The sequence below is a fragment of the Kitasatospora phosalacinea genome (genome assembly GCF_000717185.1).
Lineage (GTDB): Bacteria > Actinomycetota > Actinomycetes > Streptomycetales > Streptomycetaceae > Kitasatospora > Kitasatospora phosalacinea_A.
Window position 1 is genome coordinate 1 of the sequence record NZ_JNYE01000062.1, and the last position, 57,671, is coordinate 57,671.

Below are 57,671 nucleotides of genomic sequence, written 5' to 3' on the forward strand. Positions count from 1 at the left end.
GGTGTCCTCCACCAGGAAGCCGGCGGGCTCGGCCGCGAGGTCCCAGTGGTGCTCGGTGAGGCGGGCGGCGATGCCGTCGGCCGCCGCACCGGCGTGCTTCACCCCGGCACGGGTGTCGAACGCGGCGGCCCGGGCGCCCGGCCCGCCGTCGGGCAGCGTGCGGAGCCAGGACCGCAGGCCGGAGCCGTGCCCGGGTGCGCCCGCCTTGGCGGCCAGGGCGCGGCTGAGACGGGTGGACATGCCCCGCATGTGGGTGGGGCCGCCGACCACCAGCAGGTCGACGTCCCCGACGGTCCCGGCCCCGGCGACCGGCAGGCACCGCACCTCGGCGTCCGGGTCGGCCTGCCGGACGCCGTCGGCGATCGCGGCAGCGACCTGTCCGGTGTTGCCGTACGAGCTCTCGTAGACGATCACGGCACGCATCGTCCGTTCACCTCTCCCGGTTCAGCGGTTCGTCGGCGCCGGGCCCTCGAACAGGCGCCGCCGGACCTCGGCCTCGTCCTCCGACGGCTCGAACGGCCGCACGGGGGTGCGCCGGACCCACACGGCGCGCAGGGCCGCGCCCCGGCGGGCGGCCAGGTCGGCGGCGAAGCGCACCGCGGGCCCGCAGGCCGGGGAGCCGTCGACGCCGACCACGACGTAGGGCGGCTGGAGGGTGGTGTGCTCGGGCTCGCGCACCACCACGACCGGGCAGTGCGCCTGGGCGCTGACCGGGACGGTCACCGAGTAGCGGCTCAGCACCTCCGCGAGGCGGCCCAGGCGGCGGGTGCCGAGCACCACCAGCGCGGCCCGTTCGGACTCCGCGCACAGCACCGGGGCCGGGGGGCCGTCGCGCAGCGCCGACCGGAAGCGCAGCCCGGGACGGCGTTCGGCGACCATGCCCTCGGCCTTCTCCAGCGCCTGCGCCCCGGCCTCGCGCAGGGAGCGCAGGTAGGCGGGGCCGTCGCCGCGCCGGTCGCGGGGTTCGTCGGGGACGGCGTGCACCAGCCGCAGCGGCAGTCCGCGCCGCTCGGCCTCGTCGGCGGCCCAGCCGACGACCACGGGGCTGACCTGCCGGGCGTCGACGCCCAGCACGATCGGGCGGGGTTCGGTGGGCGATGTCATGGCTCCTCCACCGGTGCGGCGGCCGTTGTCCGGTGACGGCCGGATCACTTCCACGCTAGGCACGGCCCGTCGGGCGGGCGAGGGCCGACCGGCCCCACCGGACGGGACACCGGGCCCGTCCCGGTCAGAGCGCGAAGGTGCGGCTCTCGCCGGGCCCCACCCGGGCGGCCGTACCGCGCAGGCGCACCGCGACGGGCTCCTGGTGGTCCGGGTCGAGGGCGACCGTCACGTTCTTCCGGTCCACGGTGATCCGCACGCCCCAGTGGCCCCGGTAGCGCAGGTCCATGGTGAGGGAGCCGAGTGCGGACGGCAGGCGCGGGTCCAGCCACAGGGCGTCCTCGCGCAGCTCCAGGCCGGTGTAGCAGCGCTGCAGCAGGTCGACGGCGCCGGCCATCGCCCCGAGGTGGACGCCCTCGCGGGTGGTGCCGCCCTGCGAGTCGCGCAGGTCGGCGGTGAGCGCGTCGCGGAAGTACCGCCAGGAGGCGCGGCGGTCGCAGCGGGTCAGCACCCAGGCGTGGACCACGGAGCTGAGGGTGGAGCCGTGGACGGTGCGGCGCAGGTAGTAGGAGGCGGTGCGGCGCATCAGTTCGTGGCCGGCCGGGTGGCCGAGGCGGCGCAGCAGGTCGCGCACCTCGCGGGCCGAGAACAGGTACCAGAGCATCAGGACATCGGCCTGTTTGGAGACCCGGTAGCGGTTGGCGCTGTCGCCCTCGGCCTCCAGGATCCGGTCGAGGCGGCGCAGGTCGGGGTAGCGGCGGCGGTAGGCGTCCCAGTCGAGTTCGGCGAGGCGCTCGTAGCCGTCGAACTGGCTGACCACCCCGTCGTGGAAGGGCACGTGCAGGTGGCGGCCGACCTCCTGCCAGCGGTCGGGTTCGTCGGTGTCCAGGGCGAGGCGCTCGGCGACCTCGGCGCGGCGCCGCGCCGGGAGGGCGTCGAGGGCGTCGGCGGCGCGGGCGAGCACCCAGGAGGCGAGGACGTTGGTGTACGCGTTGTCGTCCAGGCCCGGTCCGTCCGCCCAGGGGTAGGCGTCGTGGTACTCGTCGGGCCCGAGCACGCCGCGGATCGACCAGCGCTGCCTGGAGGGGGCGTACTCGGCGGCCGATGCCCAGTACCGGGCGATCTCCACCAGGGTCTCGGCTCCCGCCTCCGCGAGGAAGTCCCGGTCGCCGGTGGCCTGGTAGTACTGCCAGACGTTGTAGGCGACGGCGGAGCCGACGTGCCGCTGCAGGTGGCTGTGGTCGGGCAGCCAGCGGCCGGAGAGCGGGTTGAGGTGGATCCGGGCGGACTGCTCCCGTCCGTCGCTCGCGCTCTGCCACGGGTAGCTCGCGCCCCGGCGGCCCTCGGCCCGGGCGGCGCTGCGGGCGGCGTCGAGGCGGCGGTGGCGGTAGCGGAGCACGGCGCGGGCGAGTTCGGGGAAGCACAGGTCGAGGACGCGCAGCACGAACAGCTCGTCCCAGAAGACGTGGCCGCGGTACGCCTCGCCGTGCAGGCCGCGGGCCGGGACGCCGACGTCCAGGTCTGCGGAGTGCTCGGAGCAGGTCTGCAGCAGGTGGAACAGGTCGAGGTGCAGCGGGCCGAGGCCGGGGAAGTCTGCGTCGAGTCGGCAGCGGCGCCACAACTGCTCCCAGCGCAGGGCGTGTTCCGCCAGCAGGACATCGAAGTCGGGCGCCGCGGCGGCCAGTTGCCGGGCGGCGTCGAGCGGGTCGCCGGTGGCGGGATCGTGCGAGGTGCACACGGCGACGGCCTTGTCGAGGGTCACGGGCACCCCGGCGGCGGCGTCCAGGACGAGGGTCTGCGCCGCCAGGCCCGTCCGGGTCCCGTCGATGAACTCGGCCGGTCGTCCCGGGGCGCGCAGCAGGTGGCGGGCGGCGAGCGCGATCCGCCGGCCCGCGCCGGTGGACGCCTCCAGCCACAGCGTCCCGTCCGGCTCCGATCCCTGGCCCAGCGGTGTCAGGTGCCGTCCGGTCAGGCCGGCGTAGCGGGGCACGCCGGTGTTGGCGACGGTCCCGTCGAGGGCGGAGCGGACCTCCAGGGGGCCGGACCAGTCCTCGGGGGTGAGGACGGTCTCCAGGGCGGCGAGGTGCGGGCGGGCCTGGCTGGCGATCCGACGCTGGAGCAGCCGGGTGCGCCGACCCTCGCCGTCGACGCACACGGCACGTCGGACGAGGACGCCGCGGCGCAGGTCGAGTTCGAGTTCCTGCCGCTCGGGCGGCCCGGCGAACCACTCGCCGCCCGCGCCGCGGAAGGTGACGGGCAGCCAGTTCGGGCAGTTGACCAGGTCCTCGTGGGCGAACATGCGCCCGCCGATCACGGAGCCGGTGCGGTCGTAGCAGCCCGCCAGGTAGGTGCCCGGGTAGTGCACGCCGTCCGCCACCGCCTCGGGCGCGGCGCCCCGGGTGGCCAGGTAGCCGTTGCCGACCGTGCACAGCGCCTCGCGCAGCCCCTCCTCGGCGGGCTCGTAGCCGCTCCAGTGCAGGGTCCACGGGTCGGGCGTCGTCGGCTCGCGCCGGGCCGGGGGGTCGGGGTGCACGGTCCGCCTCCTGTCGTGCGGGTCCGGGTTCCAGTGTGCGCGCCGCCCCGGTGCCGCGCCGGACGGCCGGGCGGCGGGCAGAATCGGAGGGAGACCGCATCGGACGTCCCGGGAGCCCACATGGACGAGACCCAGTCCGGCGAGGCCGGGCAGCGCGTGACGGTGTTCCTGCTCGACGACCACGAGGTGGTTCGCCGCGGGGTGAGGGACCTGCTGGAGGCCGAGCCGGACATCGAGGTGGTCGGCGAGGCCGGCAGCTGCGCGCAGGCGCTGGCGCGGGTCCCTGCCCTGCGCCCCCGGGTGGCGCTGCTGGACGTGCGGCTGCCCGACGGCGACGGCGTGACGGTGTGCCGGGAGCTGCGCGACCGGATGCCGGAGCTGGCCTGCCTGATGCTGACGTCCTTCGACGACGACGACGCCCTGCTGGACGCGATCATGGCCGGGGCCGCCGGGTACGTGCTCAAGCAGGTCAAGGGCGCCGACCTGGTCGCCGCGGTGCGCACGGTGGCCGCCGGGCAGTCCATGCTCGACCCGGCGACCACCCGCAAGCTGATGGAGAGCCTGCGCCACCACGAGGAGAGCGGCACCGAGGCGGCGCTGGCCCGGCTGACCCCGCGCGAGCGGGAGATCCTGGCGCTGATCGGCGAGGGGCGGACCAACCGGGAGATCGGGCACGAGCTGTACCTGTCGGAGAAGACCGTCAAGAACCACATCTCCCGGTTGCTCGGCAAGCTGGGCGTGGAACGCCGTCTGCAGGCCGCGGTGCTGGCCGCGCACGCCGAGGACGAGCACCGTCCGACTCGGCCGCACTGAACCCGACCGGCACCGCCGACGGGGCCGTCCGGCCCATGCGCGGTGCCGCCGCCCCGGCGCAACGTGGACGGTGAAGGGCGCCGCCCCGGCGCCCACCGGCCCGGGAGGCCGTGATGATGTACTGGGACGACCACGGAATGAACGGCTGGGGCGTCGGTCTGATGGTGTTCACCACCCTGCTGTTCCTGGGCCTGCTGGTCGCCGCGGCGGTGGTGCTGTTCCGCTACGCGGGGCGTTCGGCGCAGCAGCCGCCGCCCGCGCCGCGCCCGCCCGAGCAGCGGTCCGGGCCCGAGCAGGTGCTCGCCGAGCGCCTGGCCCGCGGCGAGATCGACCCCGAGGAGTACCGCCTGCGCCTGCGGGCGCTGCGCGACGCGGCCGGGCCGGGCGAGGGCGGAGCGGGGTGGACGCCGTGACCGCCCCGGTGCTGGACGCCCCCGCGCTGGAGACCCTGGTCTCCGCGGCGGTCGCGGCGCCGTCCGTCCACAACACCCAGCCGTGGCGCTTCCGCCTGGTGCCGGAGACCTCCGTGCTGGAGGTGCGGGCCGCCCCCGAGCGCGCCCTGCCCGCCATCGACCCGCAGGGCCGGGCGCTGCACGTCTCGGTGGGTGCGGCGGTGTTCAACCTGCGCACCGCCGCCCGCCACCTCGGCTGGGCCCCCGGGGTGCGGCTGCTGCCCGACCCGGCCGAACCCGACCTGCTGGCCGGGGTGCGGCTCGACGAGCCCGCACCCTGCCGCGTCCCCGCCGTCGACGCGCTGTACGACGCGATCTGGCGGCGGCACTCGGCCCGCTCGCCGTTCACCGGGCCGCCGGTGCCCGAGGGGGTGCTCGCCGACTTCGCGGAGGCGGCCCGGGCGGAGGGCGCGGAACTGCTGCTGCCCGACGAGGAGGAGACGGCGCGGCTGCTGCGGCTGACCGCCGAGGCCGAGCGCCGCAACACCGTCGACCCCGCCCAGCGGGCCGAGAGCCGCCGCTGGCTGCGGGAGCCCGGTGCGGGGCCGGACGGCGTCCCGGCCGCCGCGCTGGGCCCGCAGGACGCGGACGGGCGCCTGCCGATGCGGGACTTCGGCGCGCTCGCCCCGGAACGCCACCTCGCGCCGCAGCGGTTCGAGGCGCGTCCGCGGATCGCCGTGCTGCTGACCCGCGGCGACGGGCCGGAGGACTGGTTGCGGGCCGGGCTGGCGCTGGAGCACGTGCTGCTGGCGGCGACGGTGCACGGGGTGCGGGCCTCGCTGCTGCACCAAGCCATGGAGTGGCGGTTCCTGCGGTGGGAGGCCAGGGACGCCCGGCACGGGCCTGCGTTCGCGCAGATGCTCATCCGGTTCGGCTACGGCCCGGAGGGCGCGCCGACCCCGCGGCGGCCGGCCGCCGAGGTGCTCGACGGCTGACGGGCCACCGGGGCGTCGGACCACCGGACCGTCCGGCCGCCGGACGGACTGTCAGCCGTCGGGCAGCGGGACCTTCCACACCAGTTCGGTGCCGCCTGCGGGCCGGGCCTGTGCGCGGAACTCGCCGCCGAGCGCGGCGGCCCGCTCGGCCAGGTTCGCCAGCCCGCTGCGGCGGCCGCCCTCGGGCAGTCCCACGCCGTCGTCGGAGACGGTGACCGTCAGGTGCCCCGCGTCCGCGGCGACCGTCACCTCGACGGTGCCGGCCTTGGCGTGCTTGGCCGCGTTGGACAGCGCCTCCTGGAGGACGGCGGCGGCCTCGTCGGCGACCCGCCCGGGCACGCCGACGTCCAGCAGGCCGGTCATCCGCAGGGCGGGGGCGAAGCCCAGCGCCCCGGTGGCCCGTTCGACGGCCGCGACCACGGCGGCGCGCAGGCCGTGGGCGGCCGGGCCGGCCTCGCGCGCCCGCAGTCCGAAGATGGTGGCGCGGATGGTCCGGGCGGTCTCGTCGAGTTCGTCGATGGCCCGCAGCACCCTCTCCTCGGCCTGCGGGTGGTCGATGAAGCGGGTGGCTCCCTGGAGGGTCATCCCGACCGCGAACAGCCGCTGGATGGCCAGGTCGTGCAGGTCGCGGGCGATCCGGTCGCGCTCCTGCAGCAGGGCGACCCGCTCGGAGTCGCGGCGGCGCTCGGCCAGTTCCATGGCGAGGGCGGCCTGCCCGGCGAAGGCGGTCAGGGGGGTGGACTCGTCCGGCTCGAAGAGCGGCGCCCCGGCCTTGCGCGCCAGCATCAGCACGCCGCGCACGCCCAGGTCGGCGGTGCCGATGGGCAGCGCGACGGCCGGGCCCAGGCCCTCCCAGCGGGGCGGTCCGGCGGTGATCCGCGGGTCGTGGTGGACGTCGGCGCTGGTGACCAGGGTGGCGGTGCGGGCGGCCGCGCCCATGAAGGTGCCCTCCAGCGGGAGCACCAGGCCGTGGTGCTCGCGGGCGCCGTGGCCGACGGCGATCCGCACCTCCAGCTCGCCGCTGCCGGGCAGCGGCAGGGCGACCACCGCCAGGTCGGCGCGGGCGATCCCGGCGGCGCGGGCCACCAGCAGGTCGAGCACCTCCTGCTCGGCGCTGCCGGACAGCAGGCTGTTGGTGACGGCGGCCCCGGCGGCGAGCCACTGCTCGCGCAGCCGGGCCCGGGCGTACAGCCGGGCGTTCTCGATGGCCACGCCGGCCGCGACGGCGAGGGTCTCCAGCACCGACTCGTCCTCGGCGTCGAACTCCTCCGCGCCGCGCTTCTCGGTCAGGTAGAGGTTGCCGAACACCTTACCGCGGATGCGGATCGGCACGCCGAGGAAGCTGTTCATCGGCGGGTGGTGCGGCGGGAAGCCGTAGGAGGCGGGGTGGTCGGCGAGCCGGGGCAGGCGCAGCGGCTGCGGGTGGCGGATCAGCTCGCCGAGGATGCCGTGGCCCGAGGGCAGCGGGCCGATCCGCCGGGTCTGCTCCTCGGTGAGGCCGACCGGGACGAACTGCGACAGTCTGCGGTCCTCGCCGATCACGCCGAGCGCGCCGTACTCGGCGTCGACCAGGGTCACGGCGGCCTCGACGATGTGCCGCAGCACCTGGGTCAGGTCCAGGTCGCGGCCGACCGCCAGGACGGCCTCCAGCAGGCTGTGCACCCGGTCCCGGGTGCCGCGCGCGGCGTCGAGGCGGCTCTGCAGCTCGTCCAGCAGGTCGTCGAGCTTGAGCTGCGGCAACGGGGTCGGGCTCTCCTCTGCGCTGCTCACCGTGATCCTCCGGGCTCGGTGACGGCGCCTTCCAGCCTAGGCGCGCTGCCTCGCAGGCGCCGTCCGATGGGGCCGGTCGGCCCCGTACCCGGCCCCTGGCAGGCCCATGGCCGGCGCCCGGTCCGCGGCGAAGCTGGAGGTGGAAGCAGCCGCGACCGACACGAGGACGTGAGAGCGATGCTGGCACTGACCTACCACGGGCCCGGCCGCCGCACCTGGGGCGAGGTCCCCTTCCCGGTGCTCCGGGAGCCGGAGGACGCGATCGTCCGGGTGGACGCCGTCACCGTCTGCGGCACCGACCTGCACATCCTCAAGGGCGACGTCCCCGAGGTCGCCGAGGGCCGGGTGCTGGGCCACGAGGCCGTCGGCACGGTCGTCGAGACCGGCAGCGCGGTGCGCACCGTGGCGACCGGCGACCGGGTGCTGGTGTCGTGCATCTCGGCCTGCGGCCGCTGCGCCTACTGCCGCGGCGGCGTGTACGGGCAGTGCACCGGCGGCGGCGGGTGGGTCCTCGGGCACCTGGTCGACGGCACCCAGGCCGAGTACGTGCGGACCCCGTTCGCCGACAACTCGCTGCACCGGCTCCCCGACGGCGTCGCGGACGAGACCGCGCTGGTGTTCGCCGACATCCTGCCCACCGCCTTCGAGGTCGGCGTGCGCAACGGCCGGGTCGGCCCCGGCGACACCGTCGCGGTGGTCGGTGCCGGGCCGATCGGCCTGGCCGCGATCACCACCGCCCGCCTGTACGGGCCGCGCCGGATCGTCGCCGTCGACCTGGACGCGAACCGGCTGGCCGCCGCCGAGCGGGCCGGGGCCGACGAGGTGCTGCGCGGCGACGGCGACGTCGAAGGCGCGGTGCGCGCGCTCGGCCCCGACGGACTGGGCGTCGACGTGGCGATCGAGGCGGTCGGCGTCCCCGACACCTTCGAGCTGTGCACCCGGGTGGTGCGCCCCGGCGGGCGGGTGGCCAACGTCGGTGTGCACGGCGGGCCCGCCGTGCTGCACCTGGAGGACCTGTGGATCAAGGACGTCACCATCACCACGGGCCTGGTCGACACCAGCAGCACCCCGCTGCTGCTCGACCTGCTCGCCGCGAAGCGGCTCGACGTGGACGGACTGGTCACCCACCGGTTCGGCCTCGGCGAGATGCAGGAGGCGTACGACGTGTTCGCCGACGCCACCGACACCGGGGCGCTCAAGGTCGCCCTGTTCCGGACCTGACCCAGGAGGTGGGCCCCATGCTCGGGCAGCCCCAGACCGACCCGGCGACCGCGGACGCGATCGCCCGCCGGATCGCCGACCGCCGGGCCGTGCTCGGCCTCGGCCCCGACGCGCTGGCCCGCGAGGCCGGCATGTCACGCCCGTACCTGGAGTTCCTCGTCTCCGCCGGGCCCGGCTTCGACCCCAACGGCTTCCTGCGGATCGCCGCCGTCGGCCGGATCGCCCTGCCCGGCGACCCGGAGCCCGCCGTCTTCCCCGTCAACTACAGCGTCGACCGCGGCACCGTCGTCTACCGCACCCACGAGGGCGGGGCCGCCGCCGCCGCGCCCGGCACCGCGGTGTCCTTCGAGGTCGACCGGATCGACGACCACCGCCACACCGGCTGGAGCGTGCTGGTCACCGGCACCGCCGAGCGGATCGAGGACCACGAGACCCTCCAGCGGCTGCTGCGCGACCTCGCCGTCCAGCCGTGGGCGGGCGGGCCGCGCACGCTCTGGATCCGGATCCGGCCCACGTCCGTCAGCGGGCGCCGGATCACCAGCACGCCGGCCGGGGACGAGGACGACGAGACCTGACACCCGGTAGTTGCCCCCCGTGCCCGGGCCGGGTACGGGGGGCAACTACCGGGTTGACGCGGTTCAGGGGCGGTGCCGACCGTGGCCCGCCGCGATCCGGCGGGCGCGGGCCACGCTGTCCGCCGCCGCGCGTTCGCCGATGCCGAGGGCGTGGGCCAGCCGGTCGGCCGGCCAGCCGTGCCGGGCGAGCAGGACCGCCACCGGGTGGTGGACGTCGTCTGCGGCGGGAGTCGGCGGTGGCTCGGCGGACGGCACCCGTGCGGGCTCGCGGCGGCGCAGGACCGCCCGGCGCAGTTCGTCGGCCCCCCAGACGATGAACGGGAAGGGCGCGACGGTGGCCAGTTGGACGGGGGTGGGCACGGCGGTGCCGAAGACGGGGTGCAGCCAGGGCAGGTGGACGATCGCGGCGGCGAAGGCCAGCGAGAAGGCGATGCCGCCGAGCAGGCGGGGGTTGCCGAACACCCCGATGGCGCGCAGCGGGGCGCGCTCGGTGCGGGCGGCGAAGGCGGTGCCGATCTGGCAGGCGACGATGCCGAGGAAGCTGACGGTGGTGGCCCGTTGGTAGGTGAGGTGGAGGGGGGTGCCGGGGCCGGTGGGGGCACCGGGGTGCCAGCCGCCGCGGGCGAGGGTGAGGAAGTAGCCGGCCAGGACCAGGGCGGCGGAGATCAGGCCGAGGAAGCCCCAGGCGCGGGCGAGCATCGCGGGGCGGATGATGTGCTCGTCGCGCGGGCGGGGGCGGCGCTCCATCAGGCCGGGTTCGGCGCGTTCCCGGCCGAGCGCGAGGGCGGGGAGGGTGTCGGTGCCGAGGTCGACGGCGAGGATCTGCATGACGGTCAGGGGCAGCGGAACGGCTCCGCCCGCCAGGGCGAACACGAGGAACGGCAGGACCTCGGGCACGGCGTGGGTGAAGATGTAGACGATGAACTTGCGGATGTCGTCGTAGGTCCGCCGTCCCGCTTCCACCGCTTTGACGATGGTGGCGAAGTCGTCGTCGGTGAGCACCATGGTCGCGGCCTCGCGGGCCACGTCGGTGCCGGAGCCGCCCATGGCGACGCCGATGTCGGCGCTGCGCAGGGCGGGTGCGTCGTTGACGCCGTCGCCGGTCATCGCGACGGTGTGGCCCTCGGCGCGCAGGGCGTCGGCGATGCGGAGCTTGGCCTCGGGCGAGGTCCGGGCGAAGACGACCTCCTCGCCGCGGCCGAGCAGGTCGTCGAGTCGGGCGTCGTCCATGGCGTCGAGTTCGGTGCCGGTGACGATCCGCATCCCGCGGTGGCCGATGCCGACCTGTTCGGCGACGGCGGCGGCGGTGAGGCCGTTGTCGCCGGTGACGACGTGGACGGCGATGCCGGCTGCGTGCGCCTGCCGGATCGCCTCCGGGACTTCGGGGCGGGGCGGGTCCGCCAGGGCGACCAGGCCGAGCAGGCAGAGGTGCTCCTCGGCGTCCTCCCGGCGTTCGGGCGGGGGACGGCCGGGGGGCAGCACGGTGCGGGCGACCGCCAGTAGCCGCAGGCCGCGGGCAGCCAGCTCTCCGACCAGTCGGACCACTTCGGTCCGTTCGACCTCGGTGAGCGGGTGCTGGGTGTCTCCGTCGAGGAGACGGTCGGCCCGGTGCAGGACCTCCTCGGGAGCGCCCTTGGTGTGCAGGACGAGGGCGCCGTCCTGCCGGTCGACGGTGGTCATCAGTCGACGGCGCGGATCGAAGCGGAACACGGCCCGGCGCCGCCCGTCCCGCTCGGCCGCCGTGAGCGGGGAGCCGGTCCGCTCCGCGAGGTCGAGCAGGGCGAGTTCGGTCGGGTCGCCACGGGCGGCGACGGGGTCGGCGGTGGTGCAGCGGGCGGCGGCGCGGGCCAGCGGGCGCAAGGCCGGGGGCGGGTGCGGACCGCCGGCCGCGAGGACGCCGGAGCGCGGCGTCCAGGCGGCCGTCACGCGCATCCGGTTCTCGGTGAGGGTCCCGGTCTTGTCGGTGCAGATCACCGTGGTTGAGCCGAGGGTCTCCACCGCGGAGAGGCGTTTGACGACGGCGCCCGCCCTGGCGAGTTCACGCACTCCGGCGGCGAGCGCGAGGGTGATGGTCGGCAGGAGCCCCTCGGGGACGTTCGCGACGAGCAGGCCGATGGCGAAGCTCAGCGCGGCGGCGAGCGGCAGCCCGGCGGCCAGCCCGAGCGGCAGGAAGGCCAGGCCGGCGCCGACGGCGACCGCCGCGATCAGCCGGGCGGCGTGCTGCACCTGCCGCTCCAGCGGGCTCCGCTCCGGCTGTCGGCGCTGGCTGAGGGCGGCGATCCGGCCCAGCTCGGTGTGCATGCCGGTCGAGGTGACCAGGGCGAGGGCCTGACCGCCGGTGCAGGAGGTGCCGGAGAACACCAGTTCCGGGGCGTCCACCAGGGTGCTGCCGGGATCCTCGGCCTCGGCGGTGCGGACCACCGGCGCCGACTCTCCGGTCAGCGCGGAGAGGTCGACCTCGACCGTCCCGGTCAGTAGCCGGGCGTCGGCCGGGACACGGTCGCCCTCCTCGACGGCCAGCACGTCGCCGGGGACGAGCCCGGCCGCGGGCACCTCGCGGCGGGCTCCGTCGCGCAGCACCGTCGCCAGGTCGGGCAGGAAGGCGGCCAACGCCTCCACCGCCCGCTCGGCCTGGCGTTCCTGGCCGAACGCCAGACCCGCGTTGAGCAGGATCACCGCGAGGACCGCGACGGCCAGGGCGGGCGCCCCGCTGACGGCGGCCAGGGCGGCGGCGAGCGCGAGCAGCAGGGCCAGCGGGTGGGTGAACTGCCGGGCCAGTTCGCGCGGCCAGCGCCGACCGCCTTGCCGGGCCAAGGTGTTGGGCCCGTACACGGTCAGTCGGCGCTCGGCCTCCCGTCCGCTCAGCCCGGACGGGGAGCTGTGGAGCTGCCGCAGCAGCAATCGGACGGGTTCCCGCGGGTCGGGAGGGTCTTCCTCCGACGCCGGGCCCGGCCGCTCGGTGGTGGCCATCGCCGCGCTCGCCTCCGTTCCACCCCCGTTTGGCACGCTACGGGGCCAGCCCGTCCGCGGGGAGGGCCGGGTGGCCCAAGCGGACGGGGTCCGGTGCGCCTTGGAAGGGCCCCGCAGGCCCTCGCCCCGCGCGGTCCGGGCGTCGGACGGTGGAAGGCAGGAGGGTCCTCTGTCCGAGGCCCCGTCGGCCGGAGGAGCACCGCCATGACCGAGCAGCCCGCGATCACCACCCCGGCACCGCGTGGACGGGCGTACCCGGAGCCCGGCGAGGAGGCGCTGCTCACCGACGGCAGCACCGTCTCCATCCGGCCCGTCGTCCCGGCCGACCGTCCGCAGGTGCTGGCCCTGCACGCGGAGCGGATGTCGGAGGCGAGCCGACGGCTGCGCTTCCTCGGTGTCAGCCGCCGCGCCCCGGAACTGACGGCCGACCGGCTGTGCGGGCCGCCCCGCCCGGAGCGGTGCGCGCTCGGCGCGTGGGCGGCGGGCGTGCTCGTCGGCGAGGCCGACTTCGAGGCCACCGCCGAACGGCCCGGCACCGCCGAGCTGGCCCTCGCGGTCGCCGACGCCTGGCAGCACCGGGGTGTGGGCAGCCTGCTGGCGGAGCACCTGGTGCACGCCGCCCGGGAGAGCGGCGTCACCGCCTTCGAGGCGGACGCCCTGGCGGGCAACAGCGGCGTGCACCGTCTCTTCTCCGACCTCGGACTACCGGTGCACCGCCAGTACGCGCAGGGCGAGGTCCGGATCCGGGTACCGCTGACCGAGCCGGACCCGGACGAGCGCTACCTGCGGGCGGTGGAGCAGCGCGGCCGCACCGCGGACCTGGCCAGCCTCACCGCCCTGCTGCGGCCGCACTCGGTCGCCGTGCTGGGGGCCTCCCGGCGGCCCGGGTCGGTCGGGCAGGGCGTGCTGCGCAAGATCCGCGACGGCGGGTTCCGCGGCGAGCTGTGGGCGGTCAACCCGCACGCCGACCGGGTCGCCGGACTGCCGGCCTACCCCTCCCTGGAGGCGCTGCCCCGGATCCCGGAGCTGGCGGTGCTCGCCGTCCCGGCCGCCGCCGTCCCCGACCTGGCGGAGGAGTGCGGGCGGGCCGGGGTGCGCGCCCTGGTCGTGCTGGCCTCCGGGCTGGACGCCGAGCAGGCCGGGCGGCTGCTGCACGCCTGCCGCGAGCACTCGATGCGGCTGCTGGGCCCGAACAGCCTGGGGCTGGCGCAGACCGACCCGGCGGTGCGGCTGGACGCCGAGTTCGGCGGCGCGTTCCCGCTGCCGGGGACGGCCGGGGTGGCCGTGCAGTCCGGAGGCGTCGGCATCGCGCTGCTGGAGCGGCTCGCCTGGCTGGGCATCGGCGTGTCGACGTTCGTCTCGCTCGGCGACAAGTACGACGTCAGCGCGAACGATCTGCTGCAGTGGTGGGAGGGCGACGGCCGCACCGATCTGGCCCTGCTGCACCTGGAGTCCTTCGGCGCCCCGCGGGCCTTCTCCCGCACCGCCCGCCGGGTGACCCGCCGCTTCCCCGTGCTGACCGTCGACGCCGGACGTTCCGCGGCCGGCCGGCGCGGGGCGGCCGCGCACACCGCGGCCGCGGCCGTCCCGGCCACCACCCGGGCGGCGCTGTTCGACCAGGCCGGCATCACCGCGACCCGCTCGGTCGCCGAGCTGGTGGAGACCGCGGCCCTGCTGCACGCCCAGCCGCTGCCCGCGGGGCGCGGCGCGGTCGCGGTGGTCTCCAACGCCGCCGGGATCGGCGTCCTCACCGCGGACGCCTGCGCCGACGCCGGGCTGTCCCCGCCCGCCCTCCTCGGTGGGCTCGCCGATCGGCTGCACCGCGTGCTGCCCGACGGCGCGGGCACCGGCAACCCGGTCGACACCACCCCGGCAGCCGGGCCCGAGCACCTGCTGCACTGCCTCGACCTGCTGGAGCGCAGCGGCGCGGTGGACGCCCTGGTGGTGTGCCTGGTGCCGACCGCGCTGGCCGACGGCCCGGAGCGGGACCCGCTGCGGGCGCTGCTCGACGGCCGGGGACGGCGCAGGCTGCCGCTCGTGGTGGTGCGGATCGACCAGCAGGTGCCGGTCAGCTACCTGACGGCCGGGGACGGCGGTCTGATCCCGTCCTACTCCGACCCCCGCTCCGCCGCCTGCGCCCTGGCCAGGGCCCGCGAGCGGGCGCGCCTGCTGGCCCGGCCGGCCGCGCCGGAGGCCGTCCTGCGCGGCTGCGACCCCGCGGCGGCGCGGCGGCTGGTGGACGGGTTCCTCGCCGAACGCCCGGACGGCGGGTGGCTCGACCCGGGGCGCACCGCCGACCTGCTGGAGTGCTACCGGCTGCCGCTGGCCACCACGGTGTGGGCCACCGACGAGCGCACCGCCGTCCTCGCCGCCCGCTCGCTGCGCCGGACCGGCCACGACGGCCGGGCCGTGCTGACGGCCCACCCCGGGGATCCGGTCGGGGACCCGGGCCGGACGGTCGGAACGGACGACGAGGCGCGCAGCGCCTTCCGGGAACTCACCGCGGCATCCGGGGGACGGGCGGCCGGGGTGGTGGTCCGCCCGGCGGCCGCGCCCGGCGTCGACCTGCGCGTCGACGTCCGCCAGGACGGGGTGTTCGGCCCGCTGGTGGTGCTCGGCCTCGGCGGCCCGGCCGGTGAGCTGCTGGACGGGCCGGTCGCCCGCCTCGCACCGCTGACCCAGGACGACCCGCCCGCGATGGTCGCCGACTCCCTCGCCGCGCCCCTGCTCGCCGACCTCCCCGACCCCGCCGCCCTGCACCGGGTGCTGGTCGGGGCGTCCCGGATGGCCACCGACCTGCCCCAGCTGACCGAGGCCCTGATCGGCCCGGTCGTCGTCCGGCCCGACGGCGTGCTCTGCGCCGACGCACGGGTCCGCGTCGAGCCGCGTCGCCCGTTCGACCCGTACCTGCGCCGGTTGCGCCGCCGACCGCTGTCCGAGGAGGAAGGGTGATCGGCTCGGCACCCGGGCGGGGAGCCGTCCGACCCGCTCCGCGGCCGCCGTCGCCCCGGGCACCGACTTCGCCACGACGGTGGCGCCGCTGACCGGGGCACCGCGCGGCGTGCTGCCGGTGATCGACCGGAGCAGCGCGGCGGCCGGGACGGCGAGGACGCGACGTCCTGACCGTCCCGGCGCGGGGTCAGTCCGCGAACAGGTGCGGCGGCGGTGCGGGGTGGGCGTAGTGGTGGATGCGGGCGTCCGGGCCGGGGAAGTACTCCGAGACCCGTCCGGTGTCGGACCAGCGCACGTCGTACGGCGGGCTGCCGTCGGCGTGGTGCAGGGCGACGATCTCGCCGTCCCGGCGGGCGGCACCGGGGCGGGTGGCCTCGACGATGATGCGGTCCCCGACCGCGGCTTTCACGGTGCTCATGGCACTCTCCTTTCCTGTCGGCCCGTCAGCGGACCAGGACGCGTTCGCCGGAGCGCGGCACGACGGCCGTCCAGCCGAGTTCGCGGTCGATCCGGTCGCGCAGGGCCTGCGAGCCCTCCGGCTCGCCGTGCACGAGGTAGGTGGCGGCCGGCGCGGGGGCCGCGCGCAGCCAGTCGACGGCCTCGGCGGCGTCGGCGTGCGCCGAGAAGGCCGGGACGTCGACGACCTCCGCCCGGACGGGCACGTAGCCGCCGTACATCTTCAGCACCCGGGCGCCGTCGACCAGGTCGCGGGCGCGGGTGCCCTCGGCGGCGTAGCCGACGATGACGACGGTGTTGCGGGGGTCGGGCAGCAGGCGGCGCAGGTGGTGGACGACGCGGCCGCCGGTGGCCATGCCGGAGGCGGAGACCAGGACCGCGGGGCCGGGACTGTGCTCCAGTGCCAGGGACTCCTGGAGCGAGCGGACCGGGTGGAAGGGCTCCGGACTGATCGCCGCCTCGCCCCGTTCCAGGACCTCGGGGCGCAACTCGGGGGCCTTCTCGGCGAAGGCGTCGCGGTAGATCCGCAGGGTGGCGAGCGCCATCGGGCTGTCGACGTGGACCGGGACGCCGGCCGGGAGGCGTCCGGCGCGGCGCAGTTCGGCGAGCTGGTGCAGGACGACCTCGGTGCGGTCGACGGCGAAGGACGGGATGACCACGGTGCCGCCGCGGGCGAGCGTCCGCTCCAGGGCCGCGGCGAACCAGGCACGGGCCGCGGTCTCCTCGTGCCGTCGGTTGCCGTAGGTGGACTCCATCAGCAGTGCGTCGGCGCCGGTGAACGGGTCGGGCGGGTTGAGCAGCGGGTGGACGGGGCGGCCGAGGTCGCCGCTGGCGGCGAGGGTGTGGCCGTCCTCCAGGGTCAGGTGTGCCCAGGAGGAGCCGAGGATGTGCCCGGCGGGGTGCAGGCGCAGCACGGTGCCGTCGGTGATCTCGACGTCCTCGCCGTGCGGGACGGGGACGAAGCGGGCGAGGGTGCGCTCGACGTCGTCCTCGGTGTACAGCGGCAGCGCGGGGCGGTGCGCGGACCAGCCGCCGCGGTTGGCGTGCTCGGCGTCCTCGCGCAGCAGGTGGGCGCTGTCGCGGAGGATCAGCTCGGCGATCCGGGCGGTGTACGGGGTGGTGAACACCGGGCCGCGGAAGCCGTCGGCGACCAGTTTGGGCAGGTGGCCGCAGTGGTCGAGGTGGGCGTGGGTGAGCACCGCGCAGTGCACGTCGGCGGGGTCGAGCGGCAGCGGGCGGCGGTTGCGGCGGCGCAGTTCGGCCGGGCCCTGGAACAGGCCGCAGTCGATCATGACGCGGGCGTGGTCGGTCTCGACCAGGAACTTGCTGCCGGTGACGGTGCCGACGCCGCCGAGGAAGGTGAGCAGTCCGGGGCGGGGCGTCGGGGTGGGCTGGTTCTCCATGGCGGCCTCCGGGGTCCTCCTCCAGCGTCCGCCGCCGCCCCGCGCACCGGCGTGGGCCGCCGGGGCCGTGCCCGGGGGCCGGTCGGCCCTGTCCGGACGCCGCCGCGCGGGGCGAGGGTGGGAGTAGCGGAACCGAGCGTCCGAGGAGTGAGGACCATGCAGCACCGGAGCGTCCGTGAACTGATGACCCGCGAGGTGGTGACGGCCCGGCCGGACACCCCCTTCAAGGAGGTCGCCGCCCTGTTCCACCGCAACGACGTCACCGCCGTGCCGGTGGTCGACGACCAGGACCGGCCGGTGGGTGTGGTCTCGGAGGCGGACCTGCTCCGCAAGGAGGCCGTCCTGCCCGACCCGGAGGACCGTCACCCGGGCCGCTGGCTGCGGCCCGCCGAGCAGGCCCGCGCCGAGGCGGAGACCGCGGGCGGGCTGATGACCAGCCCCGTGGTGACCGCCCGTGCGTCCTGGAACGTCGGCGAGGCCGCCCGCCAGATGGACCGTCACCGGGTCAAGCGCCTGCCGGTGGTGGACGAGGCCGGCCGCCTGATCGGCATCGTCAGCCGGGCCGACCTGGTGCAGGTGTTCCTGCGGCACGACGGCGCGATCCGCGAGGAGATCCTCCACGAGGTCCTCGGCCGCACCCTGTGGCTGCCCCCGGAGGAGGTCTCCGTCACCGTACGGGACGGCGTGGTCACCCTCACCGGCCGGCTCCCCCGCCGCAGCCTCGTCCCGCTCGCCGAGCGCCTGTGCCGCGCGGTCGACGGCGTGGTGGCCGTGCACCAGTCGCTCGACTGGACCGAGGACGACACGGAGCCGACCCTGGAGCACCCCCGCGTCTACCGGGCGGGCGGCAACTGAACGTTCGGGGCCCGGGCCGGCGGACGGTTCGCCGGCCCGGGCCCCGGTGCGTCAGCCTTCGTTCTCCGCCTCGGCGACGCACTGTTTGACGGCGGCGAAGCTGTCCGGCGAGACGGAGACCGAGTCGATGCCGCAACGCACCAGGAGCCGGGTGAACTCCGGGTCGTTGCTGGGGCGTTGGCCGCACAGTCCGACGGGGCGGCCGGCCGCGTGGGCGGCGGTGACCAGGTGCTCGATGGAGCGGGTGACGGCGGGGTCGCTCTCGTCGAAGAGGTGGGCGAGCAGGTCGGAGTCCCGGTCGACGCCGAGGGTGAGCTGGGTGAGGTCGTTGCTGCCGATGGAGAAGCCGTCGAAGCGGGCGGCGAACTCCTCGGCGAGCACGATGTTCGCGGGGATCTCGGCCATCACGTACACCTTCAGACCGTTGGCGCCCCGGGTGAGCCCGTGGGCGGACATCTCGGCGAGCACCCGGTCGGCCTCGTCCGGGGTGCGGCAGAACGGGATCATCACCACGAGGTTGGTCAGGCCGGTCTCGTCGCGCACCCGACGCAGCGCCCGGCACTCCAGCGCGAAGCCCTCCCGGTAGCGGTCGTCGTAGTAGCGGCTCGCTCCGCGCCAGCCGATCATCGGGTTGGCCTCGACCGGCTCGAACGGGCGGCCACCGAGCAGGCCGGCGTACTCGTTGGTCTTGAAGTCGCTGGTGCGGACGACCACCGGGTCCGGCCAGCGGGAGGCGGCGAGCTGGGCGACGCCCTGGGCGAGCCGGTCGACGAAGTACTCGGTGCGGTCGGGGTACCCGTCGGTGAGGGCGTCGACGGCCCGCCGGTCCTGCGGGGTCAGGCGCTCGGGGTGCACCAGGGCCATCGGGTGGACGCGGACCTGGTGGGCGACGACGAACTCCGTGCGGGCCAGGCCGACGCCGTCGGCGGGCAGCCGCCACCAGCGCAGGGCGGCGGCCGGGTCGGCGAGGTTCAGCATGACGCGGGTGCGGGTGGTCGGGAGCGCGCGGAGATCGGTCTCGGTCTCCTCCCAGTCGACCCGCCCGGCGTAGACGCGGCCCCGCTCGCCCTCGGCGCAGGAGACGGTGACCTCCTGGCCGTCGGCCAGGAGCGCGGTGGCCCGGCCGGTGCCGACCACGGCGGGGACGCCGAGTTCGCGGCTGACGATCGCCGCGTGCGAGGTGCGACCGCCGTGGTCGGTGACGATCGCCGCCGCCCGCTTCATCAGCGGCTCCCAGTCGGGGTCGGTGACGGCGGCGACCAGGACGGCCCCGTCGGGGAAGCGGGCGATCTCGCCGGGGGACGCCAGCGCGCAGACCGGTCCGCGGCCGACCGCCTGGCCGACCGCGAGCCCCTCCACCAGGCACTCGCCGGTTCCGGTGAGCCGGTAGCGGCGCAGCACCGCCCCGGCCCGCCGGGACTGCACGGTCTCCGGCCGGGCCTGGACCAGGAAGAGTGCGCCGGTGCGGCCGTCCTTGGCCCACTCGAGGTCCATCGGGCAGCCGTAGTGGCGTTCGACCGCGACGGCCCACCGGCCGAGCGTGCCGAGGTCGGTGTCGTCGAGGACCCGGGCGGCGCGTTCCTCCGCAGTGGTGTCGACGAGCCGGGTGAGGCCGTGCTCGGCGTAGACGGCCTTGCGGCGCTTGGCCCCGACGGTGGTGCGCAGCAACGGGGTGCGTGCCGTGCCCGCGTCCAGCAGGGGTTTGGACAGCAGGTACTCGTCCGGGTCGACCTGCCCGCCGACCACGGTCTCGCCCAGGCCCCAGGCCGCGCTGACCAGCACCACGCCGGGGTGGCCGCTCTCGGTGTCGAGGGTGAAGGCGACGCCCGCACTGCCCAGGTCGGAGCGCACCATCAGCTGCACCCCGACGGACAGGGCGACCGCGAGCTGGTCGAAGCCCATCCGCTGCCGGTAGTCGATCGCCCGGTCGGTGAACAGCGAGGCGTAGCAGCGCCGGCAGGCGTCCAGCAGGGCGGGGACGCCGCGCACGTTCAGGAAGGTCTCCTGCTGCCCGGCGAAGCTGGCCTCCGGCAGGTCCTCGGCGGTCGCGCTGGAACGGACCGCGACGTCCGGGTCGGTGCGCCCGGCGGAGTGCGCCAACGCGCGGTAGGCGTCGGCGAGTTCCGCTTCGAGCGACGGCGGCAGCGGGGCGGCCAGCAGGGCGGCCCGGACGGCGGCGCCGACCTCGGGCAGCGGGGCGCCGTGCTGCAGCCGGTCGAGCTGCCCGGCGACGCGGCGGCGCAGGTCCGCGGTGTCGAGGAACTCGCGGTAGGCGTCCGCGGTGGTGGCGAAGCCGCCGGGGACCGCGACCCCGGCGGCCGCGAGGGCGGTGGTGAGTTCGCCGAGGGAGGCGTTCTTCCCGCCGACCAGGGCGACGTCCGCGCGGCCGAGTTCGGCGAAGGGGATGGTCCGTCGCATGGTGTCCTCCCGGTCAGTAGGGCATCGGTCGGCCGGACGGGGTCCGCAGGTCCAGCGGCGGGCGCGGTTGCGGGCGGGTCGGGCACCGGGAGATCCGGATGCGCTCCATGGCTGCCACCTCCTGGGTGCGTCCCCTCCACCGTCCCGCGCCGTCGGGGCCGTTCCCAGTGCCGCGGGGGCCGCAGCCCGGGGCCGACCGGGGTGGGCCGGGGTGAGCCGGATGGCCCCCCGGACGGTGCGGACGGGCGGGGCCGCTCAGCCGGCCGGTCGGTTGCTGCGGGGGAGGACGACGGTGGCGGTCAGCCCGCCCCGGGGGCGGGCGGTGAGGGTGAGCCGGCCGTGGTGGGCGGTGGTGACGGCGGCGACGATGGACAGGCCGAGGCCCGCACCCTGGGCGGCGGACAGGCGGGTGTGGTCGCCGCGGTGGAAGGGTTCGAGGAACCGGTCGAGGGTGGCGGGGTCGAGGGGCGGTCCGTCGTTGGCGACGACCAGTTCGGCCCGGGCCCCGGGGTGGTCCGCGTCCTGCGGGTGGGTCACCGTCCTGGTGGTCACCCGGACGGTGCCGGCGGCGGGGGTGTACTTGACGGCGTTCGTCAGGAGGTTGGCGACGGCGATCTCCAGCAGCCCGAGGTTGCCCTCCAGGGGGGCCGGGTCCAGGGAGGTCTCCAGCTGGAGACCCCGGTCGCGGGCTTCGGCGGCGACCCGGTCGAGGGCCTCGGCGGTGATGTCGGCCAGGTCGTCGTCGACGACATCGGCGAGGCGCTGTTCGGACCGGGCGAGCACGAGCAGGGAGTCGATCAGGTGCTGGGCCCGGTCGGTGGCCCGGGCGACGTCGTGCGCCATGGCCCGCCACTGGGCCTGGGTGGGGTGCGGTTTGGCGAGCGTGACCTCGGTCGCGGTCCGGGTGACGGCCAGGGGCGTGCGCAGTTCGTGGCTGGCGTTGGCGATGAAGCGGCGCTGGGCCGCGAAGGCGGTGTCGAGGCGCTCCAGCATGGCGTCGAAGGTGTCGCCGAGTTCTTTGAGCTCGTCGGCCGGCCCGGTGAGGGCGAGCCGCTCGTGCAGGGTGGCCTGGCCGGCGCGGCGGGCGGCGGCGGTGATCGCGGCGATGGGGCGGAGCATGCGGCCCGCCACCCACCAGCCGAGGAGCGCGGAGGCGGCGACGACGAGCAGCAGGAGCAGGAAGGCGTCGCGCAGGAGGTGCTCGGTGGCGGCGGAGCGGATCTGGTCGCTGAGGTCGACGAAGTGGTCGTGGTCGGGATCGAAGCGGCTGGGGATCTGGTCGGGGGCCATCGGGCGGAAGATGGCGCGGTAGAAGGCGAAGGTGAGGGCGAACAGGAGGAAGGTGCCGCCGACGGTGAACAGGGCCGCGTAGGTCAGGGTGAGCCGGGTGCGGATGGTCAGCGCGGGCCTGCGCAGCCGGGCGGGGCGGCGGGGCGGGCGGCGCATCACGGGGCGATCCGGTAGCCGGCGCCGACGACGGTCTCGATCAGGTCGGGTGCGCCGAGCTTGCGGCGCAGGCGGTTGACGGTGACCCGCACGGTGTTGGTGAAGGGGTCGGCGTGCTCGTCCCAGGCCCGCTCCAGGAGCTGTTCCTGGCTGAGCACGGCGCCGTCGGCGGAGAGCAGGACCTGGAGCAGGGCGAACTCCTTGGCGGTGAGCGCGACGGGTCGGCCCGCGCGGTGGACCGCCCGGCGCAGGGTGTCCACGGTGAGGTCCCCGCGGGTGAGCAGGGGGGCGTGGGAGCGGCCCCGGCGGGCGAGGGCGCGCACCCGCAGGACGAGTTCGGGGAAGGAGAACGGCTTGCCGAGGTAGTCGTCCGCGCCGAGGGTCAGCCCGTCGATCCGGTCGTCGGTCCCGGCCATGGCGGTCAGCATCAGGACCATGGGCGCGTCGGCACGGCCGGACAGGCGTCGGCAGACCTCGTCGCCGCTGGTGCCGGGCAGGTCCCGGTCCAGGACGAGCACGTCGTAGGCGCCGGCCACGTCGACCTTGTAGAGGGCGTCGTCGCCGTCGTGGCTGACGTCCACGGCCATGCCCTGGTCGCGCAGTCCCTCGGCGATCCGCGCGGCCAGACGTTCCTCGTCCTCGGCGATCAGGATCCGCATGTCCTCATCCTCTCGCGGTGGACGGCTCGGACCCGGCACCCGCGAGCAGGTCGGCCAGGCCCGGGGTGTGGACCGCGGAGCCGTGCGGGTCGACGGTCAGGGACTGGTAGCCGGTGCGGCGGGCGAGGCCGGTGAGCCAGGCGTGGGCCGCCGGCACGCCGCCCGGGCCGCCGGCCCTGGCGAGGGCGGCGGTGGCGTAGCCGTCGGCGAGGGCGAGGTCGGGGCCGGTGACGGTGACCTGGACCAGGGAGGTGGCCGGACGGCCGGTGTGCGGGTCGGTGACGTGCGGGCCGCGTTCGGCGGTTCCGGAGGTGGCCACCGCACCGTCGGTGACGGCGAGCACCGCGAGAACGCCGCCGGGCCGGTGCGGGTCGGTGATCCCGACCCGCCACGGCCGGGGGTCGTCGCCCGCCCGCAGCCGGACGTCGCCGCCCGCGTTGAGGACGTGGCGCGGCAGGCCGCGGGCGGCGGCGAGCGCGGAGGCCCGTTCGGCGGCCCAGCCCTTGACCGCGCCGGAGGGGTCGAACCGAGGGGGGTCACCGACCGCCCAGGCGTCGAAGGAGCCGTCGCTGGCGGCTCTGAGGCGTTCGCACAGCGCCAGCACCTCGTGGAGCTCGGCTCCGTCCGGGTGGTCGGGTAGCGCGGCGAGGTCCAGGCGGCCGTCGCGGATGCGGCTGACCGGACTCTCCGGCTCGAACGGTGAGAACACGCGGTCGATCCGGTGCAGGTGGGCGAAGGCGGCGTCGGCGGCGGTCCGCAGGCGGTCCGGGTCGGTGCCGGCGGGCGCGCTGAGGGAGACGACGGTTCCCATGACACGGGTGGTGCGGGTGGGCACGGCGTTCACCGGTGGGCGGCGTCGAGGGCCGCCTGCAGGGAGGCGGCGTAGCCGGTGGAGGTGTAGGTGGCGCCGGAGACGACGTCGATGTGGGCGCTCTGGGCCTTCATCGCCTCCGCCTTGAGCCGGGGCAGGGCGTAGGCGTCGATCTGGGTGCTGCGGCCTCCTTCGGTCTGCTGCAGCACCGTGACGTCCGTGAGCCTGCCCGAGGTCAGGACGGCCTGCACCTGCACCGGGCCGTAGCGGGTGTCGACCACGCTGCCGGGGAAGGTGCCGCTGACCGCACCGGCTGACGGGGGTGGCGTCGGAGCGGCCGCCGGGGCGCCGGGGGTCGCCGCCCCGGAGGGTGCCGCCGCCGCGGCGGGTGCGGCCAGGGCCGGTCTCGGGCTGCCGCCGGAGGCGGCCTTGGCACCGATCAGCAGGGACAGGCCGGCGCCGGTGGCCAGCAGGGCCGTGGCGGTCTTGCGCACGGGGTGCTCCCTTCGTCTAGAACGCGAACGTCTCACGGTGGATGCGGTGCCTCGGGACGCCGACGAGGCGCAGTTGCCGCTCGACGGCCTCCGCCATGGCGTCCGGCCCGCACAGGTAGACGTCCCGCCGGGCGGCGTCGGGCACGGTGCGGCGCAGCCGGTCGGCGGACAGCGGGTCGTCCGGCCCGTCGGAGCGGGGCCCGAGCAGGGGGTGGAGTGCGAAGCCCCGGCTGCGGGCTATCTCCTGCAGTTCGGACCAGAGCACCAAATCGGCGGGGCGGGACGCCCGGTAGAGCAGGACCACGTCGTCCCCCCGGCCCGGCAGGGTCTCGTAGAGGGCCCGGATCGGGGTGACGCCCGCTCCCCCGGCGATCAGCAGGACCTTGCGGGAGGGGGTGCGGCGCCGGGCGGTGAAGGCGCCGTAGGGGCCCTCGAACCAGACCCGGGTGCCCGGGCGCAGGCGGGCCAGGGCGGCGCTGGAGTCGCCGAGGTCCTTCACGGTGATCCGCCAGTGCCCGGGGGTCGGGGCGGCGGACAGCGAGTAGGGGTGGGACTGCCACCACTGGCCGCGCGCCAGGAACCGCCAACGCGCGAACTGCCCTGCCTGTGCACCGAGTTCGTCCAGCCTCCGGCCGGCGAGGTGGATCGACACCACGCCCGGCCCCTCCGGCACGACCCGCACCACCCGGAGGCGGTGGCGCACCGAGCGGGACAGCGGGAGGGCCACCCGGAAGACCAGCACCGCGAGGGCCACGGCGATGTGGGCTCCGGACCAGAGCAGGCGGTTGCGCGCCGAGGTGGAGAAGTCCGCTCCGACGGAGAACTCGTGGGCGAACGCCAGCCCGGCGGCCGGGTAGACCAGCAGGTGGAGGTGGTACCAGGTCTCGTAGCGCAGTCTGCGGCGCACGGCCCGCGCCGAGAGGGCCCCGACGAGCACGAGCAGGCCGAGGCCCGCGGCGGCGAGCAGCACGTCCGGGTAGTGGAACAGGACGGTGCCCGCCTCGGCGAGCGGGCCCGTCCCCGACTGCCGGGCGTAGCCGAGGACCACCAGCACGGCGTGCGCCGCGGCGAGGAGCACGGTGTACTCGCCGAGCGCGCGGTGCCAGCGGGCCACGACGTCCGAGCCGACCCGGTTCTCCAGCCAGGGGATCCGGGCCATCGACGCGACCAGGAGCAGCAGGAGGTAGGCGGCCAGCAGGCCGGACAGCCGCCCGGCGGCGGCGAGCGCGTCACCGCTGCCTCGGAGCGAGCCGGGGATGGTGTCCTGCCACCAGACCGCCAGCACGGCCGGCACCCCGGCCCAGGCGACCAGGAGGACCGCGGCGGGCCACCACCGGGCCGCTGCCACGGGCGGGCGCGGAGGGCCGAGGGCTCCGTGGCGGGCCCGGTGCGAAGGAGGTGCGCTCATGGTGGACCCGGGGCTCCCATCACTGTGCGGGGTCTTCCGCTCCACTGTCTCCGTCCGGGCATAACACGCCGGTTACAGGGGCAGGGCGCTCCGGCGGCCGGGCGTCAGCTCGGCTGGCGGCGGGTCCAGCGGGGTTCGACCTGCTGCCACTCCGCGTCCCAGCGGGCGTAGCGGCGGCGGTCGAGGACGTGCAGCGCGCCCTTCCAGGTGAGGGTGGCGGCCAGCGGCAGTGCGGTGGCGGTGACCAGGGCGGCGGTCCAGGCCGCCGCGTCGGCCTGGCCGGCGGTGGCGGGCTGCGGGACGACGGCGCCGTCCGCGTCCAGCCAGATCCGCACCGCGGCACCGGCGCGCTGCCCGGTGTCCACCGCGACGGCGGCCCGGTGCGTGGTGTCGGCGGTGGTCCACTCGACCACCGCCGGAACCGTGCGGGTGTCGAGCCCGGCCGCGACGTCCTCGGTGAGCCGCGCCGTCACCGGGTGGCGGTCGGCGACCTGGGCCCGGACGATCCGGGCCTGTTCGTGCTGGACGGTCAGGCCGACGGCGAGTGCCGCCGGGAGCCCGGCGACCGCGAGCGCCAGCAGGATCCGGGACAGCCACCACTGGACGCGGTCGCTGCCCCGCCTGAGCGGGTTCTTCCGTTGCCGCGGATGCGCGCGCACGACGTCCGCCTCCTCACCGGTCGGCCGATGCCCCCTCACCCCCAGCCTCCCGGCGGTCGGAACGGCGGCGCTTGGTCCGAACGGCCCTTTCCCGTCCGGCGACCGGCCCCGGCCGCCGTCCCGTCCCGGACCGGCTCGGCTCGGCACCGTACGGGGGCGGGGGCAGGCTGGTGGAAGGGGGCAGGAGGACGGAGTGCACGATGGACGAGGAACCCCCCTTCGCGGAGGACGGCGCCTGGGTGGTGGCCCGCCCCGGCCCGGTGGGTGCGGACGACGGGCCCGGGCCGCTCGTGCCGGAGCGGCGCGCGCGCCCCGCTCCCGGTGCGGGCGAGATCCTGGTGGAGGTGGAGGCGTGCGGCGTGTGCCGCACCGATCTGCACCTCGCCGAGGGCGACCTGCCGCCACGGCTGCCCCGGTGCACGCCGGGCCACGAGGTGGTGGGGCGCGTGACGGCGCTCGGGGCCGGGGTGGCGGACTTCGCGGTCGGCGACCGGGCCGGGGTGGCCTGGCTGGCCGGGGTGTGCGGGCGCTGCCGGTACTGCCGCGGCGGACGGGAGAACCTGTGCCCGGCCTCGACGTACACCGGCTGGGACCGGCACGGCGGCTACGCCGGCTTCGTCACCGCCGACGCCCGCTTCGCCTACCGGCTGCCCGAAGGGCCGCCCGCCGAGGAGCTCGCGCCGCTGCTGTGCGCCGGGATCATCGGCTACCGGGCCCTGGAGCGGGCCGAACTGCCCGACGGCGGGCTGCTCGGCATCTACGGCTTCGGCGCCTCCGCGCACCTGACCGCCCAGCTCGCCACGGCCCGGGGCGCCCGGCTGGCCGTGTTCACCCGGGGCGCGGCCGCCCGCGACCTGGCGCGGGAGCTCGGCGCGGGCTTCGTCGGCAACTCGTACGACCCGCCGCCCGAACCGCTGGACGCCGCGATCCTGTTCGCCCCCGCGGGCGAACTCGTCCCGGTCGCCCTGGCCGCGCTGGACCGCGGCGGCACCCTCGCCGTGGCGGGCATCCACCTCACCGACGTGCCCGTCCTGAACTACCGTCAGCACCTCTTCCAGGAGCGGACGCTGCGCAGCGTCACCGCCAACACCCGGGCCGACGGACGCGCGTTCCTGGCCGAGGCCGCCCGGGTCCGGCCGGTGGTGCGGGTGAACCGCTACCCGATGCGGCGCGCGGACGCCGCGCTCGCCGACCTCGCCGCCGACCGGGTGACCGGCGTCGCGGTGCTGGTCGCGTAGCGCCGGGGGGCAGCCCGCGGGCCGCCTCCGTGGACGTGCCTCCCACGGCCGCCACCGGGCGGGCTTCCGGGTCGGATCGGCCGCCGCGCCGGGAGCCCGGGTCCGGGTGCTGCGGCGTACCGGCCCGGTCGATCACCCCCTTCACGACGGTGCGGTCCTTCGTCGGGCGGCGGGCACGGGCGTGTTCCCCTCGGGGCGTGTTCCCCTCGGGGCGTGTTCACCTGGCAGGCGGGGCGGTGGGTCGCGTTCGAGGAGACCGCTTCGACGCGGAGCCGCGCGGGGCCGGAGCGCCCCGGGGCCGACGGTTTCGCGGTCGGCGATCCCGGCACCGTCGGGCAGGTGCGCTTCCGGGCCGGACCCGGACTCTGGCTCGCCGACCACCTGAAGACCTGAACCGGCGCCGACCCGTCGCACCTCGGCGGACGCGCAGCGGAACCACCTGGACGGGGCCGGCAGGAGGACGGGCCGCCCGAGGCGTCCGTCAGTAGCAGGGGACGACCGCGACCGGGCAGCGCGCGTGGTGCAGCACGGCGTGGGCGACGGCTCCCAGGTGCGGCCCCACCGGGACCCGGCGGGTGCGGCGTCCGATCACCAGGAGCTGCGCCCCGTCGCCGGCCCCGACGACGGCCCGGGCTCTCGGCCCTCGGACGGTCTCCGCCGTCACCCGGACGTCGGGGTGGCGCCGCCACCCCGGTTCCAGGGCCTCGGTGAGCCGCCGCCGCTCCGCGATCTCCAGTTCCGCGAGTTCGACCGGGCCCAGGTACTCCGCGCCGGTCGGCGGTTCCCAGGCCCGGACCGCGTGCAGCCGGGCCGAGCGCAGCGCCGCGCACTCCAGGGCGAAGTCGACGGCCGGAGCGGCCTCGGGGCGCAGGTCGGCGGCGAGGACGACCGGCCCCGGCCCGTCAGCGGTGGTCCCACCGCCCGCCGGGTCGGCGGTGCGGACCAGGACGGTCGGGCACGCGGCGCGGCCCGCGACGGCGAGGCCCACCGATCCGGGCACGAACCCGCGCACCGGCCCCAGCGCCCGGGAGCCGAGCACCAGCATCGTGGCGCTGCGGCCCGCCGCCTCCAGGGCCTGCGCCGGGTCCTCGGGGACGTGGACGGCGGACACCGCGACGCCCGAGCGCCCGGCGCGGAGTTCGACCTCCTGCCGGGCCAGGCGCTGCCGCGCCCACCGCTGGGCGTCCGGGGTGCCGAGGACGTGGGGACCGCGCCACGGCCAGGCCTGGAGGAGTTCCAGCGGCAGGCCGCGCCGTTCCGCTTCGGACGCGGCCCAGTGCGCGGCCGCTGCGCTCTCGTCCGTGCCGTCGAAGCCGACGACGATCGGCGCGTCCATCGGTGCCTCCTCCACTCGCCCCACCCGCCCGGCGCCCTGCCGGGTCTCGCCCCCCGCCACGCCCCGACGTCGGTACGGCGTCGGCCGTCCCGACGCCGTCCACGGGTTCAGCGGGGGCGGGGCAAGGCCCGGTCGGGCGCTCCGCGATCCGGACGCGTGCCACGGTTGCCCCTCCCGCGGGGCGCTGCCTCCATGCTCCCGCCGTTCTGCCGTCCGTTGTCGGGGCCGGGCGGCCCGTCCTCCCGCCCGGTCGGACCCGTCCCTCCTGGGCCGAGTGGCCTGCGCGGGCCGCCGGTCCCCTCGCGCGAGCGCCGACCCCGTCCGCCGGGCCCGAGGGCTGCCCCGGTCGTCCCCCGCCGGGCGGTCTCCGGTGGACCGGCGGGGGCGGGGTGCGGATGGTGGTGCGGGGGTACGAGAAGCGGAGGACAGCATGACCACGGAGAACGAAGGCTCGTCGCGGATCGTGGCGGGCGTGGACGGATCGCCCTCCGCCCGGACGGCGCTGGCCTGGGCGGTGCGGCAGGCCGAACTGACCGGGGCGGCGGTGGACGCGGTGACCGCCTGGCAGTACCCGGCGGGTTACGGGTGGCCCGCCCCGGTGCTGCAGTCGTTCGACTTCGCCGCCGCTGCCGGGCAGGCGCTGGCCGAGGCGGTGGAGGCGGTGGCGACCCGGCACGAAGGCGTGGAGATCCGGCAGCACGTCGTCCAGGACCACCCGGCGACCGCGCTGCTGGCCGCCGCCGACGGCGCGGAGCTGCTCGTGGTCGGCAACCGCGGCCGCGGCGGGTTCGCCGGGACGCTGCTCGGCTCGGTCAGCCAGCACTGCGTCCACCACGCGCGCTGCCCGGTGGTCGTCGTCCGGACCGACTGACCGCGGCGACGGGACGGGTCGGCCCGAACCCCCGGTCAGGGCCGACCGGCCCCGGTGCGGCGCTCCCCGGCGGGACGAGACTGGTGGGCAGAACCGACCCGCCCGGCGGGCACGACGGAGGCCGCCGGGTCCGGTCCCGCACGGATCCGCCGGAGACCGAGGCCCCGGACCATGGACGAGAGCACCACCCCGCAGCGGCCGCGCACCAAGCGGTGGACGCTCCGACTGGACCTGTTCGAGGAGGGCGACACCACTCCGCCCGGCAACTGATGACCAGCCCGGTCGTCACCGCCCGCCCCGACTGGGGCCTGGTCGAGACCGCCCGGGTCATGCACCACGGACGGCTCAAGCACCTGCCCGTGGTCGACGGCGATGGCCGGCTGACCGGCGTCGTCAGCCGCTCCGACCTGCTGCGCCCGCTGCTGCGCGACGACGAGGAGATCCGCCGGGAGATCGTCGACGACGTCCTGCTCGGCTCCCTCCGGCTGCCCGCCTACGCGGTGCGGGTCGCCGTCGCGGGCGGGGTGGTGACGCTCACCGGCACGGCGGCGGTGCTGATCGAGCGGGCGGTCCAGGAGGTCTGACCGGACGGCGAGGGCGGCCGGAGCGTGGTGCTCCGGCCGCCCTTTCGCGTCTGCGGCTGCTGAGGGTTCTGGGGGCTCCCACGCTCACGCCTCCGGTCCGGCGAGGACGAAGTCGTCCTGGGTGAGTTCGGCGCGCAGGCGCTGTTCGGCGATCTCCGCGTAGTGGGGGGAGAGTTCGACGCCGATGGGGTTTCGGCTCCTGCCTCCAGTCCGAGAAGGCGCAGCCCGTCGAGGCCGCCGGGGAGGACGGCGGGCTGGGCGCGCCGACGGTGCCGCCGGGGGCGTCGGTCCCGGGCAGGACCCGGGCAGGACCCGGGCGAGGAGGTTGAGCGCCTCGGTGGCGTTCCTGGCGGGCGCGGCTTCCTCGTCCGGAGCCTCCCGGCCGCGGTCGGGCCGAACCGGTCCGGTGGATCCCGCGGCGGGGGGAAGGCGGAGTCCGTGACCGGTGCGGGAACGGAAGGAGGACGGGCGCGGTGAGCGAGGACGGAAGGGGTGCTCCGGTGGACCGGAGGAACGGCGGGAGCCCGGCGGAGGCGGACGGGGCGTGGTGGCGGTCGGCGGTCGTCTACCAGGTATACCCCCGCAGCTTCGCGGACTCGGACGGCGACGGGATCGGCGACCTGGACGGCATCACGTCACGGCTCGACCACCTCGCCGAGCTGGGCGTCGACGTGCTGTGGCTGTCGCCGGTGTACCCGTCGCCGCAGGCCGACAACGGCTACGACATCAGCGACTACCAGGACGTCGACCCGCTCTTCGGTGACCTGGCGGCGTTCGACCGGCTGCTGGCGGCCGTGCACGCGCGCGGCATGCGGCTGGTGATGGACCTGGTGGTGAACCACACCTCGGACCGGCACCCGTGGTTCCAGGAGTCCCGCGACCCGGCGAGCCCCAAGCGCTCCTGGTACTGGTGGCGGCCCCGGCGCGAGACCGCCGCCCCCGAGGCCGCCGCCCCCGAGGCCGCCGAGCCGCGCGGCGCCGAGCCGAACAACTGGGGCTCGTTCTTCTCCGGCCCGGCCTGGACGTACGACGAGGCGTCCGGCGCGTACTACCTGCACCTGTTCGCCCCGGGGCAGCCGGACCTCAACTGGGAGGAGCCGGCGGTGCGGCAGGCGGTGTACGCGATGATGCGCTGGTGGCTGGAGCGGGGCGTGGACGGCTTCCGGATGGACGTCGTCAACCTGATCTCCAAGGACCCGGCCCTGCCGGACGGCCCGCTGCGCGGCGACGGCCCGTACGGCGACGGCTCGCCGTCGTACCTCTGCGGGCCGAGGGTGCACGAGTACCTCCGGGAGATGCACCGCGAAGTGTTCGCCCGCCACCCGGGCCGGCTGCTGACGGTGGGGGAGATGCCGGGGGTGACGGTCGAGGAGGCGCGGCTGTTCACCGACCCGGCGCGGGCCGAGGTGGACATGGTCTTCCAGTTCGAGCACGTCAGTCTGGACCACGGCCCCGGCGGGAAGTTCGACCCGCGGCCGCTGCGGCTCACCGACCTGAAGGCGTCGCTGGCCCGCTGGCAGCGGGGCCTGGCCGAGACCGGCTGGAACAGCCTGTACTGGAACAACCACGACCAGCCCCGGATCGTCTCCCGGTTCGGCGACGACGGCCCCCGCCACCGGGCCCGTTCCGCGACGATGCTCGCCACCGTCCTGCACCTGCACCGCGGCACCCCGTACGTCTACCAGGGCGAGGAACTGGGCATGACCAACGCCCCGTTCGCCTCGATCGACGACTTCCGCGACATCGAGTCGCTCAACCACTACGCGCAGGCCCTCGCGGCCGGACAGGACCCGGAGGAGGTGCTGCGCGGGCTGCGGGCGATGGGGCGGGACAACGCCAGGACCCCGATGCAGTGGGACGCCTCGCCGGGCGCCGGGTTCAGCACCGGCACCCCGTGGATCGCGGTCAACCCGAACCACACCACCGTCAACGCCGCCGACGCCCGGCGCGACCCCGGCTCGGTCTACCACCACTACCGGCGGCTGATCGCGCTGCGCCACCGCGAACCGGCCGTCGTGCACGGCGACTTCACCCTGCTGCTGCCCGAGGACGAGCGGGTGTACGCCTTCACCCGCCACCACCGGGGCACCACCCTGCTGGTCCTCGGCAACTTCACCGGCGAGCACGTGCCGGTCGACCTGCCGCCGCGCTGGCGGGCGGCCGAACTCGTCCTCGGCAACCTGCCCGACGACGGCTCCCGGCGGCCCGGCGCCCCCGCCGTCCTGGCGCCCTGGGAGGCGCGCGTGCACCGCCTCGCCGAAACCGGAGGGACCACCGGAACCGCAGGAACCGGACGGTCCGCAAGAAGCGAACGGTCCGCAGGAACCGAAGGGGAGGACGCCCGATGAGACTGACCGAGACCGCCGACCTGTGGTGGAAGAACGCGGTGGTGTACTGCGTGGACGTCGAGACCTTCCAGGACGGCAACGGGGACGGCGTGGGCGACTTCCCCGGCCTCACCCAGCGGATCGACCACCTGGTGCGGCTCGGCGTGACCTGCCTGTGGCTGATGCCCTTCCACCCGACCCGCGAACGCGACGACGGCTACGACATCACCGACTACTACGCCGTGGACCCCCGCCTGGGCACCCTCGGCGACTTCACCGAGTTCGTCCGCACCGCCCGCGACCGGGGACTGCGGGTCATCGCCGACCTGGTCGTCAACCACACCTCCGACCACCACCCGTGGTTCCGGGACGCCTGCTCCGGCCGGGACGCCCGCCTGCGCGACTGGTACGTGTGGTGCGACACCCCGCCCCAGGACGGCCCGCAGGGCGTCACCTTCCCCGACGCCGAGCAGAGCCTGTGGCAGTACCACGAGCCCACCGGCCAGTACTACTTCCACCGCTTCTACAAGGAGCAGCCCGACCTCAACATCACCAACCCCGAGGTCCGCGACGAGATAGCCCGGATCACGGGCTTCTGGATGCAGCTCGGCCTGTCCGGCTTCCGGGTCGACGCGGTGCCGTTCCTGCTGGAGACCGCCGGGCAGGTGGACGCCGACGACCTGCCCGACCCGCACGCGTACCTGGCCGACCTGCGCTCCTTCCTCGGCCGCCGCAACGGCGAGGCGGTGCTGCTGGGCGAGGTCAACCTGCCCTACGAGGACACGCTCCGGTTCTTCGGCGACCCCGCCTCGGGCGGCGACGAGCTGACGATGTGCTTCGACTTCATCGGCATGCAGCGGATGTACCTGTCGCTGGCCAGGCAGCAGGCCGCCCCGCTGGCCGACGCGCTGCGCGAACGCCCGCAGCCGCCCCGCGACGCGCACTGGGCGACGTTCGTGCGCAACCACGACGAACTCACCCTCGACAAGCTCTCGAAGTCCGAACGCGACGAGGTCTTCACCGCGTTCGGCCCCGAGGCCGACATGCAGCTGTACGGCCGGGGCCTGCGCCGCCGCCTGCCCCCGATGGTCGGCGGCGACCGGCGCCGGATCGAGCTCGCCTACAGCCTGCTGTTCACCCTGCCCGGCACGCCGGTGCTCTTCTACGGCGAGGAGATCGGCATGGGCGAGAACCTCGCCGCCGACGGGCGGCTCGCCGTCCGCACCCCCATGCAGTGGGCCCCGGGGCCCACGGGGGGCTTCTCCGAGGCCGACCCGGCCCGCTACCCCCGGCCGCTGACCCGGGGCGCCTTCGGCCCCGAACACGTCAACGTGCGCGACCAGGCCCACGACCCGCACTCGCTGCTGGCCCGGATGCGCTCCTTCGTCCAGGGCTACCGCGAGGCCCCCGAACTGGCCTGGGGTCGCTGCGAGGTGCTCGACACGGGCGACCCCGCCGTCCTCGCCCACCTCAGCTCCACCGGAGACGGTGCCGTCCTGGTGCTGCACAACTTCGCCGACCGGCCGGTCACCGCCACCGCCGCCGGGGCGCCGGACGGCCCGCTGACCGACGTCCTCACCGGGGCCGCCGTCGACCGGGCGGCGGGCGCACCGCGCGTCGAGCTGCCGCCGTACGGCTACCGCTGGCTGCGGGTGGGCGAGCCCTGATCCGCGTGCCCGGGTCGGCACGTTCGAGGGCGGGCCGACCCGGTGCCGGCCCGGTGCCGGCCCGGTGCCGACCCGCCGCCGCTCAGACCCGCTCCTCCATCCGGATCGCCGCGCGCAGCTCCCGGTGCGCCTGGTCGCCGTCGCCCGCGTGCTGCTCCAGCAGGGCGGCGGCGATGGCGTCCAGCTTGCGCTGCAGCGCGTGCTCCGCGCGGCGCTCCGCGTTCTTCAGCAGGGCCAGCAGCACCAGCGTGACGGCGGTCATCACGTCACCCGCGAGGATCTGCCACTCGGTCGACAGGCCCAGCGCGTGCACCACGAAGAAGCCCGCCACCAGCAGCAGGCAGAACACCGAGAACACCGGCGAGCCGCTCAGGTTGGACGCGGTCTCGGCGAGCCGCTCGAACCGGCCCCGCCCGTCGTCGGTGCGCTCGGCGGGGTGCGGGAAGACGGTCATCCGACCCTCCCCGCACGGCGGTCCGCCGGTGCGTCGGCCCCGCGCCGGGGCGCGGGCGTCACCGCCGGCGCCCGAGGTAGGTGCCGATCGCCGCGGCGGCGGCGGTGGCGGCGAGGGCCCCCGCGACGACGCCCCGGTGGGTGGTGGCCCACAGCTGCGGGCTCCGGTCGCTGGAGCTGCCGGAGAAGCGGCCGCGCGCGCCGCGGTCCTCCCGGTCGTCCACGGGCTCCCACAGGTTGGCCGGATCGTCGCCGTCGCGCGGCTGGTCGGTCTGCTGGGAGTCCAGCCCGGTCCGGGCGAGGTAGCGGTCCAGCAGGCCCGGCACCACCGCGTTGGCGACCAGGGTGGCGACCGTGCTGCCGCCCACCCAGTACTCGCGCCGCTCCGGGTGGTCGGCCGCGTGGACGACCGCCCGGGCCGCCACCTCGGGCTGGTAGATCGGCGGGACGGGCTGCGCGCGCTCCGGAAGCCGGGAGAGCACCCAGTCGAACTGCGGGGTGTTCACCGCCGGCATCTGCACCATCGTGGTGCGCACCCCCGTCCCGGTGGCCAGCAGCTCGCAGCGCAACGCCTCGTGCCAGCCCTGCAGCGCGTGCTTGGCCCCGCTGTAGGCGCTCTGGAACGGGATGCCCCGGTAGGCGAGGGCGGAGCCGACGTGCACCAGCGTCCCCCGGTCGCGCGGCAGCATGCGGCGCAGGGCGGCCTGGGTGGCGTACACGTAGCCGAGGTAGGTCACCTCGGTGACCCGGCGGAACTCCTCCGCCGAGATCTCGCTGAAGGGCGCGAAGACGGAGGTGAACGCGTCGTTCACCCACACGTCGATCGGCCCCAGTTCGCGCTCGACGCGTTCGGCGGCCGCCTCGACGGCCCGGGGATCGCTGACGTCGGCCTCGATCACGACGGCCCTCGTGCCCGCCTTCCGGGCCTCGGCGGCGGCTGCTTCCAGCCCGGCGCTGCCGCGGGCGATCAGGGCGAGGCGGTCGCCGCGCGCGGCGAACGCCCCGACGCACGCCCGCCCGATTCCTGCACTGGCGCCGGTGATCACCACGACGCGTGAAGTGGGTGTGGTCATGCCCTGTGGTGTGTCCGGTCGTTCGTAACGCAAACCGGCCTGACCGGGCGTCCCGGGCCCGGTCGGGGCCCGGTCGGGGCCCGGTCGGGGCCCGCGGCTGCCACCTCCCCCGCCGACCTCGCGCACCACCCCGACCTGCGGGTGCTGCTGACCACGGCCGCAGACGTGATCAGCCGGACCGACGACTTCTCCTTCCTGCGCCGTGAGGAGGGTGCGGGCGCCACCAGCGTCCTGGTCCGGGGCCCGGTCCTGGAGCACCGCCACCGGCCGAACCGGCGGCAGGCCCCGGACGAGGCGACCGCGGCGCTCGACCGACGGGCCGGGGAACTGCACGGACTCGCCCGGAAGACGCCCCGGTCGGCCCGGACCCCGGCGGGACGCGCCCCTGGCCGCGTACGCGCGGGAGGGTCCTCGACCGGACGGCCGGCCACGAGCGCCGGTGCGCGGCCACCGAGCGCTACGCGTAGCGCCGCGGCGGGCGGGAGGTGTGTAACGGGCCAGTAATCGCGCCGGGTCTAGCGTGCGGTGCTGTCAGGTCCCGGCGTCCACTCCCCAGGTGCGCGGGCGGGTCGGGGCCGCTCCCCCGCACCCTCTCCCCCAGGAGCCGTCCATGCACGTGCCCCGTACGCCCGGCCGCAGACGCGCCGTGTGGGCGGCGATCGCGGGAGGCCGCCTGGGAGTTGACGCGGGGGCGCAGCGCGGAGGGACACCGCTCGGCCCGCGCCGAACTGCCCGCCCGCGGCCTGGAGGCCCGCCGCGGCGGCACCCCCGTCCGCCCGCTGGCCGCCGAACTGCTCCGCCTGGCCCGCGCCGGTCTGGAGGCCCGCGTCGCCGCCGGGCTGGAGCCCCCGCACGTGCCCGCCCTCCTCGACCCGCTGGACGAGATCGCCGCCACCGGCCGCACCTTCGCCCACCAGCGCCTGGAGCGCTGGCACGGCGACCTGCGCACCGACCCGGCCCGCTACGTCGCCGCCCACCGGGTCCGACGCACCCGCAGCGGCGGGCGGCGCCGGGGGGTGGAACGCGTCCGGGCGCGCGGCGTGCTCGGGGCGGCGCGCGCCGGGCCGTGCCGTGCGCGCCCGGCATTCAGGTGAGTTCGGTGCGCCCGGGGTCGCGGAAGCCGTTGCGCCGACCGATTCCTTCGAGCACGACCCGTCGGGGCGGAGCGGCGGTCCAGCTCGCCCGCGCCTCCGCCCCGTCCACGAGAGGACAGCGCGACCGATGACAGACGAGATCGCCTACGCGAAGATCCACCCCGCGATCGGGGTGGCCCGCGTCGGCAACAGCACCGCCGCGGACGGCTGGTTCCACGGTCCCGAGACGCCCGCGCCCGAACCGGCACCGGTCGGTTTCTACAAGGACGCCGCCGGCGCGATCAAGCGCCAGGCCGCCCGGTTCCGGATCTACGGCTACGACGCCCAGCACCGCGTGGTGCGGGAGCTGAAGCCCTCCGAGGCCGGGGTGGAGGTCGAGTGGGCGGTGCACGTGGCCAACCGCAAGGCCGCCTGGTACAACTTCGACCTCGCCCTCGACATCCCCGACATGAAGGGCATGGCGTCCCAGCTCCGCAACGCCAAGCCCGACCACGCGGACCGCTCCCACCTGGTCATCGACCCCGGCCGCAAGACGCTGCCCCCCGGCAGCAAGGGGCCGGTGGAGTTCACCGGCGGCTCCTGCTTCGGCGTCCCCGTCCCGCTGGGCCGGATGCAGGCCGACGAGGAGGGGCGGCTGGTCGTCCTCGGCGGCGCCGGCACCTCCGCCTCCCCCGGCGGCGAGCCGCTGGTCTCCTTCGGCAACAACGACGGCTGGTACGACGACACCTCCGACGGCCCGGTCACCGCGACCCTGAAGCTGAACGGCAGGGCCGTCGAGGTCAAGGGCGCCTGGGTGGTGGTCGGCCCGCCCAACTTCGCCCCGGACGTGAAGACCCCGCGCACCCTGTGGGACCTGCTGCACGACGTCTTCCGCCCCGAGCAGCCCGTCGGCGCGAGCGAGGAGGTGGTGTTCGAGCGGGACATCAGGCCGATCCTGCACCGCTTCTGCGAACTCCAGTGGGTCAACAAGGGCTACGCCACCCACTACGGCTTCGGCGGCCCCGAGGACTTCATGGCCCCCGCCCTGTACGACCGGCTCTCCAGCAAGGCCGAGCGCAACCGGGAGCTGCGCCGCCAGGTGTTCACCGCGATGCGCGACTACGAGCGCGACGGCGGCCGCTCCCCGCTGCCCTGGCCGTGGTTCTACGGCGACGGCATGGCGAGCAGGCCCAAGTCGCAGTTGCAGTACATGACGCTCTCCCCCACCCAGATCGCGCAGTTGGAGAAGTGGGCGGACGGGGAGTTCAGCACCGCCGCCGTCCCCGGCGTCCCGGCCCGGCTGGAGGACGCGCCCCTCGCCGAGCAGCCCGGCCTGCTGGACCGCGCCGCCCTGGACTTCTGCCTCGCCGACGCCTTCCACCCCGGCTGCGAGGTCACCTGGCCGATCCGGCACACCACCATGTACCAGGAGCCGTTCCGGATCCTGCACCGCGCCGAGAACGACCCCGAACCCGACTACGGCCCGCAGCTGAGCGCCGAGCGGGCCCTGGGCGCCGACGGCCCGCTGCACGCCCAGCCGCCCGGCGGGCTGACCCGCTGGATGGCGATCCCCTGGCAGACCGACACCGCCAGCTGCCGCTCCGGCTACGAGTTCAAGGCCCTGCCCAAGGGCCGCTACGACCCGCACCTGCCGACCTTCTGGCCCGCCCGGGTGCCCAACCACGTGTTCACCGAGGAGGACTTCCGGATCGTCAACAAGGAGAAGGACGCGGCCGGTTCGGAGGAGCAGCGACTGGACGCGTTCGCCCGCCGGGCCTCCTGGCTGCGCGGCCTGCGCGGCGAGTACAAGGAGCAGCTCGTCCAGGCGACCCACGAGTGGCACCACTTCGGCATCGTGGAGACCCGCCGCTACACGGTCGGCGACGGCAGGTTCCCCGCCACCGTCCAGGTCGAGTCGAAGCCGGGCTTCCCGCTGGAGGGCGTCTCGCCCGACCGCAACCTGGTGACCGTGCACGTCCCGGAGGCCACCGTGCTGGACACCGCCGCCTACAGCGGCGTGCTCGGCGACGTCGCCGAGCGGACCGGCTACAGCGCCGAGGAGATCACGGTCGGCTACATCGACAAGCTCGACCCGTTCGGCGAGGAGTCCGCCAACGGCGGCGGCGCCCGCCCCGCGGACGGCGGCGCGTGAGCCCGGCCGCACCCGCCGCGTCCCGAGCCCCCCGCGTCGACGTGGTCGTGGCGGGCGGCGGCCCGGCGGGTGCGGCCGCCGCCCTCGCCCTGGCCCGGGCGGGCCGGACGGTGCTGCTGGCCGACGCCGGACGCGGCCCGGCCCCGGTCGGCGAGGCGCTGCCCGCCGCCGCCCGCGTCCTGCTGCGCGACCTGGGCGCGGACGGCGCCCTGGCGGACGGCCACCTGCCCTGCCCGGCCAACCGCTCCGCGTGGGGCGGCCCGGCGCTCGCCTCGACCGACAGCATCCTCGACCCGCACGGCCACGGCTGGCACCTCGACCGGCCCCGCTTCGACCGCCAACTGCGCGCCCGCGCCCGGGCCCAGGGCGTCCGCCTCGCCGAGCGCACCACCGCCCGCCCGCTGGCCCGCACCCCCGACGGCGGCTGGACGGTGCGGCTGGGCGAGCGGGACACGGTCCGCTGCCGGTGGATCGTGGACGCCACCGGCCGCCGGGCCGCCGTCGCCACCGCCCGCGGGGCCCGGCGGCTGGTCGGTGACCGGCTGCTCGCCGTCCACCTCACCCTCGGCCCCGCCGCGGAGGGCGCCGACACCACCACCACGGTCGAGGCGGCCCCCGACGGCTGGTGGTACACCGCACCGCTGCCCACCGGCCACCGCCTGCTCGCCTGGTACACCGACGCGGACCTGCCCGCCGCCCGGGCCGACCTCGTCGACCGGCTCGCCCGCACCCGCCACGTGCACCCCCTCGCGGGCGCCCACCCCTGGCCCCCCGGCACCGCGCCCCGGCGCGCGCCCGCCCACACCGCGCACCTCGACACCGTGCACGGCGACGGCTGGACGGCGGCCGGGGACGCCGCCGCCGCGTTCGACCCGCTGTCCTCGCAGGGCATCCTGACCGCCCTGTTCACCGGCCTGCGGGCCGGACAGGCCGTGCACGCCCACCTGGACGGCGACCCGGGCGCACTGCCCGGCTACGCCGACGACCTCGCCGCCGTCCGCTCCCTCTACCTGCGCAACCGGCGCACCCACTACGCCGCCGAACAGCGCTGGCCCGACCGGCCGTTCTGGCAGCGCCGCCACACCCCCACCACCCACGAGGAGACCTCCGCATGAACGCCGAAACCCTGCCCGACACCCTGAGCGCCGACGCCGCCGACCGGCACGGCCACCGCTTCCTGCTGATCGGCCGGAAGAAGGTCTTCAGCTACCACCTGGGCCTGTACAACGTCCCGGTCCACGCCTTCCAGCTGATCACCTCCTTCGACCTGCCCACCGCCCTGCTCGACACCTACCTGGCGGACCTCGACGCGCACGAGGACCAGCAGGTCTACTACTCGCTGTTCTCCGAGGGCCACTGGCCGCTGAGCGAGATCACCGAGGGCACCCGGACCTCGCTGCCGGTCGAGTTGGAGCGCGTCACCGTCGACGCCGAGGGCAAGCGGAAGTTCACCCCCCTCCTGGACGCCGTCGACGCCGGCTGCCGCAAGGAGGACGTGGTGCACTACCGGCCGCTCGTCCGCGACGCCGGCTACCCCGACTTCCTGACCGAGCTGGTCTTCGGCCAAGGCGACGAGGTCCACCTCGCCCACGCCCTGGCCGGCGCCCCGAACTGGGACGAGGTGGTCACCACCGTCGCCCCGCAGGGCTTCCGGCCCGCCGACCTCGCCCCCGCGGCCACCCTCACCGTCCCCTCCGTCAAGGACCCGCACGCCGCCGTCCCGAAGAGCCCGCTGACCCCCGGCACCCGCCACGAGGGGAAGATCGGCGACCGCGCCGTCTCCTTCACCGTCGGCCGCCAGGGCTGGTGGAACCACACCTCCCTCAACGGCTGACCCCACGACCGTGCCCCGCCGGGTTCCCGCCCGGCGGGGCACGCCCGCGCCGTCCGGGCCGTCAGGCGCCGGTGGGGGTCACCGCGCACTGCTGGTCGTCGACGACCTCCAGGTACTTCTCCTTGACGAGGACGTCGATCTTGTACTCCTGGCCGTCGAGCTGCTCGGGCTTGAGGTCCTTGTCCAGCCACTCTTGGACGCCGCCGCCGGGCATGCCGAAGAAGGCGGCGGTGTGCCCGCGCCGGACGTCGAACTCCTGCAGGACGTTCAGGCAGTGGTACGCCTTGCCGTCGCCGTCGGGGTTGAGCGCGTCCGGGGTCAGCGAGCGCTGGACGAACGGCGTGCCGGGGTCGGAGAGGTAGCCGCCCTTGAGCGGGCCGAAGCGGTCCAGCTCGGTGCCGACCGGCACGGTCCACCGCGTCATGTCGACCTTGCCGTCGAGCTTCTGGAAGCCGCGGTCGGGCGCGAACTGCCAGTCGCCCTTGTCCGTGGCGTACAGCTTCACGAAGTGGGTGGCGCTGAGCCCGCCGAAGCGCTGGTAGCCCCGCAGCAGGGTGGCGACCGGTTCGGTGTTGGGCAGGACGGCGGGGCCGAGCCGCGCCTCGTTGCAGTAGTACGGGCCCGGGAGCTCGTTCGGCGGGTTGGGGCAGTCGTCGGGGACGGCCCGGACGGCACCGGGCTGGGCGGCGACGGCGTCCCCGACGGCCGCGACGGCGGTGAGCGGCAGGGCGCAGGCGAGGGCGGCGGTGAGCAGGGGGCGAAGGCGCACGTGGCGCTCCGTTCTGTGAGGGGGGTGGACTGATGCGTCGTGGAACGCGGTGGGGCGGTCAGCGGGTGCGCGGACGGGACCAGGGCGCGGTCGGCGCCCGCGCCCACCTCGCCGCCGGACGCCCCGCCGAGGCCGCCCGGATCGCCGCCGCCGAAGCCGCCCGCGCCCACGCCAGCGGCGAACGCCTCGCCGAGACCGAGGCCCTCATCGCCCACGCCACCGCCGCCACCCGCCTCGGCGACGACGCCACCGCCCGCATCTGACTCATGGACCGACCGACGCCGACAGGCTGTCTTGTAGCCGATTCGTGGGCCCGGAGAAGGGGGCAGCCCCCGGGCCGGGGGGCGCGGGGGCTGCGGGGGATGGAGCGGTCGGGGTCAGGGGCGGCTCCGGCGGGTGCGGGCGGTGGTGAGGACGGTGCCGGCGGCGATGGCCAGGGCGGCGGCCATGCCCGCGTACCAGACCAGGGCGTCGGTGCCGGTGTCGGGCAGCGGGGCCGGGCCCGGGGTGGGGCTGGGGCTGGGGGCCGGGTTCGGGACGGTCTTGTCGTGGGTGGAGCAGGCGGTGTCGGTCGAGCCGGCCGGGCAGTTGGAGTCGGCCGGGCCGGTGACGGTGTTGGCGAGTTCCCGGTCGCCGGTGTCGGGGTTGTTCACGGTGACGGAGTAGGTGATCGTCGCCGCGCCGCCCGCGGGCACGTCACCCGTCCAGGAGAGGACCGGGGCCGCGTAGGAGACGGTGCCGGAGGTGGCCTTCGCGTCGCCGCCGTAGACGGCGTCGTCCAGGTCACCGCCCAGGTCGTCGGTGACGCTCGCGCCGGGGTAGTCGGCCTTGCCGGTGTTCTGCACCGTCACCGTGTAGGTGACCCGGTCGCCGTCCTTGACCGGGTCCTTCGCGTCCGAGGTCTTGGTGATGGCCAGGTCCGCGATGCCGTCGGCGGTGGTGCAGCCGGGGGCGCTGCGCCGCGGCGGGCAGGTGGAGTTGTTGGGGCCGGTGACGGTGTTGGTGAGCTGGTGGTCGCCGGTGTCGGGGTTGTCGACGGTCACCGAGTAGGTGAGGGTGACGGTCTGTCCGGCCGGGACGGCGCCGGCCCAGGCGAGGGTGGGCTCCCGGTAGGTGAGGGTGCCGGAGGTGGCCTTGGCGTCGCCGTTGTAGGCGGCGTCGTCGAGGTCGCCGCTGAGGTCGTCGGTGGCGAAGGCGGCCGGGTAGTCGGCGGTGCCGTCGTTGGTGACGGCGACGGTGTAGGTGACGGTGTCGCCGGGCTTGACCGGGTTCTTCGCGTCGGAGGTCTTGGTGATGGCCAGGTCGGCGATGTCGTCGCTGGTGGAGCAGGCCGGGTCGCTGCCACCGGCCTGGCAGTTGGAGCCGTTGGGGGCGACGACGGTGTTGGCGAGTTCCTTGTCGCCGGTGTCGGGCTTGTTGACCCGCACCGAGTAGGTGAGCGTGATCGTCTCGCCGGGTGCCACGTCGCCCGTCCAGCTGAGCACGGGGGCCGCGTAGGTGGCGGTGCCGACGGCGGTGCCGTTGGCGTTGACGGCCTTGGCGTCGTTGTCGTACGCGGCGTCGTCCAGGTCGCGGCTGAGGTCGTCGCTGAGCGTCGCGGCCGGGTAGACGGCCTTGCCGGGGTTGGTGACGGTCACGGTGTAGGTGACCTTGGTGCCGGGCCGGACGGGGGCGCGGCGGCTGTCGGAGGTCTTGGTGACCTGCAGCGCGGCGATCCGGTCGCGGGTGGTGCAGCGCGGGTCCTTCGCCCCGGGCGGGCAGTTGGAGTCGGCCGGGCCGGTGACGGCGTTGGCCAGCTCGTAGTCGCCCGTGTCGGGGTTGCCGACCGTCACGGAGTAGGTGACCGTCACGCTCTGGCCCGCCGGGACGTCGCCCGTCCAGGAGACCACCGGCGCCGCGTACGAGACCGTGCCGGAGCCCGCCTTCGCGTCGCCGTTGTAGACGGCGTCGTCCAGGTCGCCGCTGAGGTCGTCGGTGACGCTCGCGCCGGGGTACGGGGCGGTGCCGGTGTTGGTGACGGTGACGGTGTAGGTGACCTTGTCGCCCGCCTTGACCGGGTTCTGGGCGTCGGAGGTCTTGGCGACGGTCAGCTGGGCGATGTTCCCGGCGGTGGAGCAGACCGGGTCGCTGCCACCGGGCGGGCAGTTGGAGTCGGCGGGGCCGACCACCGCGTTGGTGACCTGCTTGTCGCCCTTGGCGGGCTTGTCGACGGTCACCGAGTAGGTGATGGTCACCGAGCCGCCCGCGGGCACGACGCCGTTCCAGCTCAGCACGGGGGCGGCGTAGGAGACGGTGCCGGAGCTGGCCTTCGCGTCGTTGTCGTAGGTGGCGTCGTCGAGGTCCTTGCCGAGGTCGTCGGTGATCGAGGCGCCGGTGTACGGGGCGGTGCCGGGGTTGGTCAGGACGACGGTGTAGGTGATCTTGTCGCCGGGCTTGACCGGGTTCTTCGCGTCCGAGGACTTGGCGATCTTCAGTTCGGCGATCGGGACGGTCGAGGAGCAGGCCCGGTCGGTGGAGCCCGCGGCGCAGTTGGAGTCGGCGGGGCCGACGACCGCGTTGGCGAGCTGGTGGTCACCGGTGTCGGGCTGGTTGACGGTCACCGAGTAGGTGATCGTCACGCTCTGGCTCGCCGCCAGGTCGCCGTTCCAGGTGAGGGTGGGCGAGGCGAACGCGACCGTCCCCGAGGAGGCCTTGGCGTCGTTGCCGTACGCCGCGTCGTCCAGCACCTTCGTCAGGTCGTCGCTGACGCTCACCCCGGTGCGGGGGGCGCCGACCAGGTTGGTGACGGTGACGGTGTAGGTGACCTTCTGGCCGGGCTTGGCCGTGGCGGTGTCGGCGGTCTTGGTGACCTCGATGCCGGTCGCGTCCTCGTGGGTGGTGCACCCGGCCTCGGTGCCGGTGGTGCAGTTCGAGTAGCCGTTGCCGGTGACGCTGTTGTCGAGCTTGCCGTCGCCGCCGTCGGGGTTGTTGACGGTCACCGAGTAGGTGATGGTGGCGCTGTCACCGGCGGCCAGGGTGCCCGACCAGCTCAGCTTCGGCGCCGCGTAGGTGGCGGTGCCCGCGGTGGCCTCGGCGTCGCCGTCGTACGTCGCGTCGTCGAGGACGGCGGTCAGGTCGTCGACCGCGGTGGCGTCCACCGGGACGCGGCCGGTGTTCTCGACCGTCACGGTGTAGGAGACCTTGTCGCCCGGGTGCACGGTGCTGCCGGAGGCCGGGGAGGCGGTCTTGGTGATCGTGTACTGCGGGACGGCGAACTCCACCGTCGCGCACTCGGGGGCCAGCAGGCCGACCAGGTCGGCGGTGTTGGCCGCGCAGTTCTGGTAGGTGGCGGCGGTGGCGGAGGTGACGTCCACGCTCAGCGTGCAGGAGGCCTGACCAGCCGTCAGGTCACCGGCCAGCTTCACCGAGGTGCCGCCCGCATCGGCGGTGACCGTGCCGTTGGTACAGGTGGTGGCGGTGTTCGGGGTGCCCGCCACGGTCAGGCCGGCGGGCAGGTTGTCGGTGAACGACCAGCCGGCCTTCGCCAGCAGGTCCGAGGTGTTGGTGATGGTGAACGTCAGCGTGGACGTCCCGCCGACCGGGGCGGGCGAGGGGCTGAAGGACTTGTCGATCTGCGGGGTGACGTCCAGCACCCGGATGTTGTCGAACGCCGCGTCGTTGCCCGAGCCGGTGTTGGCGCTGTTGCGCAGGATGATCCCGAACTGGCTGCCGGTGAACAGGTACGGCTTGTTCGCCGTCGCCTGCACGGCCTTGATCGGGGCCTTGGCGTCCGGGTAGGTGTAGGTCTTGGCGCCCGGGTCGGTGCACGGGTTGAGCGGCACCGTGTTCAGTGGGGTCTCGGTGCCGCCGGCGGTGAGGAAGAAGTTCTGCTGCGGGTCCGCGTACGCGCCGTCGTAGCAGACCGCGCCGGAGGCGATGGAGGCCGTCAGGTAGTGGTTGGCGCCCGTGACGGGGATGTCCGTGTTGGTCTGCAGCTGGATGTCGGTGGGTGTGTAGGTGCCGTCCTCGGTCCAGGCCGCGACGCTGTGGTTCTTCGTCGGCGCGGCGTCGCCGCTGTACTCGCCGATCGCGGTCGCCACGTCCGCCAGGGTGTTCCAGAACTCGTCGGTCTTGCACTCCGCCGGAACGGGGCCCCGCTCGTCGTAGTCCATCACCCAGCCGTTGCAGAACGCCAGCCAGGACGGCGACGCGGTGTACGTCATGCCCGTCGCGCCCGTGTAGGCGGGCAGCCGGATCGGGGCCAGGCCCGCCATGCCGTTCTCGAAGTCCTCGCTGTACACCACCGTCGGATCGGCCGGCACCCCCGCCGCCCGGTGCACCCCGGACCCGGCCGTCTCGGCCTTCGCCGCCTGCCCGCCGTGGCCCGCCGCCGCGACGGGGGTCACGCCCAGCGTGCTCAGCGCCAGGCCGAGCGTCACCGCCAGGGCCGACTCCCACCGCGTCCGCATGCGACCACCTGCCGGTTTCAACCGAAGCATCCGGTGCCTCTCCCTCGTGACTGACGTTTCGTCAAGAGGGGAGTTTCGCCCTGTTTCTCACCGATTTCTCACCCGGCTTCCCTGACACGCGGAAACCGGCCCCGAACGGCCGCCACCGGACCTGCCGGTCCGACCGGCCCGGGTCCTCACCGCCTTCACCCGCGGCAGCGGCGGAACCGGCGACCGGGCTCCGGTCCGGCGCGGTCGGAGGGCGATCCGGTAGGTGCCGCCGTCCGGGGTGTCGGCGAAGTGCAGCCACGGGGTGCTGGTGCGGCAGTGGATGCGTTCGGTCCACCGGCGGGCGCGGGTGCTGGTGTCGCGTCGCGACCGCAGCAACCACGCCCACCCCGCCCTGTGGGCCGCCGCCCACGCGCCGTCCTCGTTCGCGTTCGTCGCCTGCTCCGGAGCCACCACGAAGGACGTCCTCAGCAACCAGCTCTCCGCGCTGAACGGTTCGACCACCCTGGTCAGCATCAGCGTCGGCGGCAACCAACGGGGCCGCCGACACGATCGACTCCGTCGTCGCGGCCCGCGCGGCCGCCGCCGGGTTCGGCTTCGGCGACGTCCGCCAGGTCTTCGCCGACCACGAGATCTGCTCCTCCGACCGGTGGCTGAACAGCACCCGGATCCCGGTCCACGAGAGCTACCACCCGAACGCCGCCGGTCACGCCAACGGCTACCTGCCGGTCTTCGGCGCGCGGGTCTGAGCACCGGTCCGCCCGCCGCCGGGTGGGGCGGCGGGCGGACCGGCCGGGGTCGGCGGGAACCCTTGACGGCTCCGTCGGCGGGCCGTACGTTCTGCGCTGCCGCAAGTGTTTCCGGCAAGTTGCACGAGATTTGCAGCAATCTCCCGCAAGCCGAAGCACGTCGCGCATCCCGGCTCCCACCCCACCAGGAGATCCCGTGGACCACCCCTCCCCCGCACCCCGCCACCGGCGCCGGGCCGCGCTCACCGCCGCCGCCCTGGCCGTCGTCACCGCGGCGACCGGCCTGGCGACCGCCCCCACCGAGGCCGTTGCCGCCACCCCCGGCAGCAAGACCGTCACCGCCACCCTGTTCGAGTGGTCCTACGCCTCCGTGGCGAAGGAGTGCACCAACGTGCTGGGCCCCAAGGGCTACGGCTACGTCGAGGTGTCGCCCCCGCAGGAGCACGTCCAGGGCAGCCAGTGGTGGACGTCCTACCAGCCGGTCAGCTACAAGATCGCCGGACGGCTGGGCAGCGCGACCGCCTTCGGCGCCATGGTCAGCACCTGCCACGCCGCGGGCGTGAAGGTGGTCGTCGACGCCGTGGTCAACCACATGAGCGCGGGCAGCGGCACGGGCACCGGCGGGACAGTCTACACCAAGTACGACTACCCGGGCTACTACCAGACCCAGGACTTCCACTCCTGCCGGACGAACATCTCGAACTACGCGGACCGCGCCAACGTGCAGAACTGCGAACTCTCCGGCCTGGCCGACCTGGACACCGGCAGCGACTACGTCCGCTCCACCATCGCCGCCTACCTCAACAGCCTGCTCGCCAAGGGCGTCGACGGCTTCCGGATCGACGCCGCCAAGCACATCGCCGCCGGCGACCTCGCCGCCATCAAGGCCAAGCTGACCAACCCCGGCACCTACTGGGCGCAGGAGGTCATCTACGGCGCGGGCGAGGCCGTCCAGCCCTCCGAGTACACCGGCACCGGCGACGTCGACGCCTTCATGGGCGCCTACGACCTCAAGCGGATCTTCACCGGCGAGAAGCTGGCCTACCTGGGCAACTGGAACGACTCCTGGGGCGCGGGCTACCTGCCGAGCGCCAACTCCCGCACCTTCACCGACAACTGGGACACCGAGCGCAACGGCTCCACCCTGAACTACAAGTACGGCAACACCTACACCCTCGCCAACGTGTACCTGCTGGCCTGGCCGTACGGCTCGCCCAACGTCTACTCGGGCTACGAGTTCAGCGACATCGACGCCGGGCCGCCGAACGGGGGCACCGTCAGCGCCTGCTACCAGAACGGCTGGAAGTGCCAGCACGCCTGGCGGCAGATCGCCAACATGGTCGGCTTCCGCAACGCCGTGAACGGCACCGCGGTCACCAACTGGTGGTCCGACGGGAACAACGCGATCGCCTTCGGCCGCGGCTCCAAGGGCTACGTGGCGATCAACCACGAGAGCAGCGCACTCACCCGGACCTTCCAGACCTCGCTGCCCGCCGGGAGCTACTGCGACGTCCAGCACGGCGACCCGAGCGCGGGCGGCGGCTGCAGCGGGCCCAGGTACACCGTCGCGGCCAACGGCACCTTCACCGCCACGGTCGGCGCGGGCGACGCCGTCGCCCTGTACGCGGGCGCGGGCGGCTGAACGTCGTGCGCCCGGGGGCCCGGCGGTCCGGCCCCCGGGCGCACGACGCCGGTCAGGGGCGGGTCAGGCGCAGGCTGACCAGCGCGTACGGGGCCAGCTCCAGGGCGAGGGCACCGGCCGGGTACGCCTCCCCGGCGGGCGACTCGTCCAGGCGGACCGGCGCGGCCCGCCAGCCGTCGGGGAGCTCGACCTCGGCGGCGGCCGGCCGGCCCGTCGGGTTGGACAGGCGCAGCACCAGGCCGTCGCCGTCCTCCGCGCCCTTGAGGGCGGTCATCCGCGCGCCGCGCACCCGCAGGCCGGGGGCGCCGGTCGCCGCGGGGGCGGTGCCGGGGCGCAGTTGGGCGGCGCGCAGCGGCACGGTGGCGGCCTCGGCGAGCGCGACCAGGTCGGCGTCGGCGGCGACGGGGGCGCCGACGGCCAGCGCCAGGTCGTAGGAGTGCCGACGGCGGCACTGGGCCTCGGGGGTGGCCATCATCGGTCCGGCGCCGGTGGTGCGGGCGTTCAGGTCGAAGCGGGAGAGCCAGCCGACCGCGCGCAGCAGGGTGACCACCATCTCGTCCTGCCCCGAGGGGCTGAACTCGGCCGCCAGGCCGGTCCGTTCGGGCAGTCCGGCGGCGGCGACGGCGATCCGCAGCTCGCCGTCGCCGATCGCGGAGACGCTCTGCACGGGTACGCAGCCGTACTCGGCCTCGTGGGCGCGTTCGGTCGGCAGCGGCCCGAGGTCGGGGCCGACCGGGTGGTCGAGCAGGCTGTAGTGGGTGTCGGCGCTCCAGCGGGCGGACGGGGCCGGGGTGGGGAAGTGCGCCCGCAGGCGGTGGTCGTCGGCGGTGTTGTCGAAGGTCAGGTTCCACCGCAGCGGGCCGTCGTGGCCGGGCCAGTGCGCGACGGTGACCGTCAGCGGGACCTCCACCGTGTCGGCCGAACGGGCGGCGCGGTCGGCGGTGAGGCCGGTCGGCAGCTCGATCACCGCGTCGAGCTCCAGCACCGAGCGCACCGCGGAGGTGCGGCGGCGGGCGGCGCGCAGGCGGGGCACCCGGGGGGCGTCGTGCGCGACGGGGTCGAAGTTGTAGGTGTCGCCGCGGTCGCCCTCGTCCCGCAGGGCGGCCAGGCCGGGCAGTTCGGTGCCGTCGGCGAGCCGCAGCGTCAGGGCCGCGTCGTCCCCGGCGGTCAGGGCGGCGCCGTCGGCCAGCGGCAGGGCGCGCACGCCCTCCTCGACGGTGGCGCCCGCGTCCGGCCTCGGGGTGTCGCCCAGGAGGACGGTGTGCACCGCGTGGCCGAGGGCGGGCACGTCGGCGGCCAGCAGGTGCAGGCGGTGGCGCAGGGCGGGGCGGGAGTCCGGGAGCAGGTCGAGGTCGGCCTCGAACGCGGTCTCCTCGCCGAGGAGTTCGGCCTCGAACGGGACGGGGGCGCCGTCCGGCCCGGTGACGGCCTGCGGGTGGCGGCCGGGCGCGGTCAGCAGTTCGACCGTGACGGGGCCGGTGTGCGGGCGCGGGTGCGGGTTGAGGACGGCGAAGGCGGCCCGCTCGGTCTCCGGGTCGCCGTAGCGGCGGGTGTCCAGGCCCGCGGCGCCCAGGGCGCGCAGCACCAGGTGGTCGGCGGTCTGTCCGACCCGCTCGAAGCGGACCTCGTTCTCGCGGTGCACCTCGTCCACGCTGCAGCCGCAGATCGAGTCGTGCGGGGCGTTGCGCAGCAGCAGCTCCCAGGCGTGGCGCAGTTCGGCGGCGAGGGTGGCGTCGCCGGGGGCGTGCAGCGCCAGCAGGGGTTCGGCCCAGCGCTCCAGGTCGGTCTGGGCGGCGGCGTTGGCCTGCTTGAGGTAGGTGCGCGCCGAGAAGGTGCCGGGGAGCAGGAAGGTGAGGCGGCCGGGGCGGTGGCGCAGCGGTCCTTCGACCAGCGGGACGCCGCCCGCCTCGGCGGCCTCGCGGGCGGCGGCGAAGAACGCGGCCAGGGTGCTCTCGCCGAGGGCGGCGCCCTGCTCTGCGGCGGCGGGGGCGGTGGCGGCGAGCGCCCCGGCGGGGTCGGTGGGGGCGAGGTGGTCGCCGCCGTTCATCAGCAGCCAGGGGCCGCCGGGCAGGCGGTCGCGTTCGGCGGTGAGGAAGTCCTTCAGGCGGGCCGCGCGGCCGCTGTCGCCGTCGGGTTCGGCCCACAGCACCTCGGCGGCGTGGTAGCCCTGGTTGGCGGCCAGCACCTGGGAGCCGTCGGGCGAGCGCCAGTGGAAGCGGGCGACGCCGTCGGGGGCGCCGCGCCAGACCAGGGCGGTGTCCATGCCGAAGCCGTTGAGGATGCGCGGCAGGTCGGCGGGGTGGCCGAAGGTGTCCGGGCAGTAGCCGACGTCGGCGAGCACGCCGACCCGGGCGCCCCAGCGGCGGGCGGTGAGCAGGTTGCGGACCAGGTTCTCGCCGGAGACGAGCTGGTTGTCGGCGAGCACGTGCCAGGGGCCGAGGGTGAGGCGCCCGGCCCTGGCGTGGGCGGCGAGCCGGTCGGCGAGGTCGGGGCGCAGCGCCTGGACGTCGGCGAGCACGATGGTCTGGCCGTCCAGGTGGAAGGTGGTCATCCGGCCGTCGTCGAGTTCGGCGCAGACGCGTGCGGCGAGTTCGACGAGGCGGGCGCGGTAGGACTCGAACGGGCGGTACCACTCGCGGTCCCAGTGCACGTGGGTGACGACGTGGCAGTCCACGGGCGGGGTGGTGGTCACGACTGGTCCTCCGGGGCGGTGCGGGCGGGTACGGGAACGGCGAGGGCGGCGGCGAAGCGGGCGGTCAGGGCGGCGGGGCGGGTGATGGCGCCGCCGACCACGACGGTGTGGGCGCCCGCGGCGAGGGCGGCGGCGGCCTCGTCGGGGGTGGTGATGCGGCCCTCGGCGACGACGGGGACGTCGAGGCGTTCGGCGAGGGCGCGCACCAGGGCCAGGTCGGGTCCGTCCTGGTCGGGGCTGTCGGGGGTGTAGCCGGAGAGGGTGGTGCCCACCAGGTCGGCACCGGCGGCGGCCGCGGCCAGGCCCTCCTCCAGGGTGGCGACGTCCGCCATGACGGGGATGCCGCGGGCGTGCAGCGCCGCGATCGTCTCGGCGAGGGTGCGGCCGTCGGGCCGGGGGCGGCCGGTGCCGTCCAGGGCGACGACGTCGGCGCCGGCCTCGGCCACGGCGAGGGCGTGTTCGAGGGTGGGGGTGATGTACGGGCCGTCCTCGCCGTCCTTCCACAGGCCGATGACGGGGAGCGGGACAGCCATCCGGACGGCGGCGATGTCGGCCGGGCCGTTGATCCGCACCGCGGCCGCGCCGCCGCTGTGCGCGGCGACGGCCATCTGCGCCATGTACTGCGGGCCGTGCAGCGGCTCGCCGGGCAGGGCCTGGCAGGAGACCACGAGGCGTCCGGCCAGGCCGGGCGGCAGGGGCGGACGGCGGCGGGTCGGCGGCGGGTCGGGGAGCACGGCGGGCCTCTCTCGGCGGGTGCCGGGGGTGCGGTGCTCGACGGCCGTGCCCAGCGCGGTGACGACGTCCCGCCAGGGGGCGCCGGGCGGCAGGTGGTCGGCGGCGCGCCCGGCGCCCGGGGCGAGCAGGTCGGCGGCGGCGGTCAGGGCGGCCCGGTCCTGCGCGTCGGCGGGCTCCTGCGGGTCGGCGGTCAGCCGCTCCAGGCGGGCCCCGCCGAGGCCCCCGGCGGCGGCGAGCAGGTGGGCGGGGGCGAACAGCGGGTCGGCCGGGTCGAGGTCGGTGAGCCAGGCGAGCGGCACGCCGCGCCGGGTCAGGGCGAGCTGGAGGTGTGTCAACTCGGCGCGCTCCGCGAGCAGTTCGGCCGGGTCGAGGGCGCGGGCGAGGGCCTGCGCGGCCAGCGTTCCGGCCGCCTCGCCGACCGCCCACTCGCCGTGGTGCACCCGGTAGGCGGCCGCGGCGGCCTGGGTGGCCGCCAGGTTCTTCGCGGCGGCCAGCAGGTTGCGCGGGGTGTCGGCCACCAGTGCCGACAGCGGGACCTGGAACGGCGCCGTGGGCGAGTACGCCGACTGCGGGTGGCCGATCCGGGCGTGCAGGTCCATGTGGTAGAGGGCCAGGCCGCCGCTGTCGGGCCGGTTCGCGGCGCGGGCCGCACCGGGGACGGGCTCCAGGTCCTGCTGCCGGACGGGCGCGGCCGGGGCCAGGCGGCGGGACTCGCGCACGTACGGTTCGGCGGCCAGGCCGCCGGGGGCGCAGTGCCCGTCCGCGACCGGGCGCAGGCCCGGGTAGCCGCGGCCGCTGCCGTCGTCGCGCGGGCACTCGGTCTGCAGCCAGTGCAGGAAGGCGAGGGACAGCCGGCGGGACTCGGCGCGGGCCCGTTCGGGTTCGTGCACGAGGGAGGTGTCGGCGTAGTCGTTGCCCGCCCAGTTGATCAGGGCGAGGTCGGTGGTGCCGAACCGCGCGCCCTCGCGCAGGCGGCGGTACGTCCAGAACGGCGGGTGGCCGTCCGGCCCTTCGGTGAACATCCGGTAGCGGTGCGCGCGGCCGTCCCAGCCGGCGATCTCCAGGGTGAACGGCTGGGCGTCGCGCCAGCGTTCGTACCCCTCGGGCCGCGGCACGGTGTGGTCCTCGCCGGGGCGGTGCTCGACCAGCAGGCCGGTGGTGCAGGACTGCACGGCGTGCGGGTGCGGGCCGCCGGGCAGCGCGAGGCTCTCGCCGAATGCGGCGCGGCCCTCCGAGCCGATCGCCCAGGGCGCGCCGGCCAGCGGCAGCAGCTCGCCGGTCTCGGTGGCGTCGCAGAACAGCACGGCGGCGACGGCGAGTTCGCGGCCCTCCCGGTCGCGCAGCCGCACCGAGGTCAGGCGCCCGTCCTCGCGCACCGCGCGGACGGGGCGCACGCCGGTGACGATCCGCAGCCGGCCGGCGGCGACGTGCGGGGCGAGCAGGGCGTCGAGGACGCGCAGCGCCGCGGCGGGCTCGAAGCACAGGCGGCTGACCCAGCCGCCGCCGGGGTTGTCGGCGCCGCCGTACTCGGCGCGCAGCGCGCGGCGCAGCCGCTGGTAGGAGGCGGAGGCACCGCCGGGCGCCTCGATGTGCGGGTGTTCGTCGAGGGCCGGGACGAGTTGGGTGGTGATCTGCCCGCCGAGCACCTGCTGCTCGCAGGTCAGCACCACGGTACGGCCCGCTTCCGCGGCGGCCAGGGCCGCGGCGACGCCGCCGAGTCCGCCGCCGATCACGGCGATCTCGGCGGTCTCGGCGGTCAACTGCTGGACGGGGGTGGTCTCGTGGGGGGTCATCGGGCGTCCTCCGGGGCGCCGGGGCGGGTGGCGGGGGCGGGGTGGGCGACGTCGGCGGCGCCGTGGTCGCAGGCGCCCCCGGTGAGGGTGAAGTCGACCTCGAAGGTCCGGGACCAGGGCAGCCGGACGGAGCCGGGGTCGACGGCCAGGCCGTCGAAGCCGGGCAGTTCGGCGCGGCGGCGGGCCAGGCCGGCGGCGATGTCGGCGAGCACGGGGTGGTCGGCGGGGACGTGGTCGTGCCGGGTGGGGTCGCTGCCGAGGACGGCGCGGACGCGGGCGCGTTCGCCGCTCATCCAGCCCCGGTCCTCGACCAGGCGGTGCAGCAGCAGGCGCCGGTGGGCGCGTTCGTCGAAGCGCCCGGCCCGGCGGGCGGCGACGGCCGTCACGGTGTGGGCGGCCACCGTGCCCAGGGTGTTGCCCGCGGTGTTCCAGCCCGCGTACGCGGTCAGCTGCTCCAGGATCCCCGCCTCGGCCAGGGCGCGGACCAACTCCGGGTCGGCGCCGTTGGGTTGGGCGCAGTCGGCGACGGCGACGGCCTGTCCGGCGGCCAGCAGGTCGGCGGCGCGGGCGGCCAGTGCCCGGGCGGGGGCCGGGTCGGTGGCGGCGGGCGGGGCGACCGCCCAGTCACCGGTGCCGTCGGGGGTGTGCACGAGCAGCACGACGTCCGGGGTGCCGGTGTCCGGGGTGCCGGTGTCCGGGGTGCCGGTGTCCGGGGTGCCGGTGTCCGGGTCCGGGAGGACGACCGCCCCGCAGGCCTGGAGCTGCCGGGTCGCCGTGGTGGCCACCGGCACGTTCTCGTAGGCGGCGGTGCGGCGCAGCCCGGCCGGGTCGGCGGCCTCGATCCGGACGGTCGGCGCGGGGCCGCCCAGCAGGTCGAGCAGGGTGCGGGCGAGCAGCACGGTGCAGGCCTCGTCGGCGCCGGGCCGGACGCTGACGCGTCCGTGCAGGCCGAGCCAGGCCGTCCAGGTGTCCAGCCAGTGCAGTTCGGCGGTGGCCAGACCGTGCTCGGCGGTGTCGTCGGCGCCGACGACGAGGGTGCGCAGGGTGCCGTCGGCGACCAGTTCCAGGGCGGCCAGGTTGACGGCGTGGTTGCGCACCCGGCGGGTGAGGAAGTCCGCGCGGACGGCGGTCGGCACCTCGGCGGCCCCCAGGGTCGCGGCGACGGCGGCCGGGTCGTCGGCGCCGCGGTGCAGGTCGGCGGAGAGCCGGTGCAGGACCGGGCCGTGCGGGTCCCAGTAGGCGGGCTCCTCCATGGCGTCGGCCGAGTCGGGGGTCCGGGTGATCAGGGTGACGGCGTGCACGGCGACGCCGCGCGCGGCCAGGGCGTGCAGCGGCGCCCAGGCGGCGGTGACGGAGGCGACGGTGGCCGGGCGGGTGCGGGAGGCGATCAGGCCGCCGTGTCCCACTGTCTCCAGGGAGACGACGGCGGCGTCGGCCTCGACGGCGGCGAGCCAGGCGGCGAGGGCGTCGGGGTCGCCGGGTTCCCGCAGTCTCGGCATGGTGTCGGCGGGCGGGGTGAGCAGGTGGACGCCGGCCACGGCGGCGACCAGGCGCGGCAGTTCGGCGCAGGCCGGGCGTTCGTCCAGCGGGACCAGGGCGATGCGGGGGGTGCTCACGGCGTTCCTGCGCTTTCGGAGGGTTCGGCGGCCCGCTGCCCGCGGGTGTCGCGGGTCGACGCGGCAGGCGGTGCGGGGGCGTCCGCGGGGGCCGCCCCGGGCGCGGCGCCGGTCCCCGGCGGGCGGGCGCCGACGGCGGCGGGCCCGCCGGTGCGTCCGGCGCCGCCGCCCGGGGCGACGGCCGGACCGCGCCGGCTGGACACCTGGTCGGCCCGGCTCGGCCCGCGCGAGCGCGTCGGCGTCCCGCCCGGGGCGACGGCGGACGCGCCGTCGGGATCCGCGGTGTGCGGCGGGCGGGCGCCGCCCGGTCCGCCGACCCCGGCGGTCCCCGCTCCGGGAGCGTCCGCGCCCTGCGGCCCGCCGCTCCCCCCTGCCGGGGCGACGGCGGACGCGCCGTCGGGATCCGCGGTGTGCGGCCGTTCGGTCCGCGCGGCGCGGGCGTCCGGGGCCGCGGTGCCCGTCCCGGCCTGCGTGCGGGCCTCCGCCGCCGCGCCGATCAGGACGGCGTCGGCGTCCAGTGCGGAGCGCACCACCCGGACGTCGGCCAGCAGGGGCAGGGTGTGGACGGCGAGGGCGGCGCGCAGGCCGGTCTCGTACCAGGGGCCGGCGGCGGCCGCGCCGCCGCCGAGGACGACCACGTCGGGGTCGAGCGCGGCGACGACGCCCGCCAGTGCCGTGCCCAGGGCGTACCCGCCGGAGTGCAGGACGGACCGGGCGACCGGGTCCCCGGCCTTGGCCAGCGCAGCGACGGCGCGGAGGTCGGGCAGGTGGCGGTAGGGCAGTCGCCGGCGGGCCTCGGCGGCCATGGCCGGGCCCGCGGCCAGCGACTCGACGTGCCCGGTCGCCCCGCACGGGCAGGCGGTTCCTTCCGCCCCGGGGACGGGCAGGTGGCCGAGGTGGCCGGCCGCGCCGTGGGCGCCGCGCAGGACTCGGCCGCCGACGGCGACGGCTCCCCCGATGCCCGTGCCGGCCATCACGCCGACGGCCACCCCGGTGTGCCGGGCGGCCCCGGCTGCGCACTCGCCGGACAGGAACGCCTGCACGTCGTTCAGGACGGTGGCGGGCAGCCGCAGTTCCCGTTCGGCGGCCGCGGCCAGTTCGGTTCCGGCCCAGCCGGGGAGCGCGGAGGTGGCGGCGACGATCTCGCGGCCGCGGGCGTCGACGACGCCCGCGGTGCCGAAGCCGACGGCGACGGGCGCGGCTCCGAGCGCGGTGCCCTCCTCGGCGGCGAGGACGGCCAGCCGCAGGGCGGCGGCGAGGACGGCGGCGCCGCCGTCGGCGGCGGGCGTCGGGACGGTGCGCCGGAGGATCGGCACGGGGCGGCCGTCGGCCTCGGTGACGACGGCCGCCGTGGTCTTGGTGCCGCCGATGTCCACGGCGAGGACCGGCGGCACCGCTGCGCGGTGCCCGGGGGTGGTGCTCATGGTCGGCGTTCCCTGGTGATGGTGAAGGTGAAGTCGTAGCGGTCGGCGCGGTAGAGGCTGACGGCGCGTTCGACGGCGCGGCCGCGGGCGTCCCGGGTGACCCGCTCGACGTACAGGGCGGGGAACTGCGGGGGCACGTTCAGCAGGGCGGCCTGGGCCGCGTCCACGAGGGTGGCCCGCACGGTCTGCTGGGCGCTCTCGGGGGCGGCGCCGGCCCGCTCCAGCAGGGTGTAGAGCGAGGCGGGTTCGCCCTGGTCGAGCAGGCCGGGCAGCAGGGCCTCGGGCAGCCAGACGTTCTCCAGGCACATGGGTTCGCCGTCGGCGGTGCGCAGCCGCTCCAGGTGGACCAGGGGGGTGCCGGGTTCGACGAACAGGTCGCGGGCGTTGACGACGTCGGCCGGGACGCGTTCCATCAGCAGCAGGCGGCCCGCGGGGGTCATGCGGCGGGCCCGGATGTCCTCGGAGAAGGACGTCAGGTGCAGCGACTTGCTGATCGTCTCGCGGTCGGCGACGAAGGTCCCCGAGCCCTGGACCCGGTAGAGGTGGCCCTCCTGGCTGAGGCGTTCGACGGCGCGGCGCACGGTGACCCGGCTGACGTCGTAGCGGGCCATCAGGTCGCGTTCGCTGGGCAGCGGGTCGTGCGGCGCGGCGCCCTCGACGAGGTCGAGCAGGGCGCGGCGCAGCGTCTCGTGCTTGGGTTCGCGGGGCTCGGCGGCCCCTGCCTGCTTGCCGACCCCGCGCGCGGTGCCGTTCGTCGTCGTGTTCATCCCTTGACCGCTCCCTCACCCACGCCACGGAAGAAGAACCGCTGCAGGGCGAAGAACAGGGCCAGCAGCGGCACGACGGCCATCATGGTGCCTGCGGCGATCACGCGCTGGTCATTGGTGAACGTGCCGGACAGGTACTGGATCCCCACGGTCAGCGTGTACTTGCCCTGGTCGGAGAGCGAGACCAGCGGCCACAGGAAGTCGTCCCAGCTGAAGACGAAGCTGAAGATGGCGACGGCGGCCAGGGTGCCGCGGACGGAGGGCAGGGCGATCCGCCGGAACCGCGTCCACTCGCCGGCGCCGTCCAGGATCGCGGCCTCCTCGACCTCGGCGGGCAGGCGGCGGAAGGCGTTGCGCATCAGCATCACCGACAGGCCGGAGGCGGCGCCGGGGAGCATCACGCCGAGCAGGGTGTCGGTCAGGTGCAGCGACCGGGCGACCAGGAACTCGGAGACCATGATGCTCTCGAACGGGATGATCATCGTGGCGAGGAAGATCCCGGCGGCGAG

44 protein-coding genes and 3 pseudogenes (1 of these 47 running past the window's edge) are annotated in these 57,671 nt (G+C 76.0%); 20 read left to right on the top strand and 27 right to left on the bottom strand.

Features of this window, described 5'->3' with window-relative positions; translation table 11 throughout:
• From OO57_RS24160 to OO57_RS24170, 3 genes are all read right to left on the bottom strand, one after another.
• Positions 1-423: flavodoxin domain-containing protein (locus tag OO57_RS24160; protein ID WP_033254732.1), on the bottom strand; the 423-nt coding region annotated here is incomplete at its 3' end.
• Between the two features lie 21 nt (positions 424-444).
• Positions 445-1,104 (bottom strand): universal stress protein, encoded by a 660-nt coding sequence (locus OO57_RS24165; RefSeq protein WP_051778176.1) that lies wholly within the window; start codon positions 1,102-1,104, stop codon positions 445-447.
• Between the two features lie 124 nt (positions 1,105-1,228).
• Positions 1,229-3,634 (bottom strand): glycoside hydrolase family 65 protein, encoded by a 2,406-nt coding sequence (locus OO57_RS24170; RefSeq protein WP_081973914.1) that lies wholly within the window; start codon positions 3,632-3,634, stop codon positions 1,229-1,231.
• 120 nt (positions 3,635-3,754) lie between these two features.
• Here OO57_RS24170 and OO57_RS24175 point away from each other — a divergent pair, with 120 nt between their 5' ends.
• From OO57_RS24175 to OO57_RS24185, 3 genes are all read left to right on the top strand, one after another.
• Positions 3,755-4,447: a response regulator gene (locus tag OO57_RS24175; RefSeq protein ID WP_033254733.1), complete on the top strand. Its 693-nt coding sequence runs from the start codon at positions 3,755-3,757 to the stop codon at positions 4,445-4,447.
• A 113-nt stretch (positions 4,448-4,560) separates the two neighbouring features.
• Complete coding sequence (locus OO57_RS24180) at positions 4,561-4,860, top strand: SHOCT domain-containing protein (RefSeq protein WP_033254734.1); 300 nt, start codon at positions 4,561-4,563, stop codon at positions 4,858-4,860.
• Positions 4,848-5,834, top strand: a complete 987-nt coding sequence (locus OO57_RS24185) for an Acg family FMN-binding oxidoreductase (protein ID WP_324606797.1) — start codon at positions 4,848-4,850, stop codon at positions 5,832-5,834. The genes OO57_RS24180 and OO57_RS24185 overlap by 13 nt, the downstream gene beginning before the upstream one ends.
• A gap of 51 nt (positions 5,835-5,885) precedes the next feature.
• On the opposite strand, the gene OO57_RS24190 is transcribed toward OO57_RS24185, so the two are convergent.
• On the bottom strand, positions 5,886-7,604 hold the full coding sequence (locus tag OO57_RS24190) for a GAF domain-containing protein (protein WP_033254735.1): 1,719 nt from the start codon (positions 7,602-7,604) through the stop codon (positions 5,886-5,888).
• A gap of 177 nt (positions 7,605-7,781) precedes the next feature.
• Here OO57_RS24190 and OO57_RS24195 point away from each other — a divergent pair, with 177 nt between their 5' ends.
• Positions 7,782-8,825: a zinc-dependent alcohol dehydrogenase family protein gene (locus tag OO57_RS24195; protein ID WP_033254736.1), complete on the top strand. Its 1,044-nt coding sequence runs from the start codon at positions 7,782-7,784 to the stop codon at positions 8,823-8,825.
• Positions 8,826-8,842: 17 nt separating this feature from the next.
• A complete protein-coding gene (locus tag OO57_RS24200; protein ID WP_051778177.1) occupies positions 8,843-9,400 on the top strand; it encodes a pyridoxamine 5'-phosphate oxidase family protein in 558 nt (185 codons plus the stop codon).
• 63 nt (positions 9,401-9,463) lie between these two features.
• Here OO57_RS24200 and OO57_RS24205 read toward each other — a convergent pair whose 3' ends face one another.
• Positions 9,464-12,370, bottom strand: coding sequence for a cation-translocating P-type ATPase (locus OO57_RS24205; RefSeq protein ID WP_063737632.1), 2,907 nt, complete (start codon positions 12,368-12,370; stop codon positions 9,464-9,466).
• Between the two features lie 204 nt (positions 12,371-12,574).
• On the opposite strand from OO57_RS24205, the gene OO57_RS24210 reads away from it, so the two are divergent.
• The gene (locus OO57_RS24210; RefSeq protein WP_081973915.1) at positions 12,575-15,322 is read left to right on the top strand and encodes a GNAT family N-acetyltransferase; all 2,748 of its coding nucleotides are present in this window, start codon (positions 12,575-12,577) and stop codon (positions 15,320-15,322) included.
• Positions 15,323-15,509: 187 nt separating this feature from the next.
• Here the strand turns inward: OO57_RS24210 and OO57_RS24215 are convergent, their stop codons facing one another.
• Both OO57_RS24215 and OO57_RS24220 read right to left on the bottom strand, forming a co-directional pair.
• Positions 15,510-15,740, bottom strand: coding sequence for a DUF1918 domain-containing protein (locus OO57_RS24215; RefSeq protein ID WP_051778178.1), 231 nt, complete (start codon positions 15,738-15,740; stop codon positions 15,510-15,512).
• A gap of 25 nt (positions 15,741-15,765) precedes the next feature.
• Positions 15,766-17,181 (bottom strand): MBL fold metallo-hydrolase RNA specificity domain-containing protein, encoded by a 1,416-nt coding sequence (locus OO57_RS24220; RefSeq protein ID WP_051778179.1) that lies wholly within the window; start codon positions 17,179-17,181, stop codon positions 15,766-15,768.
• 156 nt (positions 17,182-17,337) lie between these two features.
• Between OO57_RS24220 and OO57_RS24225 the strand changes: the two genes are divergently transcribed.
• The gene (locus OO57_RS24225; protein ID WP_033254737.1) at positions 17,338-18,036 is read left to right on the top strand and encodes a CBS domain-containing protein; all 699 of its coding nucleotides are present in this window, start codon (positions 17,338-17,340) and stop codon (positions 18,034-18,036) included.
• Positions 18,037-18,087: 51 nt separating this feature from the next.
• Here OO57_RS24225 and ppsA read toward each other — a convergent pair whose 3' ends face one another.
• From ppsA to OO57_RS24260, 7 genes are all read right to left on the bottom strand, one after another.
• On the bottom strand, positions 18,088-20,454 hold the full coding sequence (gene ppsA / locus OO57_RS24230; protein WP_033254738.1) for a phosphoenolpyruvate synthase: 2,367 nt from the start codon (positions 20,452-20,454) through the stop codon (positions 18,088-18,090).
• 255 nt (positions 20,455-20,709) lie between these two features.
• Positions 20,710-21,900 (bottom strand): sensor histidine kinase, encoded by a 1,191-nt coding sequence (locus OO57_RS24235; RefSeq protein WP_051778180.1) that lies wholly within the window; start codon positions 21,898-21,900, stop codon positions 20,710-20,712.
• On the bottom strand, positions 21,900-22,559 hold the full coding sequence (locus OO57_RS24240) for a response regulator transcription factor (RefSeq protein WP_033254739.1): 660 nt from the start codon (positions 22,557-22,559) through the stop codon (positions 21,900-21,902). The genes OO57_RS24235 and OO57_RS24240 overlap by 1 nt, the downstream gene beginning before the upstream one ends.
• A gap of 4 nt (positions 22,560-22,563) precedes the next feature.
• The gene (locus tag OO57_RS24245; RefSeq protein WP_063737635.1) at positions 22,564-23,370 is read right to left on the bottom strand and encodes an FAD:protein FMN transferase; all 807 of its coding nucleotides are present in this window, start codon (positions 23,368-23,370) and stop codon (positions 22,564-22,566) included.
• 29 nt (positions 23,371-23,399) lie between these two features.
• Positions 23,400-23,864: an FMN-binding protein gene (locus tag OO57_RS24250; protein WP_033254740.1), complete on the bottom strand. Its 465-nt coding sequence runs from the start codon at positions 23,862-23,864 to the stop codon at positions 23,400-23,402.
• 16 nt (positions 23,865-23,880) lie between these two features.
• Positions 23,881-25,212 (bottom strand): ferric reductase-like transmembrane domain-containing protein, encoded by a 1,332-nt coding sequence (locus OO57_RS24255; protein WP_234337486.1) that lies wholly within the window; start codon positions 25,210-25,212, stop codon positions 23,881-23,883.
• A 164-nt stretch (positions 25,213-25,376) separates the two neighbouring features.
• A complete protein-coding gene (locus OO57_RS24260; protein ID WP_033254742.1) occupies positions 25,377-25,931 on the bottom strand; it encodes a hypothetical protein in 555 nt (184 codons plus the stop codon).
• Between the two features lie 200 nt (positions 25,932-26,131).
• Here OO57_RS24260 and OO57_RS24265 point away from each other — a divergent pair, with 200 nt between their 5' ends.
• On the top strand, positions 26,132-27,169 hold the full coding sequence (locus OO57_RS24265; protein WP_033254743.1) for a zinc-binding alcohol dehydrogenase family protein: 1,038 nt from the start codon (positions 26,132-26,134) through the stop codon (positions 27,167-27,169).
• Between the two features lie 213 nt (positions 27,170-27,382).
• Positions 27,383-27,562, top strand: coding sequence for a hypothetical protein (locus OO57_RS24270; protein WP_033254744.1), 180 nt, complete (start codon positions 27,383-27,385; stop codon positions 27,560-27,562).
• Positions 27,563-27,650: 88 nt separating this feature from the next.
• On the opposite strand, the gene OO57_RS24275 is transcribed toward OO57_RS24270, so the two are convergent.
• The gene (locus OO57_RS24275; RefSeq protein ID WP_033254745.1) at positions 27,651-28,505 is read right to left on the bottom strand and encodes a universal stress protein; all 855 of its coding nucleotides are present in this window, start codon (positions 28,503-28,505) and stop codon (positions 27,651-27,653) included.
• 430 nt (positions 28,506-28,935) lie between these two features.
• Between OO57_RS24275 and OO57_RS24280 the strand changes: the two genes are divergently transcribed.
• The gene (locus OO57_RS24280) at positions 28,936-29,376 is read left to right on the top strand and encodes a universal stress protein (RefSeq protein WP_033254746.1); all 441 of its coding nucleotides are present in this window, start codon (positions 28,936-28,938) and stop codon (positions 29,374-29,376) included.
• 269 nt (positions 29,377-29,645) lie between these two features.
• A complete protein-coding gene (locus OO57_RS42855) occupies positions 29,646-29,960 on the top strand; it encodes an HPP family protein (protein ID WP_051778182.1) in 315 nt (104 codons plus the stop codon).
• An 84-nt stretch (positions 29,961-30,044) separates the two neighbouring features.
• Here OO57_RS42855 and OO57_RS45910 read toward each other — a convergent pair.
• Positions 30,045-30,155, bottom strand: a pseudogene (locus tag OO57_RS45910) (site-specific DNA-methyltransferase); the annotation flags it as partial.
• 305 nt (positions 30,156-30,460) lie between these two features.
• Between OO57_RS45910 and OO57_RS24290 the strand changes: the two are divergent.
• Together OO57_RS24290 and OO57_RS24295 are read left to right on the top strand one after the other, a co-directional pair.
• Entirely contained in the window at positions 30,461-32,308 is a 1,848-nt protein-coding gene (locus OO57_RS24290) for a glycoside hydrolase family 13 protein (protein WP_106974094.1), read from the top strand.
• Positions 32,305-33,954, top strand: a complete 1,650-nt coding sequence (locus tag OO57_RS24295; protein WP_033254747.1) for an alpha-amylase family protein — start codon at positions 32,305-32,307, stop codon at positions 33,952-33,954. The genes OO57_RS24290 and OO57_RS24295 overlap by 4 nt, the downstream gene beginning before the upstream one ends.
• A gap of 82 nt (positions 33,955-34,036) precedes the next feature.
• On the opposite strand, the gene OO57_RS24300 is transcribed toward OO57_RS24295, so the two are convergent.
• Together OO57_RS24300 and OO57_RS24305 are read right to left on the bottom strand one after the other, a co-directional pair.
• Positions 34,037-34,408 carry a low affinity iron permease family protein gene (locus tag OO57_RS24300; RefSeq protein WP_033254748.1) on the bottom strand — a complete coding sequence of 124 codons (372 nt, stop codon included), beginning with the start codon at positions 34,406-34,408 and terminating at the stop codon, positions 34,037-34,039.
• A 58-nt stretch (positions 34,409-34,466) separates the two neighbouring features.
• A complete protein-coding gene (locus OO57_RS24305) occupies positions 34,467-35,480 on the bottom strand; it encodes an SDR family oxidoreductase (protein WP_033254749.1) in 1,014 nt (337 codons plus the stop codon).
• Between the two features lie 680 nt (positions 35,481-36,160).
• Here OO57_RS24305 and OO57_RS24310 point away from each other — a divergent pair.
• The 4 genes from OO57_RS24310 (at position 36,161) to OO57_RS24325 (ending at position 40,539) form a co-directional block, all read left to right on the top strand.
• On the top strand, positions 36,161-36,574 hold the full coding sequence (locus tag OO57_RS24310) for a hypothetical protein (RefSeq protein WP_033254750.1): 414 nt from the start codon (positions 36,161-36,163) through the stop codon (positions 36,572-36,574).
• Positions 36,575-36,701: 127 nt separating this feature from the next.
• The gene (locus OO57_RS24315) at positions 36,702-38,705 is read left to right on the top strand and encodes a LodA/GoxA family CTQ-dependent oxidase (protein ID WP_033254751.1); all 2,004 of its coding nucleotides are present in this window, start codon (positions 36,702-36,704) and stop codon (positions 38,703-38,705) included.
• Positions 38,702-39,820: a tryptophan 7-halogenase gene (locus OO57_RS24320; protein ID WP_033254752.1), complete on the top strand. Its 1,119-nt coding sequence runs from the start codon at positions 38,702-38,704 to the stop codon at positions 39,818-39,820. The genes OO57_RS24315 and OO57_RS24320 overlap by 4 nt, the downstream gene beginning before the upstream one ends.
• Positions 39,817-40,539, top strand: a complete 723-nt coding sequence (locus tag OO57_RS24325; RefSeq protein ID WP_033254753.1) for a hypothetical protein — start codon at positions 39,817-39,819, stop codon at positions 40,537-40,539. The genes OO57_RS24320 and OO57_RS24325 overlap by 4 nt, the downstream gene beginning before the upstream one ends.
• Before the next feature lie 61 nt (positions 40,540-40,600).
• Here OO57_RS24325 and OO57_RS46910 read toward each other — a convergent pair whose 3' ends face one another.
• Positions 40,601-41,308, bottom strand: a complete 708-nt coding sequence (locus OO57_RS46910) for a TNT domain-containing protein (RefSeq protein ID WP_051778183.1) — start codon at positions 41,306-41,308, stop codon at positions 40,601-40,603.
• A 32-nt stretch (positions 41,309-41,340) separates the two neighbouring features.
• Here OO57_RS46910 and OO57_RS24335 point away from each other — a divergent pair, with 32 nt between their 5' ends.
• Positions 41,341-41,571: a hypothetical protein gene (locus tag OO57_RS24335; protein WP_158715211.1), complete on the top strand. Its 231-nt coding sequence runs from the start codon at positions 41,341-41,343 to the stop codon at positions 41,569-41,571.
• A gap of 114 nt (positions 41,572-41,685) precedes the next feature.
• Here OO57_RS24335 and OO57_RS24340 read toward each other — a convergent pair whose 3' ends face one another.
• Entirely contained in the window at positions 41,686-45,756 is a 4,071-nt protein-coding gene (locus tag OO57_RS24340) for a DUF7507 domain-containing protein (protein ID WP_051778184.1), read from the bottom strand.
• Between the two features lie 358 nt (positions 45,757-46,114).
• Between OO57_RS24340 and OO57_RS45920 the strand changes: the two are divergent.
• Both OO57_RS45920 and OO57_RS24350 read left to right on the top strand, forming a co-directional pair.
• Positions 46,115-46,493 (top strand): annotated as a pseudogene (locus OO57_RS45920) (lipase); the annotation flags it as partial.
• Positions 46,494-46,689: 196 nt separating this feature from the next.
• Positions 46,690-48,135 carry an alpha-amylase gene (locus OO57_RS24350; RefSeq protein ID WP_418909911.1) on the top strand — a complete coding sequence of 482 codons (1,446 nt, stop codon included), beginning with the start codon at positions 46,690-46,692 and terminating at the stop codon, positions 48,133-48,135.
• Between the two features lie 52 nt (positions 48,136-48,187).
• On the opposite strand, the gene OO57_RS46915 is transcribed toward OO57_RS24350, so the two are convergent.
• The 7 genes and pseudogenes from OO57_RS46915 to OO57_RS24380 all read right to left on the bottom strand — a co-directional run.
• The gene (locus OO57_RS46915) at positions 48,188-50,827 is read right to left on the bottom strand and encodes a glycosyl hydrolase-related protein (RefSeq protein ID WP_033254756.1); all 2,640 of its coding nucleotides are present in this window, start codon (positions 50,825-50,827) and stop codon (positions 48,188-48,190) included.
• Positions 50,824-51,522, bottom strand: a complete 699-nt coding sequence (locus tag OO57_RS45930; RefSeq protein WP_234337488.1) for an N-acetylmannosamine-6-phosphate 2-epimerase — start codon at positions 51,520-51,522, stop codon at positions 50,824-50,826. The genes OO57_RS46915 and OO57_RS45930 overlap by 4 nt, the downstream gene beginning before the upstream one ends.
• A 402-nt stretch (positions 51,523-51,924) precedes the next feature.
• Positions 51,925-53,355: pseudogene (locus OO57_RS45935) on the bottom strand (FAD-dependent oxidoreductase); the annotation flags it as partial.
• Entirely contained in the window at positions 53,352-54,971 is a 1,620-nt protein-coding gene (locus OO57_RS24365; protein WP_051778186.1) for a DUF4127 family protein, read from the bottom strand. The pseudogene OO57_RS45935 and the gene OO57_RS24365, both read right to left, overlap by 4 nt.
• Positions 54,968-56,395: an ROK family protein gene (locus tag OO57_RS42870; RefSeq protein WP_063737633.1), complete on the bottom strand. Its 1,428-nt coding sequence runs from the start codon at positions 56,393-56,395 to the stop codon at positions 54,968-54,970. Before OO57_RS42870 ends, OO57_RS24365 begins: the two co-directional genes overlap by 4 nt.
• Complete coding sequence (locus OO57_RS24375) at positions 56,392-57,162, bottom strand: GntR family transcriptional regulator (protein WP_081973917.1); 771 nt, start codon at positions 57,160-57,162, stop codon at positions 56,392-56,394. Before OO57_RS24375 ends, OO57_RS42870 begins: the two co-directional genes overlap by 4 nt.
• On the bottom strand, positions 57,159-57,671 hold the 3' portion of the coding sequence (locus OO57_RS24380) for a carbohydrate ABC transporter permease (RefSeq protein WP_033254757.1). Its footprint extends 393 nt past the window's final position; 513 of the gene's 906 nt are visible here — the last part of the coding sequence; its start codon lies beyond the right edge, outside the window; it ends in the stop codon at positions 57,159-57,161. The genes OO57_RS24375 and OO57_RS24380 overlap by 4 nt, the downstream gene beginning before the upstream one ends.

Bases quoted from the DNA above. Each gene is read 5' to 3' on its own strand.
- OO57_RS24165 (WP_051778176.1), bottom strand. From the start codon at position 1,104: ATGACATCGCCCACCGAACCCCGCCCGATCGTGCTGGGCGTCGACGCC.
- OO57_RS24175 (WP_033254733.1), top strand. From the start codon at position 3,755: ATGGACGAGACCCAGTCCGGCGAGGCCGGGCAGCGCGTGACGGTGTTC.
- OO57_RS24180 (WP_033254734.1), top strand. From the start codon at position 4,561: ATGATGTACTGGGACGACCACGGAATGAACGGCTGGGGCGTCGGTCTG.
- OO57_RS24195 (WP_033254736.1), top strand. From the start codon at position 7,782: ATGCTGGCACTGACCTACCACGGGCCCGGCCGCCGCACCTGGGGCGAG.
- OO57_RS24200 (WP_051778177.1), top strand. From the start codon at position 8,843: ATGCTCGGGCAGCCCCAGACCGACCCGGCGACCGCGGACGCGATCGCC.
- OO57_RS24205 (WP_063737632.1), bottom strand. From the start codon at position 12,370: ATGGCCACCACCGAGCGGCCGGGCCCGGCGTCGGAGGAAGACCCTCCC.
- OO57_RS24210 (WP_081973915.1), top strand. From the start codon at position 12,575: ATGACCGAGCAGCCCGCGATCACCACCCCGGCACCGCGTGGACGGGCG.
- OO57_RS24215 (WP_051778178.1), bottom strand. From the start codon at position 15,740: ATGAGCACCGTGAAAGCCGCGGTCGGGGACCGCATCATCGTCGAGGCC.
- OO57_RS24220 (WP_051778179.1), bottom strand. From the start codon at position 17,181: ATGGAGAACCAGCCCACCCCGACGCCCCGCCCCGGACTGCTCACCTTC.
- OO57_RS24225 (WP_033254737.1), top strand. From the start codon at position 17,338: ATGCAGCACCGGAGCGTCCGTGAACTGATGACCCGCGAGGTGGTGACG.
- ppsA (WP_033254738.1), bottom strand. From the start codon at position 20,454: ATGCGACGGACCATCCCCTTCGCCGAACTCGGCCGCGCGGACGTCGCC.
- OO57_RS24235 (WP_051778180.1), bottom strand. From the start codon at position 21,900: ATGCGCCGCCCGCCCCGCCGCCCCGCCCGGCTGCGCAGGCCCGCGCTG.
- OO57_RS24240 (WP_033254739.1), bottom strand. From the start codon at position 22,559: ATGCGGATCCTGATCGCCGAGGACGAGGAACGTCTGGCCGCGCGGATC.
- OO57_RS24245 (WP_063737635.1), bottom strand. From the start codon at position 23,370: ATGGGAACCGTCGTCTCCCTCAGCGCGCCCGCCGGCACCGACCCGGAC.
- OO57_RS24265 (WP_033254743.1), top strand. From the start codon at position 26,132: ATGGACGAGGAACCCCCCTTCGCGGAGGACGGCGCCTGGGTGGTGGCC.
- OO57_RS24275 (WP_033254745.1), bottom strand. From the start codon at position 28,505: ATGGACGCGCCGATCGTCGTCGGCTTCGACGGCACGGACGAGAGCGCA.
- OO57_RS24280 (WP_033254746.1), top strand. From the start codon at position 28,936: ATGACCACGGAGAACGAAGGCTCGTCGCGGATCGTGGCGGGCGTGGAC.
- OO57_RS42855 (WP_051778182.1), top strand. From the start codon at position 29,646: ATGACCAGCCCGGTCGTCACCGCCCGCCCCGACTGGGGCCTGGTCGAG.
- OO57_RS24295 (WP_033254747.1), top strand. From the start codon at position 32,305: ATGAGACTGACCGAGACCGCCGACCTGTGGTGGAAGAACGCGGTGGTG.
- OO57_RS24300 (WP_033254748.1), bottom strand. From the start codon at position 34,408: ATGACCGTCTTCCCGCACCCCGCCGAGCGCACCGACGACGGGCGGGGC.
- OO57_RS24305 (WP_033254749.1), bottom strand. From the start codon at position 35,480: ATGACCACACCCACTTCACGCGTCGTGGTGATCACCGGCGCCAGTGCA.
- OO57_RS24315 (WP_033254751.1), top strand. From the start codon at position 36,702: ATGACAGACGAGATCGCCTACGCGAAGATCCACCCCGCGATCGGGGTG.
- OO57_RS24325 (WP_033254753.1), top strand. From the start codon at position 39,817: ATGAACGCCGAAACCCTGCCCGACACCCTGAGCGCCGACGCCGCCGAC.
- OO57_RS24335 (WP_158715211.1), top strand. From the start codon at position 41,341: ATGCGTCGTGGAACGCGGTGGGGCGGTCAGCGGGTGCGCGGACGGGAC.
- OO57_RS24340 (WP_051778184.1), bottom strand. From the start codon at position 45,756: ATGCGGACGCGGTGGGAGTCGGCCCTGGCGGTGACGCTCGGCCTGGCG.
- OO57_RS42870 (WP_063737633.1), bottom strand. From the start codon at position 56,395: ATGAGCACCACCCCCGGGCACCGCGCAGCGGTGCCGCCGGTCCTCGCC.
- OO57_RS24375 (WP_081973917.1), bottom strand. From the start codon at position 57,162: ATGAACACGACGACGAACGGCACCGCGCGCGGGGTCGGCAAGCAGGCA.